Source organism: Mesorhizobium sp. WSM4840 (genome assembly GCF_055811755.1).
Genome location: NZ_JBVVQD010000002.1, coordinates 207,026 through 255,340, shown reverse-complemented (window position 1 = coordinate 255,340; position 48,315 = coordinate 207,026). Strand labels below are relative to the sequence as shown.

41 protein-coding genes, 1 tRNA gene and 1 pseudogene are annotated in these 48,315 nt (G+C 62.2%); 24 read left to right on the top strand and 19 right to left on the bottom strand.

What is annotated here, in order from left to right:
* Positions 1–191: 191 nt before the first annotated feature.
* Positions 192–641: an SRPBCC family protein gene (locus AC0L3I_RS04680; RefSeq protein WP_292647781.1), complete on the bottom strand. Its 450-nt coding sequence runs from the start codon at positions 639–641 to the stop codon at positions 192–194.
* Positions 642–799: 158 nt separating this feature from the next.
* Here AC0L3I_RS04680 and AC0L3I_RS04675 point away from each other — a divergent pair, with 158 nt between their 5' ends.
* Positions 800–2,605, top strand: a complete 1,806-nt coding sequence (locus tag AC0L3I_RS04675) for an IlvD/Edd family dehydratase (protein ID WP_473484525.1) — start codon at positions 800–802, stop codon at positions 2,603–2,605.
* 253 nt (positions 2,606–2,858) lie between these two features.
* On the opposite strand, the gene AC0L3I_RS04670 is transcribed toward AC0L3I_RS04675, so the two are convergent.
* Positions 2,859–3,278, bottom strand: a complete 420-nt coding sequence (locus tag AC0L3I_RS04670) for a GFA family protein (RefSeq protein ID WP_473484031.1) — start codon at positions 3,276–3,278, stop codon at positions 2,859–2,861.
* Between the two features lie 191 nt (positions 3,279–3,469).
* Between AC0L3I_RS04670 and AC0L3I_RS04665 the strand changes: the two genes are divergently transcribed.
* From AC0L3I_RS04665 to AC0L3I_RS04655, 3 genes are read left to right on the top strand one after another with little or no spacing between them, the layout of a single operon-like run.
* Entirely contained in the window at positions 3,470–4,282 is an 813-nt protein-coding gene (locus tag AC0L3I_RS04665; protein WP_473484029.1) for a chromate resistance protein ChrB domain-containing protein, read from the top strand.
* A gap of 56 nt (positions 4,283–4,338) precedes the next feature.
* Positions 4,339–5,724: a chromate efflux transporter gene (chrA, locus tag AC0L3I_RS04660; RefSeq protein ID WP_473526122.1), complete on the top strand. Its 1,386-nt coding sequence runs from the start codon at positions 4,339–4,341 to the stop codon at positions 5,722–5,724.
* 55 nt (positions 5,725–5,779) lie between these two features.
* On the top strand, positions 5,780–6,178 hold the full coding sequence (locus AC0L3I_RS04655) for a hypothetical protein (protein WP_473484024.1): 399 nt from the start codon (positions 5,780–5,782) through the stop codon (positions 6,176–6,178).
* Positions 6,179–6,201: 23 nt separating this feature from the next.
* Here AC0L3I_RS04655 and AC0L3I_RS04650 read toward each other — a convergent pair whose 3' ends face one another.
* Positions 6,202–7,791: a trimethylamine methyltransferase family protein gene (locus tag AC0L3I_RS04650; protein WP_473526121.1), complete on the bottom strand. Its 1,590-nt coding sequence runs from the start codon at positions 7,789–7,791 to the stop codon at positions 6,202–6,204.
* A gap of 196 nt (positions 7,792–7,987) precedes the next feature.
* Entirely contained in the window at positions 7,988–9,481 is a 1,494-nt protein-coding gene (gene pdxR, locus AC0L3I_RS04645; RefSeq protein ID WP_473526120.1) for a MocR-like pyridoxine biosynthesis transcription factor PdxR, read from the bottom strand.
* A 344-nt stretch (positions 9,482–9,825) separates the two neighbouring features.
* Here pdxR and pgi point away from each other — a divergent pair, with 344 nt between their 5' ends.
* Both pgi and AC0L3I_RS04635 read left to right on the top strand, forming a co-directional pair.
* Positions 9,826–11,469, top strand: coding sequence for a glucose-6-phosphate isomerase (pgi, locus tag AC0L3I_RS04640; protein ID WP_473526119.1), 1,644 nt, complete (start codon positions 9,826–9,828; stop codon positions 11,467–11,469).
* 5 nt (positions 11,470–11,474) lie between these two features.
* A complete protein-coding gene (locus AC0L3I_RS04635; RefSeq protein WP_135933569.1) occupies positions 11,475–12,197 on the top strand; it encodes an HAD family hydrolase in 723 nt (240 codons plus the stop codon).
* Here AC0L3I_RS04635 and AC0L3I_RS04630 read toward each other — a convergent pair.
* From AC0L3I_RS04630 to AC0L3I_RS04620, 3 genes are all read right to left on the bottom strand, one after another.
* Positions 12,181–12,945, bottom strand: a complete 765-nt coding sequence (locus AC0L3I_RS04630) for a class I SAM-dependent methyltransferase (RefSeq protein WP_473484017.1) — start codon at positions 12,943–12,945, stop codon at positions 12,181–12,183. The two genes, AC0L3I_RS04635 and AC0L3I_RS04630, sit on opposite strands and share 17 nt — an antisense overlap.
* A gap of 7 nt (positions 12,946–12,952) precedes the next feature.
* The gene (locus tag AC0L3I_RS04625) at positions 12,953–14,815 is read right to left on the bottom strand and encodes a long-chain-fatty-acid--CoA ligase (protein ID WP_473526118.1); all 1,863 of its coding nucleotides are present in this window, start codon (positions 14,813–14,815) and stop codon (positions 12,953–12,955) included.
* A gap of 122 nt (positions 14,816–14,937) precedes the next feature.
* Positions 14,938–15,096 (bottom strand): hypothetical protein, encoded by a 159-nt coding sequence (locus AC0L3I_RS04620; RefSeq protein WP_473484011.1) that lies wholly within the window; start codon positions 15,094–15,096, stop codon positions 14,938–14,940.
* 149 nt (positions 15,097–15,245) lie between these two features.
* Between AC0L3I_RS04620 and AC0L3I_RS04615 the strand changes: the two genes are divergently transcribed.
* The 6 genes and pseudogenes from AC0L3I_RS04615 to AC0L3I_RS04590 form a co-directional block, all read left to right on the top strand.
* Positions 15,246–16,838: an ABC transporter substrate-binding protein gene (locus tag AC0L3I_RS04615; RefSeq protein WP_473484009.1), complete on the top strand. Its 1,593-nt coding sequence runs from the start codon at positions 15,246–15,248 to the stop codon at positions 16,836–16,838.
* A 58-nt stretch (positions 16,839–16,896) separates the two neighbouring features.
* Entirely contained in the window at positions 16,897–17,904 is a 1,008-nt protein-coding gene (locus tag AC0L3I_RS04610) for an ABC transporter permease subunit (RefSeq protein WP_192357740.1), read from the top strand.
* Between the two features lies 1 nt (position 17,905).
* A complete protein-coding gene (locus AC0L3I_RS04605) occupies positions 17,906–18,823 on the top strand; it encodes an ABC transporter permease subunit (RefSeq protein ID WP_473484007.1) in 918 nt (305 codons plus the stop codon).
* Positions 18,824–18,825: 2 nt separating this feature from the next.
* Positions 18,826–19,719: an ABC transporter ATP-binding protein gene (locus tag AC0L3I_RS04600; protein WP_473526117.1), complete on the top strand. Its 894-nt coding sequence runs from the start codon at positions 18,826–18,828 to the stop codon at positions 19,717–19,719.
* On the top strand, positions 19,716–20,546 hold the full coding sequence (locus tag AC0L3I_RS04595) for a dipeptide ABC transporter ATP-binding protein (RefSeq protein ID WP_473484003.1): 831 nt from the start codon (positions 19,716–19,718) through the stop codon (positions 20,544–20,546). The genes AC0L3I_RS04600 and AC0L3I_RS04595 overlap by 4 nt, the downstream gene beginning before the upstream one ends.
* Positions 20,547–20,585: 39 nt before the next feature.
* Positions 20,586–20,819 (top strand): annotated as a pseudogene (locus AC0L3I_RS04590) (hypothetical protein); the annotation flags it as partial.
* A gap of 67 nt (positions 20,820–20,886) precedes the next feature.
* Here AC0L3I_RS04590 and AC0L3I_RS04585 read toward each other — a convergent pair.
* From AC0L3I_RS04585 to AC0L3I_RS04575, 3 genes are all read right to left on the bottom strand, one after another.
* Positions 20,887–21,420 (bottom strand): DUF2380 domain-containing protein, encoded by a 534-nt coding sequence (locus AC0L3I_RS04585; protein ID WP_473484001.1) that lies wholly within the window; start codon positions 21,418–21,420, stop codon positions 20,887–20,889.
* Between the two features lie 127 nt (positions 21,421–21,547).
* Positions 21,548–21,874 carry a hypothetical protein gene (locus tag AC0L3I_RS04580; RefSeq protein ID WP_473483999.1) on the bottom strand — a complete coding sequence of 109 codons (327 nt, stop codon included), beginning with the start codon at positions 21,872–21,874 and terminating at the stop codon, positions 21,548–21,550.
* Positions 21,875–21,939: 65 nt separating this feature from the next.
* Positions 21,940–22,365, bottom strand: a complete 426-nt coding sequence (locus tag AC0L3I_RS04575; protein WP_473483997.1) for a globin family protein — start codon at positions 22,363–22,365, stop codon at positions 21,940–21,942.
* A 306-nt stretch (positions 22,366–22,671) separates the two neighbouring features.
* Here AC0L3I_RS04575 and AC0L3I_RS04570 point away from each other — a divergent pair, with 306 nt between their 5' ends.
* The 10 genes from AC0L3I_RS04570 (at position 22,672) to AC0L3I_RS04525 (ending at position 34,230) form a co-directional block, all read left to right on the top strand.
* On the top strand, positions 22,672–23,793 hold the full coding sequence (locus tag AC0L3I_RS04570; protein ID WP_473483995.1) for a PQQ-dependent sugar dehydrogenase: 1,122 nt from the start codon (positions 22,672–22,674) through the stop codon (positions 23,791–23,793).
* Between the two features lie 899 nt (positions 23,794–24,692).
* Entirely contained in the window at positions 24,693–25,619 is a 927-nt protein-coding gene (gene cpaB / locus AC0L3I_RS04565) for a Flp pilus assembly protein CpaB (protein WP_473526116.1), read from the top strand.
* Between the two features lie 40 nt (positions 25,620–25,659).
* Positions 25,660–27,096 (top strand): type II and III secretion system protein family protein, encoded by a 1,437-nt coding sequence (locus AC0L3I_RS04560; RefSeq protein ID WP_473526115.1) that lies wholly within the window; start codon positions 25,660–25,662, stop codon positions 27,094–27,096.
* Between the two features lie 17 nt (positions 27,097–27,113).
* Positions 27,114–27,362 carry a hypothetical protein gene (locus AC0L3I_RS04555; RefSeq protein WP_473526114.1) on the top strand — a complete coding sequence of 83 codons (249 nt, stop codon included), beginning with the start codon at positions 27,114–27,116 and terminating at the stop codon, positions 27,360–27,362.
* Between the two features lie 29 nt (positions 27,363–27,391).
* Positions 27,392–28,603, top strand: a complete 1,212-nt coding sequence (locus AC0L3I_RS04550; RefSeq protein WP_473526113.1) for a CpaE/TadZ family protein — start codon at positions 27,392–27,394, stop codon at positions 28,601–28,603.
* The gene (locus AC0L3I_RS04545; protein WP_473526112.1) at positions 28,600–30,018 is read left to right on the top strand and encodes a CpaF family protein; all 1,419 of its coding nucleotides are present in this window, start codon (positions 28,600–28,602) and stop codon (positions 30,016–30,018) included. The genes AC0L3I_RS04550 and AC0L3I_RS04545 overlap by 4 nt, the downstream gene beginning before the upstream one ends.
* Before the next feature lie 3 nt (positions 30,019–30,021).
* Entirely contained in the window at positions 30,022–30,987 is a 966-nt protein-coding gene (locus AC0L3I_RS04540) for a type II secretion system F family protein (protein WP_473526111.1), read from the top strand.
* A gap of 1 nt (position 30,988) precedes the next feature.
* On the top strand, positions 30,989–31,948 hold the full coding sequence (locus AC0L3I_RS04535) for a type II secretion system F family protein (RefSeq protein WP_473483980.1): 960 nt from the start codon (positions 30,989–30,991) through the stop codon (positions 31,946–31,948).
* Positions 31,949–32,082: 134 nt separating this feature from the next.
* Positions 32,083–32,553 (top strand): tetratricopeptide repeat protein, encoded by a 471-nt coding sequence (locus AC0L3I_RS04530; protein WP_473483977.1) that lies wholly within the window; start codon positions 32,083–32,085, stop codon positions 32,551–32,553.
* A gap of 447 nt (positions 32,554–33,000) precedes the next feature.
* Complete coding sequence (locus AC0L3I_RS04525; RefSeq protein ID WP_473483974.1) at positions 33,001–34,230, top strand: TadE/TadG family type IV pilus assembly protein; 1,230 nt, start codon at positions 33,001–33,003, stop codon at positions 34,228–34,230.
* A gap of 134 nt (positions 34,231–34,364) precedes the next feature.
* Here AC0L3I_RS04525 and AC0L3I_RS04520 read toward each other — a convergent pair.
* Positions 34,365–34,440, bottom strand: a tRNA-Thr gene (locus AC0L3I_RS04520).
* 340 nt (positions 34,441–34,780) lie between these two features.
* Between AC0L3I_RS04520 and AC0L3I_RS04515 the strand changes: the two genes are divergently transcribed.
* Positions 34,781–35,953: a hypothetical protein gene (locus AC0L3I_RS04515; RefSeq protein WP_473526110.1), complete on the top strand. Its 1,173-nt coding sequence runs from the start codon at positions 34,781–34,783 to the stop codon at positions 35,951–35,953.
* A 144-nt stretch (positions 35,954–36,097) separates the two neighbouring features.
* On the opposite strand, the gene AC0L3I_RS04510 is transcribed toward AC0L3I_RS04515, so the two are convergent.
* Positions 36,098–37,696, bottom strand: a complete 1,599-nt coding sequence (locus AC0L3I_RS04510) for a cisplatin damage response ATP-dependent DNA ligase (protein WP_473526243.1) — start codon at positions 37,694–37,696, stop codon at positions 36,098–36,100.
* 223 nt (positions 37,697–37,919) lie between these two features.
* On the bottom strand, positions 37,920–38,930 hold the full coding sequence (locus AC0L3I_RS04505) for a ligase-associated DNA damage response exonuclease (protein WP_473526109.1): 1,011 nt from the start codon (positions 38,928–38,930) through the stop codon (positions 37,920–37,922).
* 217 nt (positions 38,931–39,147) lie between these two features.
* On the opposite strand from AC0L3I_RS04505, the gene AC0L3I_RS04500 reads away from it, so the two are divergent.
* Positions 39,148–39,480 carry a hypothetical protein gene (locus tag AC0L3I_RS04500; protein ID WP_473483966.1) on the top strand — a complete coding sequence of 111 codons (333 nt, stop codon included), beginning with the start codon at positions 39,148–39,150 and terminating at the stop codon, positions 39,478–39,480.
* Here the strand turns inward: AC0L3I_RS04500 and AC0L3I_RS04495 are convergent.
* Genes AC0L3I_RS04495 through AC0L3I_RS04470 form a run of 6 tightly spaced genes read right to left on the bottom strand, consistent with a single transcriptional unit; the run spans position 39,477 to position 48,107 of the window.
* Positions 39,477–40,418, bottom strand: coding sequence for a 2-hydroxyacid dehydrogenase (locus AC0L3I_RS04495; RefSeq protein ID WP_473483963.1), 942 nt, complete (start codon positions 40,416–40,418; stop codon positions 39,477–39,479). The two genes, AC0L3I_RS04500 and AC0L3I_RS04495, sit on opposite strands and share 4 nt — an antisense overlap.
* Positions 40,419–40,451: 33 nt before the next feature.
* Entirely contained in the window at positions 40,452–42,083 is a 1,632-nt protein-coding gene (locus AC0L3I_RS04490) for an ABC transporter ATP-binding protein (protein WP_473483960.1), read from the bottom strand.
* On the bottom strand, positions 42,080–43,219 hold the full coding sequence (locus tag AC0L3I_RS04485) for an ABC transporter permease (RefSeq protein WP_473483957.1): 1,140 nt from the start codon (positions 43,217–43,219) through the stop codon (positions 42,080–42,082). The genes AC0L3I_RS04490 and AC0L3I_RS04485 overlap by 4 nt, the downstream gene beginning before the upstream one ends.
* On the bottom strand, positions 43,219–44,313 hold the full coding sequence (locus tag AC0L3I_RS04480; RefSeq protein ID WP_473526108.1) for a microcin C ABC transporter permease YejB: 1,095 nt from the start codon (positions 44,311–44,313) through the stop codon (positions 43,219–43,221). Before AC0L3I_RS04480 ends, AC0L3I_RS04485 begins: the two co-directional genes overlap by 1 nt.
* 30 nt (positions 44,314–44,343) lie before the next feature.
* The gene (locus AC0L3I_RS04475) at positions 44,344–46,230 is read right to left on the bottom strand and encodes an extracellular solute-binding protein (RefSeq protein ID WP_473526107.1); all 1,887 of its coding nucleotides are present in this window, start codon (positions 46,228–46,230) and stop codon (positions 44,344–44,346) included.
* Positions 46,230–48,107 (bottom strand): extracellular solute-binding protein, encoded by a 1,878-nt coding sequence (locus AC0L3I_RS04470; RefSeq protein ID WP_473483948.1) that lies wholly within the window; start codon positions 48,105–48,107, stop codon positions 46,230–46,232. Before AC0L3I_RS04470 ends, AC0L3I_RS04475 begins: the two co-directional genes overlap by 1 nt.
* Positions 48,108–48,315: the final 208 nt, after the last annotated feature.

The window sequence follows — 48,315 nt, the reverse complement described above, 5'->3', positions numbered from 1 at the left end:
GCGCGGGCGCTGCTCTCTGGGTGGTTCCCGCGCCGGCCCGGGGGGGGGGGGGGGCGGGCGCCGCCGGCGGCGCCGGGGGGGGGGGGGCGCCTCAGCTGCCTCGACCTCTTACGAAAGAAATGTCGGAGCGCGTCGCCACCGACCCCACCCGGCCCTTCGGGCCACCCTCCCCTCAAGGGGGAGGGGAATGCTCAGCCGCCCACCTTCTCGCCAAAACTCGAAAAAAACTGCCCGGCAAGTTTCTTCGACGTCGATTCGATCAGTCGGCTGCCGAGCTGGGCGATCTTTCCGCCGACATCGGCCTTGGCCGCATATCTGAGGATCGTCGCCTCCGGCCCGTCGGCGGTCAGCGTCACATCGGCGCCGCCTTTGGCAAAGCCGGCGATGCCGCCCTTGCCCTCGCCCTGGATGGTGTAGGAATGCGGCGGGTTGAGATTCCTGAGCGTCACCTCGCCGTTGAACGTCGCCTTGATCGGGCCGATCTTGAGCACCACGGTCGCCCCCATCTCGGTGTCTGACTTCTTTTCGAGGCTTTGGCAGCCTGGAATGGTCTGCCTCAGAACGTCCGGGTCGTTCAGCGCTTCCCACACTTTTTGCAGGGGTGCGGCGATGCGTTCCTCGCCTTCGATCACCAAAGCCATCAAAATCTCCCGGATACAAAATTGACAAACCCCGATCCCGTCTAGCGTGGGGCCCGATGTATGTCTATCGCACCAAAGTCCGGATTCGGATGGCGCGTGCCTCTTGCCTGCTCTCGCGCGTTGTCATATCGATTTGTCATACAAATACGGAGACCATGATGGCCGGCGCCCCCACAACGAAGAAGAAATTTCGCTCGCAGGAGTGGTTCGACAATCCCGACAATCCGGGGATGACGGCGCTTTATCTCGAGCGCTACCTGAATTACGGACTGACGCGTGCCGAACTGATGTCGGGCAAGCCGCTGATCGGCATCGCCCAGACCGGTTCGGATCTGTCGCCCTGCAACCGCCATCATCTCGAACTGGCCAAGCGCGTGCGCGAGGGCATCGTGTCGATGGGCGGCATCCCTTTCGAATTCCCGTGCCACCCGATCCAGGAGACGGGCAAGCGCCCGACCGCCGCACTCGACCGCAATCTTGCCTATCTCGGCCTGGTCGAGGTGCTCTACGGCTACCCGCTCGACGGCGTCGTGCTCACCATCGGCTGCGACAAGACGACGCCGGCCCTGCTGATGGCCGCCGCCACCGTCAACATTCCGGCCATCGCGCTGTCGGTCGGCCCGATGCTCAACGGCTGGCACAAGGGCAAGCGCACCGGCTCCGGCACCATCGTCTGGGAATCGCGTCAGCGCCTATCGGCCGGCGAGATCGGCTATGACGAGTTCATGGACATCGTCGCTTCCTCGGCGCCGTCCACCGGCTATTGCAACACAATGGGCACCGCCACCACCATGAACTCGCTGGCCGAGGCGCTCGGCATGCAACTGCCGGGCTCGGCCGCGATCCCCGCGCCCTATCGCGAGCGCGGCCAGATCGCCTATGAGACAGGAAAACGCATCGTCGACATGGTGCATGAGGATCTGAAGCCCTCCGACATCATGACGCGGCAGGCCTTCGAGAATGCGATCGTCGTCAATTCGGCCATCGGCGGCTCGACCAACGCGCCGATCCATCTCAATGCCATCGCCCGCCATCTCGGCGTGCCGCTCGACAATGACGACTGGCAGAAGGTCGGCCTCAAGATACCGCTTATCGTCAACCTGCAGCCGTCGGGCGAATATCTCGGCGAGGATTATCACCATGCCGGTGGCGTGCCGGCGGTGGTGGCCGAACTGATGAAGGCCGGGCTGTTGCCCCATCCCGACGCCATGACCGTCAACGGCAAGACGATGGGCGACAATTGCAGTGGGGCCGTCAACGAGAATCTCGACGTCATCCGCACCGTCGCCGAGCCGCTGAAAGCCAATGCCGGCTTCATCAATCTTAGGGGTAATCTGTTCGATTCGGCGATCATGAAGACCAGCGGCATCTCGCCCGAATTCCGCGAACGCTATCTGTCGAACCCGAAGGACCCCGAGGCCTTCGAAGGCAACGCCATGGTCTTCGATGGGCCCGAAGACTACCACGCCCGCATCGACGATCCGGCGCAAGGCATCGACGAGCACACGATCCTGTTCATGCGCGGCGCCGGTCCGATCGGTTATCCCGGCGGCGCCGAAGTCGTCAACATGCAGCCGCCGGCCCATCTCATCAAGAAGGGCATTCATGCGCTGGCCTGTATCGGCGACGGCCGCCAGTCGGGCACGTCGGGCTCGCCGTCGATCCTCAACGCCTCGCCCGAAGCCGCCATAGGCGGCGGGCTGGCGCTGTTGAAGACCGGTGACCGCGTCCGCATCGACCTGCGCAAGGGCACCGCCGACATTCTCGTCACCGACGACGAGATCACGCGCCGGCGCGCCGAGCTGCAGAACAGCGGCGGCTATCACTATCCCAAGCACCAGACGCCATGGCAGGAGATCCAGCGCGGCATGGTCGACCAGTTTTCCGAAGGAATGGTGCTGAAACCGGCGGTGAAATACCAGGATGTGGCGCACACCAGGGGCGTGCCGCGGGACAATCACTGAACGCCTCTTCTTTCCTTCTCCCCTTGTGGGGCCCGAAGGGCGGGCGAGGCGCGTGACTCGCCCCGGGCGGTGGATTGGCGCGCAGCGCCGAGACGGAAGAGGGGTGTTGGACGGAGTGCGGTCGGTGCCAAGCTGGAGCACCCCTTATCCGACCGAGCGGAGCCGGTCCTTGGGCCTGCCGGAGGCAAGACCCGTGGGCTCGGCCACCTTCTCCCACGAAGGGGAGAAGGAAAGAGCCGCGTCCAAGCAGCGCCTATAGATATCCGGTGATATCAGGCGCCTGATCCTGCCTGTCGCGCTTGCCGTCCTCGTAGACGATCGGTGCCGCGCCGAGTTCCACTTCGGTGACGTCGTCGAGGCAGGCGACGTTCACCGCCCAGAAATTCCCGCCCATGAAGTCGAGATAGCCGCGCGAGAGAAAATTCGCGCCGCAGTTCGGGCACATATAGTGGTTGATGTCGCCTTCCGGCCAGTTCGACGGCGTCGCCTGGTATTCCCGCATCCGGTCGCGGCCGTCCGTTACCCGCACGGCTTCATAGGCTGCGAAGGACTTCCGGTAGCCGAGTTTCCAGCAGAAGCTGCAATTGCATTTGCGGATGCCTTCGGCGAGGTCGATTTCGGCTTCGAAACGCACCGCACCGCAATGGCAGCTGCCGTGATAGGTCTTTTTCATGGTTTCCTCCCAGACGTGTTCTGGCTCCGCCAAGCCGGCCGCCGGAGCCAGAGCATCCTTTGCTCCAGGCATGACGCTTGACAAGCGAGCGCGACAAATCCACGATCATGGCAAGGGGTGCATCGCGACGACCCCGTGAGGCGTCAGCCCAACGTTCGCGTCCAAGCTTCTCTCTCAAGGAGGTGGACGCCATGCCGTCGACAACCGCTATCACCGTATCGCAACTTTCCCGTCTGATTGGTCTGCCGGGTGCGCCCGCGATCATCGATGTTCGCATCGAAGAGGACTACAACGCCGATCCGCGCCTGCTGCCGGCCTCAAGCCGGCGTGATTTCAAAACCGTCTCGACCTGGGCATCCGAATTCGCCGGCAGCCGAGTGGCGGTCGTTTGCCAAAGAGGACAAAAGCTCTCGCAAGGTGTGGCCGCATGGCTGCGGCACGAGCGCATCAGTGCCGAATCCCTCGAAGGCGGGTTCGAAGCCTGGCGCGATGCCAAGGGACCTTTGATCCATGCCGGCAAGATACCGCCCCGCGATGAAAAAGGCCGCACCGTGTGGGTGACGCGGACCCGCCCGAAGGTCGATCGCATCGCCTGCCCCTGGCTGCTCCGGCGTTTCATCGATCCGAGCGCGGTCTTCCTCTTTGTCGAGGCGGCTGAAGTGTCGGCCACTGCCGACCGCTTTCAGGCCGTGCCTTTCGACATCGACAATGTGTTCTGGACTCACCGGGGCGAACGCTGCACCTTCGACACGATGATCGAAGAGTTCGGGCTCGAATCCGAGGCGCTCGACCGCCTGGCCATGATCGTGCGCGCAGCCGATACCGCAAGCCTCGATCTGGCTCCCCAGGCGGCCGGATTCCTGGCCGCCTCGCTTGGCCTGTCGCGGATGTTTCGCGACGATCTGGAACAGCTGGAGGCAGGCATGCTGCTCTACGATGCGTTTTTCCGATGGTGCCGCGACGCCACCGAGGAGACGCACAACTGGCCAGGCAAGCCATCATGAGCGCCCAAGCTTCGGAAGAAAAGGGGCCTTCTGACAAAACGGGGGCTTCTGACAAAATGGCGACTTCGGGAAAAACGGGCGAGACCGTCGAAGCGCCGGCTGCGCCATCCTTCCGTGAAGGCGTAAAACTCTGGGCGAAAATCGGCCTGCTCAGCTTCGGCGGGCCGGCCGGCCAGATCGCGCTCATGCACAGGGAATTGGTCGAGGAACGGCGTTGGATCGGCGAGCAACGTTTCCTGCATGCGTTGAACTACTGCATGCTGCTGCCCGGCCCTGAAGCCCAGCAACTCGCCGTCTATATCGGCTGGTTGCTGCACCGGACGATCGGCGGCCTGGTCGCCGGTGTCCTGTTCGTCGCGCCGGGCGCGCTTGTGATGCTCGCCTTGAGCATCCTCTATGCGCTGTATGGCGACGCTCCCCTCGTCGAGGCGCTGTTTTTCGGGGTGAAAGCGGCCGTGCTCGCCATCGTGGTCGAGGCGATGATCCGGATCGGACGTCGGGCCCTGAAGAACCGGGTCATGGTTTCGATCGCGCTCGCCGCCTTCATCGCCATCTATGCTTTGAACGTGCCGTTTCCGCTCATCATCCTGCTTGCCGGCCTGGCAGGTTGGATTGGAAACCGTATTGCGCCGGCGCTTTTTTCCGGCGCGGCGCACGGCAAAGACGCGGTTCCCGACATCAAGGGCGCGGTCGACCTGATGTTCGAGCGCGGCGAGCTGGCCCACACCAAGCCGACGCCGTGGCATGCGCCGCGCACCATCGCGATCTGGCTGCCGATCTGGCTCGGGCCTGTGCTTCTGATCTGGGCGTTCACCGGATCCGCCAGCGTGTGGACTGAGATTGGTGGTTTCTTCAGCGTCATGGCGGTCGTCACCTTCGGCGGCGCTTATGCGGTCCTTGCCTATGTCGCGCAGGCAGCGGTCGAGTCCTTCGGCTGGCTCGCGCCCGGTGAGATGGTCGATGGTCTTGGACTCGCCGAAACGACGCCGGGTCCACTCATTCTGGTTTTGCAGTTTGTCGGCTTTCTGGCCGCATTCCGCCAATCCGGATCGTTGAGCCCGCTGCTTGCCGGATCGCTTGGGGCGATGCTCACGCTGTGGGCCACGTTCACCCCTTGCTTCTTCTGGATATTCCTCGGCGCGCCCTATATCGAATCCCTGCGCGGCAACAAGGCGCTGTCGGCGGCGCTGACCGCGATCACTGCCGCCGTCGTCGGCGTCATCATGAATCTCGCTCTGTGGTTCGGCTTGCACGTCATCTTCGGCGAAGTGCGCAACATCGGTCTTGGCATGGACGTGCCGGTGTTTTCATCGATCGACTGGGGTGCGGCGCTGCTGTCCTGTGCTGCCATGATCGCCATTCTGAAGCTGAAGATCGGCATGCTGCCGACGCTTGCGGGATCGGCCCTGGCTGGCGTTTTGTTGCTGGCAGCGAGCGGTTAGCGGCTGCGTGCGGCCGGCGCTTCGCTGCGGTTTCGGGCGTTCGGATAGGAACATCATGGCGAAACGGCGCTCCTCCCTAGGCTTCCTCGGAATGTTCGGCCGTTCAGGCGACCTCAGGCAACTCGACGCCGCGTTACGTGGCGTCGACCTTCATCCCGCCCTTGTGCCGGAGGGAGCAAAGCTCACCATCGTCAATCTGATGAAGGATCACTGGCCTGACGAGCCGCCACCACAAGCCTATCCACCGGTGGCACAGCTGCTTGGCTATTGTATTGCCGGACCGGAAGCATTCGAGCAATCCAACGGCCTTCAACGTAGGCTGGATGCGGAGCGCCGGATTGAAGCAGCACTTGAGGCCGGCGACAGCTTCGATGCGCAAATCATACTGATGACACTGCATGCCAAGCTGATCAGTGGCGAGGTCGCCGAGCGCTATGGTTTGAGCGCCGACTGACAGTTTTTTGACGAGAAGCGTCCTCAGCCGCCCATGCCGCTGCGCGGCAGGTGGATCAGATTGCCGAAGCGGGCGCGCAACTTGTCGTCGACCGGCTTCGGCACATGGCGCGGGAAGCGCTCGGCGAGGATGCGTTTCTTCTCGATGATCGCCCGCTGCAAGATGTCGGGCCTGCCCTTCTCGTTCCACTCCTTCGGCGAAAAGCGGTCGCCGACCGCCGGATAGAAATATTCCGTCTGCATCAGCCGCAGCGTCTGCTCGTTGCCCAGATAGTGACCCGGGCCCTTCAGGCAAACGTCGGCGATGGTGTCTATCGACAGCGACTCATCGGTCACCTCGATGCCGCGCACGCAGCGCAGGCAATGGCCGAGCATGTCGTTGTCGATGATCAGGCTCTCCAGGCAGAAGCCGAGCAGCGAGGCGTGCATGCCGGCCGATTCGTAGACAAGGTTGAGGCCGGCAAGGCCGGCCATCACATCGGTGATGCCTTTTTCGTAACCGGACTGAATGTCGGGCAGTTTCGAATCCGTCATGCCGGCGGCCGAACCGCCCGGCAGGTCGTAGAATTGCGCCATCTGGGCGCAGGCAGCGGTCAGCACCGCTTGCTCGGCCGAGCCGCCGGACATGGCGCCGGTCCTGAGGTCCGAGACGAACGGCCAGGTGCCGAAGATCGCCGGATGCCCGGGTTTGATGGCGTTGACGTAGACGAGGCCGGCGAGCACCTCGGCCACCGCTTGCACCACCGCACCGGCGATCGCCGCCGGCGCCGTCGCACCCGCCTGGCCGGCCGACAGCAATAGGATTGGAATGCCGCCTTCGACGCAGGCCTCGAGTACGCCGCAGGCGTCCTCGGCGAATTTCATCGGTGGCACGACAAAACAGTTCGAATTGGAGACGAAAGGCCGCGCGCGAAAATTCTCTTCGCCGCCGGCAATCGCATAGAGCATGTCGAGCGCCGGCTTGACGTTCTCGCGTACCGTGAAGGACGTGCCGACATGCTTCGACGTGCCCATCACGCAGGCGTAGAGCGTGTTGAAATCCATGTCGAGCGGATCGGGAATGTCGCGCGGCACCATCGGCCGCTGGAAGAAATGGATGTTGTCGAGCCCTTCGACGATGCGGGCGGCGTCGTAGATGTCCTGCAGCAGCGACTCGCGATAACAGCGCCTCTCGACGTCGACCAGATGCACCGCGGCGCCCGCCGTGCCGTAATGCACGCGCTTGCCCTGGATCAGCATGTCGTGCTTGGGATCCTGGCCATGCAGCGTGAAATGGCGTGCGGCCTTCTTGATGGTATCGAGGACGAGCGCGCGCGGAAAACGGATGCGGCCGTCCTCGCCGAGCGTGGCGCCGGCCTTGGTCAGCGCCTCGATGCAGGATGGGATGGCATTGGCGAAGCCGACCGTTTCAAGCAGCGTCAGCACCGCTTCGTGAATGCGCTCGCGGTCGTTTCCGTTGAGCGGCCCGTAGCTCCCGCCTTCGAGGCCGGCGCGCACCGGCTTGATGTCGTCGGCAAGTGGTGCCGCCCGCATGGCGCGGCGCGCTTCGCGCCCGCCGGAACGCCGCGAACGTTGGTCCGAGGGCGTATCCGGCTTCTCAACAGCCACTGACATGGGAGGCACTCCACCTTTAGCTGCGAAGCGGGCGGCGGTGGTTGGTCCACCAGGTGGTTGGTCCACCATCGGCCCGCTTCGTCCCCTTATGCTTCGAACTATGCCGTCGGCATTGGCACAGCCTATGAGCCAGACGGTCCCGTCGCATATGCCAGAGCGCTAAAGAACGGTGGCCGGTCCCGGCCCGGACGAGGCATCAAGCCGCCGCCGGTCTGCGCCCGGCCGCCGTCGCCAGTTCTCGGATGCCGGGCTCGATGTGCTGCAGCGCGATCGAGGAGATGCCCAGCCGCATGAAGCGTGACGGCTTTTCGGTGCGGTCGAAGAAGCGGTCGCCGGGCTCGATGATGACACTGCGCGAGGCGGCGGCCTCGGCTAGCCCGCGCGAATCGGTGCCGCGCGGCCCTTCGAGCCAGAGCGACGCGCCACCGGCGGAATCGGTCGAGCGCCACTCAGGCAGGAAGGCGGAAATCGCATGGATCAGACGCTTGCGCCGTTCGTCGAAGGCGCTCGACAGTCGCCGCACCAGCGCCTCGTGATGACCAAGCGACAGGAACAGCGCGACCGCGCGCTGGTTGTTGGCCGGCGGATGACGCAGCATGAAGCGGCGCAGCGCGCGAAGCTCGGAGATCAGCCCGGCCGAGGCGACGATGTAGCCGAGCCGCAGACCCGGAGCCAGCGTCTTCGACATCGAGCCGACATAGACGACGCGGCCGGAACGGTCGACGCTCTTCAGCGCCTGCTGCGGCGCCTCGTCCAGAAGCTGGCTGTCATAGCCGTCCTCGATGATGATTTGGTTGTGGCGATTGGCGCGCGCCAGCAAATCCTGCCGGCGCTCCGCCGACAGCGGCACCATGGTCGGGCAATGGTGGCTGGGCGTCACGAAGACGAAGCCGGAATCGTTGGGAATAGAAGCGGTTACAATGCCGGAATGGTCGACCGGAACCGGTGCGACGTCGGCACCCGCCAGCCGGAAGATCGAGCGTGCGTCGGGATAGCCGGGGTCTTCCATGGCCACCTTGGAGCCCTTGGTCATCAGCAGCGTCGCCAGCATGTAGAGCGCGTTCTGCGCGCCGAGCGTGACGATGATCTCATCGGGATTGGCGAAGATGCCGCGCCGCGGCAACAGCCGCGCCTGGATCTGCTCGATCAGCAGCGGATCGTCGCGGTCGACCATGTCGGACGCCCAGTTGCGGATCTCGAGCACGGCGAGCGCCATGCGGTTGCACTCGCGCCACTCGGCGGTCGGGAACAGCGCCGGATCGAACTGGCCATAGACGAAGGGGTAGGACGACTTGATCCAGTTGTCGTGCTTGGCCGGCGGCGGCATGTCACTGGCCGCGATCTGCCGACGCGCCTTCCAGTCGATCTCGTTGGCCTGGTCGGGCGCCTTCTGATGCGGTTTGGCCGGCGTCGCCAGCACGTCGGGATTGACGAAATGGCCGCGCCGTTCGCGCGCCACCAGGAAACCCTGGTCGACGAGCTGCTGGAAGGCCAGTACCACGGTGCCGCGCGCCACGCCGAGTTTCTCGGCCAGGATCCGGCAGGACGGAAGCGGCATCGAGGCGGCGATCTGCCGGTCGAGGATGGCGGCGACGATCGCTTGACGGATCTGCGCCTGCAGGGTCTGGCCGGATTCCGCCGAAATCCGGAACAGGCCGGACCATATGGCCGTGTCGTTTCGCTGTGGCATGGAAGGTGTTCCTCGATGGCCAGCTTTTTTCACTTGGCTGGACCAGTCGAATGTACCGGTGGCACAAGCTGTTGCGCCAATCAATTTTTCTGATCGCTGGGATTTACGCCAGTGATCCTTCCCCCGCGTGACGCAACGCGTCATCGCGGCGTGAGGCCAGTGCGTCATCCCGGCGTGACGCCGTGCATCATCCTAGCGTGACGCAACGCGTCATCGCTGCCTGACGCAGTGCGTCATCGCTGCGCATTGAAACCAGTGGATTTCGGCTAGATAGTTTGGACGCGACGACACGCGCCGGAAACATCCGGTCTGTTATGTTGGCATCTCAAGCTCGGAGTGAGGCAGTGGATCAATCGTCCTTTCAGAAACAGCTCGACGCCCTGCGCGATCACCGCGCGGCCAAATCGGGCAGCATGCGCGAGGCTTTCGCTGCCGATCCGCAGCGCTTCGAAAAATTCTCCGCCACCGACGGCGACCTGCTGCTCGACTGGTCGAAATGCGCGGTCGATGCGCAGACGATGGATCTGCTGGAGAAGCTGGCGGGAGCCGCCGATCTCGAAGGCCGGCGCGCCGCGATGTTCTCGGGCAAGAGGATCAACGTCACCGAAGGCCGCGCCGTGCTGCACACCGCGCTGCGCAACCTGAACGGCAAGGGCATCGTGCTCGACGGCCAGGACGTGAAGGCGGAGGTTGTTGCCGTGCTCGATGCGATGGGCGCCTTCGCCGATGCCGTGCGCTCTGGCAAGGCCGCCGGCGCCACCGGCAAGAGGATCACCGACATCGTCAACATCGGCATCGGCGGGTCCGACCTTGGCCCGGCCATGGCGACGCTGGCGCTGGCGCCCTATCACGACGGGCCGCGCACGCATTACGTGTCCAACATCGACGGCGCCCATATCCACGACACGCTGAAGGGCATTTCCGCCGAAACCACACTGTTCATCGTCGCCTCGAAGACCTTCACCACCATCGAGACGATGACCAATGCCGAGACGGCGCGCGAATGGGTGCGGAAGGCGCTGGGCAAGGAAGCGGTGGGTAAGCATTTCGCCGCCGTCTCGACGGCGCTGGACCTGGTGGCCAAATTCGGCATCGCGTCCGACCGCGTCTTCGGCTTCTGGGACTGGGTCGGTGGACGCTACTCAGTCTGGGGCGCGATCGGCCTGCCGGTGATGATCGCCGTCGGCCCGAAGAATTTTCGCGCCTTTCTCGATGGCGCGCACGCGATGGACGAACATTTCCAGACGGCGCCGCTGGCCAGGAACCTGCCGGCGCTGATGGGATTGATCGGCTGGTGGCATCGGGTGATCTGCCAATACCCCGCCCGCGCCGTCATTCCCTATGATCAGCGCCTGTCCAGGCTGCCGGCCTATCTGCAGCAGCTCGACATGGAATCGAACGGCAAGAGCGTAACCCTCGACGGCGGCACTGTGACCACGCCGACCGGCCCACTGGTCTGGGGCGAGCCCGGCACCAATGGCCAGCACGCCTTCTTCCAGCTGCTCCACCAGGGCACCGATTTCATTCCAGTCGAATTCCTCGCCGCGGCCATCGGCCATGAGCCGGATCTCAAGCATCACCACAATCTGCTGCTCGCCAACTGCCTGGCGCAGTCGGAGGCCTTCATGAAGGGCCGCACGCTGGAGGAAGCGCGCGCGCAGATGCTGGCAAAGGGCATGGCGCCCGCCGAAGTCGACAGGATCGCCCCGCACCGCGTCTTCTCCGGCAACCGGCCCTCAGTGACGATCCTCTACAGACAACTCGATCCGCATACGTTCGGACGGCTGATCGCGCTTTATGAGCACCGCGTCTTCGTCGAAGGCACGCTCTTCAACATCAATTCCTTCGACCAGTGGGGCGTCGAGCTCGGCAAGGAACTGGCGACCGGCCTGCTGCCTGTCGTGGAGGGCAAGGAGAATGCCGCAAAGCGGGACGCTTCGACCGCCGGACTGGTGGGACACATCCACCGATTGCGCGGATCGGAGTAAGCGGCTTGGCCGAGATCAAGGGAATATTGTTCGACAAGGACGGCACGCTTGTCGACTTCAATGCGACATGGCTCGGCGTTGCCGATTTCATGGCGATGGATGCGTCGGAGGGCGACCGCTGGAAGGCCGACAGGCTGCTAGCGGCGGCGGGCTACGATTTCGCCACCAAACGCTTCAAGCCCGATTCCATCTTTGCCTCCGGCACCAACATGGATGTCGTCGAGCTTTGGTTTCCGCGACTGTCCGACGAAGACCAGATGCTTGCCGTCGCTCGCTTCAACGAGATCACGTCGGTGCAGGGCTCGGCGATGGCGGTGGCGCTGCCGGGCATCGTCGAGACGCTTGGCGTTCTTCACAGGAAATCCTACCGGCTCGGCGTCGCCACCAACGATTCGACCACCGGCGCTGAAAAGACGTTGCTGACGCTGGGCGTCGCGCAGCTGTTCGACGCCGCCTATGGTTATGACGCGGTGGCCAATCCGAAACCGGCGCCCGATACGATCCTCGCCTTCTCGGACCTGACCGGCCTGAGGCCGGCCGCGATCGCCATGGTCGGCGACAATCGCCACGATCTGGAGATGGCGCGGGCCGGCGGCTGCGGTCTGGCGATCGGCGTGCTCTCCGGCACCGGCACGCGGGAATCGCTGTCGCAGATCGCCGACGTCATTCTGGATTCGGTTGCCGACCTGCCCGACTTTCTTTCGGCAAGAGTCAAGGAGACGACCTGAACTCGCAGGGCTGCTCCGGCTCGAACGAGAAGACGCCGCTCAGCTTCGTTGCCGCATCTTTTGCCTCGCCGACATCCGGCACCTGGTATTCGGCCAGCAGGCGAAGCCGCGAGCGGGGCAGGTAGGCCCGGCCCGGGTCGCCGATCAGCACATTGATGCCGGCGGCCAGGCAGCGATCGAGGAAGGAGATGACCCGGTCGGCGAGATCTTGCCCGTAAAACAAGTCGCCGGCCGCCACGACATCCACCGGCGGCGGCGGACCAGCGGTGATATCCTCGCCGACCACCGTGATCGCAACACCGTTCGCCACCGCATTGAGACCGAGCGCGGCGACCCCGTTGCGGTCGATCTCGGACGCGATCACTTGTCTGGCGCCGGCCTTTGCCGCGGCGATGCCGACGAGGCCCGAGCCGGCGCCGAGGTCGAGCACGCGAAGCCCGGCCACGGACTCCGGCCGATCGAGGATGTAGCGGGCAAGCACCGCGCCGCCCGCCCAGGCATAGGCCCAGTAAGGTGGCTGCGGCTCGGGCCCGTACTCGTCGGCTTCGGTTTCTTCTCCTTCCGGCTCGGCTGCTTGTCCTTCTTGATGCGTGAGCCGCCACAAACCGCTCGCTGGATGGGCTGCATAAAGCCGGATTTCGGGAAGCTCGGGAACAGGGGCGATACGCATGTTCGCCTTGATGAATGCCAGCGGATCGGGACGGGAAAGCGCGTCCGCCGCGTCGTCGGCAGTAAGGCAATCGCGCAAAATATCCCTATCCCCGTAGCGCCCGCCGCAGGATCTTGCCCACCGGCGTCTTCGGCAGTTCGGTCCGAAACTCGATGTATTTTGGCCGCTTGTAGCCGGTCAGGTTATCCCGGCAATAGACGGTCAGCACCTCAGCGGTCAGCAATGGGTCCTTCTTGACGACGAACAGCTTTGGCACTTCGCCTGAATGCTCGTCCGGCACGCCGATCGCCGCCACTTCGAGCACGCCCGGATGCAGGGCCACCACTTCCTCGAGTTCGTTCGGATAGACGTTGAAGCCGGACACAAGGATCATGTCTTTCTTGCGGTCCACGATCTTGGTGTAGCCGCGCTCGTCCATAAAGCCCATGTCGCCGGATTTGAAGAAACCATCCTTGGTCATCACCTTGGCGGTCTCATCCGGCCGGTTCCAGTAGCCGGCCATCACCTGCGGTCCGCGGATGCAGATCTCGCCGACTTCGCCGGGCGGCAAATCGTTGCCGTCGTCGTCGCGGATGGCGATCTCGGTCGAGGGCAGCGGCAGGCCGATCGTGCCGGTGAAGTTGCCATTGCTGAATGTGTTGGCGGTGGCCACCGGCGAAGTTTCCGAAAGCCCGTAACCCTCGGTGACCGGGCAGCCGGTCAACGCCTTCCAGCGTTCGGCGACACCCTTCTGCACCGCCATGCCGCCACCAAGCGTCAGGATCAGCGGCTTGAAGTCGAGCTTGCGGAAATCCTCATTGTTGAGCAGCGCGTTGAACAGCGTGTTGAGGCCCGGAAAGATGTGGATCGGGTATTTGCCGAGTTGCTTGACGAACCCGGGAATGTCGCGCGGATTGGGAATGAGTATGTTCTGGCCACCCAGTTGCATGCCCATCAGTGCGTTCACCGTCAGCGCGAAGATATGATAGAGCGGCAGCGCGCAGATGAAGTTGAGATGCGCCGGCTTCGGCTTGACCGTGAAGGCGTCCTCGATCCAGAGCGCATTCTGTGCGACGTTGGCCAGCACATTTCTGTGCAGCAGTACCGCACCCTTCGAGATGCCGGTGGTGCCGCCGGTATATTGAAGGAAGGCGACGTCGTCGGCAGCGACATGCACCGGCTTGAAATTCATGCCGGCGCCTGCCGTCAACGCGGCGTTGAACTTGACATGGCCCGGCAGCGACCAGGCCGGCACCATCTTCTTCACGCGGCGCACGACGAGATTGACGATCGTCCCTTTCAGGCCGCCAAGCATGTCGCCCATCGCCGCGACCACGACATGCTTGATCGCCGTCTTGGCGATCACCGCCTGCAAGGTGTTGGCGAAATTCTCGAGAATGACGATGGCTTGCGCACCTGAATCCTTGAGCTGATGTTCCAACTCGCGCGGCGTGTAGAGCGGGTTGATATTGACCACGATATAGCCGGCGCGCAGCACTGCCATCATCGCCACCGGATATTGCAGCACGTTCGGCATCATCAGCGCCACGCGTGCGCCTTTCTGCAGTCCCGTCGACTGCAGATAGGCGCCGAAGGCGGCCGATTGCCGCTCGACTTCCGCATAGGTGATGGTCTTGCCCATGCAGGTGAAGGCCGGCCGGCTGGCATACTGCTTGCAGGCGTCGGCGAGCAGATCGCCGATGGAGCCGAAGGGCAGGGCGCCGATCTCGGCCGGAACGACCTTCGGATAGCTCTTGAGCCAAGGCTTTTCCGGCGGTCCGGCTTCAACCGCTTTCGGCAATCTCGTGGCCGGACCCGGCTTCGGCGCCGATGAAACCGTTGTCGGGGCCGCTTTCGGCTTGGCAGCGGCGTCGGCCGTCGGCGCCTTTGGCTTGTCGGAGCTGGCCGGTTTTGCGGCAGTTTGGGCCTTCGCTTTCGCTGGGGCCGTTGTCCTTGGTGCTTTTGCCACCTGTCCCTCCGTCGGTTGTTCTTATTGTCTCTGCTTGCCCGCCGCGTTGCCTCCGAATGCCAGAGACGTCCTCCGCTGCTGCCGGCATCCAGGAAATCCAGCCTGCCATCTATGTATTGCGACTATCGGCAGCCGTGCAAGTCTGCCCCCGCGGCAAGACGGGAAAGAAAATCTTCCGCGCCGACGACAAGCGGAAGGTCGCAGTTGCTCACCAACGCCGGGTTGAAGATCAATAAAAAAATGCAGTCGTTAACAATCCCGTGATAGGCAGTAATTGACATTTCCTTCTCCTTTTTGGCGAGTGCGCAGAAATAAATTCTGCTTCCCATGGGGTAGGCAAACGGGGTGTTCCAAAGCCGGAAAAACGGTGCTTATATGCGCGCTTCGCGAGCCTGATAGAGGGGCTTGGAAGAACATCAGGGAGTCCTCCATGAAAAAGAAACTGACTTTTGCGGCCGCGTTGCTGGCCGCAAGCGTCCTCGGCGGCATGGCCAATGCGAAACAGCTGGTCTACTGCTCGGAGGCGTCGCCGGCCGGCTTCGACCCATCGCCGTGGAGCGGTGGCAACGACTTCGACGCGTCGTCGCGCACCATCTATTCGCGCCTGGTCGAGTTCGAACACGGCAAGACCACCATCACGCCTGGCCTCGCCGAGAGCTGGACGGTTTCCGACGACGGTCTCGAATACACGTTCAAGCTTCGGCCGGGTGTGAAGTTCCAGACCACGGACTACTTCACGCCGACGCGCGATCTCAACGCCGACGACGTGATCTTCTCCTTCGAACGCCAGTGGAAGAAGGAAAACCCGTGGTTCGATTATCTGGCAGGCACCGGCTGGGAATATTTTGCCGGCATGGGCTTCCCGGATCTTCTCAAGGAAATCGTCAAGGTCGACGACCTGACGGTGAAATTCGTGCTGAACAAGCCTGAAGTCGCTTTCCTGCCGGACCTCGGCATGGATTTCGCTTCGATCGTCTCCAAGGAATATGCCGATCAGCTCGACAAGGCCGGCACCAGGCAGCAATTCACCCAGAAGCCGATCGGCACCGGTCCGTTCCAGTTCGTCGACTACCAGGTCGATGCGGTCATCCGCTATGCGGCATGGGACGGCTACTATGGCGGCCGCCAGAAGATCGACGATCTGATCTTTGCCATCACGACCGATCCGGCCGTGCGCGCGCAGAAGCTGAAGGCAGGCGAGTGCGATATCATGTCGTACCCGGCGCCGGCCGACATCGCCGGCCTGCAGGCTGACCCAAACCTCAAGGTCGACGAGCAGGAAGGCCTGAACATCGGCTACATGGCCTACAACACGACGCAGGCGCCTTTCGACAAGGTCGAGGTCCGCAAAGCGCTCAACATGGCCGTCAACAAGCAGGCCATTCTCGATGCGGTCTATCAGGGCGCTGGCCAGGCGGCCATAAACCCGATCCCGCCGACGATGTGGTCCTACAACAAGGATATCAAGGACGATCCATACGATCCGGACGCGGCCAAAAAGATGCTGGCCGACGCCGGCGTCAAGGACCTGTCGATGAAGATCTGGGCAATGCCGGTCAGCCGCCCGTACAATCCGAACGCCAAAAGGGTCGCGGAACTGATCCAGGCCGACTATGCCAAGATCGGCGTGAAGGCCGAGATCGTCAGCTACGAGTGGACCGAGTATCGCGAACGCGGCAAGCAGAAGGATCGTGACGGTGCCTTCCAATTGGGCTGGACCGGCGACAATGGCGATCCGGACAACTTCCTGTTCCTGCTCGGCTGCGATGCCATCGGCCAGTCCAACTATGCGATCTGGTGCAACCAGGAGTTCGAAGCCCTGCTGCAGAAGGGCAAGGCGACCACTGATGTCGCCGAGCGCACCAAGATCTACGAAGAAGCTCAGGTCGTGTTCAAGCGTGAGGCCCCGTGGCTGACCATCGCCCATTCCAAGGTCTTCATGCCGATGAACAAGAAGGTTTCTGGCTTCGTCATGGACCCGCTCGGCATTCATCGGTTTGACGGCGTCGACGTCACCGAATAACCCCTGAGAGATTGGACGGCGGCGCTGGACTTCCGGCGCCGCCGTTCTATGAAGTAAGATGCTCCGTTATCTCCTCCACAAGCTCGCCTTGATCATCCCGACCGTGTTCGGCATATCGCTGGCGGCGTTCGCTTTCGTCCGGCTTCTGCCGGGCGACCCGATCCTGGCCCTGGCCGGCGAGCGCGGCGTCAGCCCCGAACGCTACGCCGAGCTTATCGAGCGGTTTGGCTACAACCGGCCTTATGTCGTCCAGTATCTCGAGTATATCGGCAGGGTCCTGACCGGCGACTTCGGCATATCGATCGCCACCAAGCGGCCTGTGCTCGGTGAATTCCAGGCGCTGTTTCCGGCCACGCTGGAACTGGCGACGATCGCGCTGATCATCGCCGTACTCATCGGCATTCCCGCCGGCATCTTCGCCGCGGTCAAGCGCGGATCATGGTTTGACCAGGCGACGATGGGTGTGGCGCTGACCGGCTATTCGATGCCGATCTTCTGGTGGGGGCTGCTGCTCATCATCTTCTTCTCCGGCTATCTCGGCTGGACGCCGGTTTCCGGCCGCATCGGCCTTCAGTATTTCTTCAAGCCGACGACGGGGTTCATGCTGATCGACAGCCTGATCTCCGGCAAGAGCGGCGCTTTCAGGTCCGCCGCCAGTCACCTGGTCCTGCCGGCGATCGTGCTGGCGACGATTCCGCTTGCCGTCATAGCGCGCCAGACGCGGTCGGCGATGTTGGAGGTGCTGGGCGAGGACTACGTCCGCACCGCCCGCGCCAAGGGCCTGGCGCCGCGCCGTGTCATCGGGCTTCACGCTTTTCGCAATGCGTTGATCCCCGTCGTTACCACCATCGGCCTCCAGGTCGGCACGCTGATGGCGGGCGCCATCCTGACCGAAACGATCTTTTCCTGGCCCGGTATCGGCAAGTGGATGATCGACGCGATCGCCAAGCGCGACTATGTCGTCGTCCAGAGCGGCTTGCTGATCATCGCCCTGATCGTCATGGCGGTGAACCTGATCGTCGACGTGCTCTACGCCGTCATCAACCCACGTATCCGGGTGCAGTGAGATGACCGACCAAACCACGGCAGAAGCCACCGCCGCCGCCATCCCAGCCGGCGGCCGGCAACGCGCCTTCACCGAGTTCTGGCATTACTACTCGATGAACACCGGCGCCGTCATCGGCCTGGTTGTGTTCACTGCCCTGGTGCTGGTGGCGATTTTCGCGCCGCTGGTCGCGCCGCATTCGCCTGACGAACAGTTTCGCGATGCGCTGCTGACGCCCCCGGCCTGGCAGGAGGGCGGCAGGTCGATGTTCCTGCTCGGCACCGACGCAGTCGGCCGCGACATGCTTTCGCGGCTGATTTTCGGGGCGCGGTTCTCGCTGTTCATCGGTCTGGTCGTCGTTGTTTTCTCGCTGACCAGCGGCATCATCCTCGGCGTGCTCGCCGGCTATTTCCGCGGCTGGGTCGATACGCTGATCATGCGCATCATGGACGTCATCCTCGCCTTCCCGTCGCTGCTCCTTGCCCTGGTTCTTGTGGCGATCCTCGGACCCGGCCTGTTCAACGCCATGCTGGCGATTGCACTGGTGCTGCAGCCGCATTTCGCGCGGCTCACACGCGCGGCAGTGATGGCCGAAAAGAACCGCGAATATGTGATCTCCGCCAAGGTGGCCGGTGCCAGTCATCTCAGGCTGATGGTGAAGACGATCTTGCCGAACTGCATGGCGCCGCTGATCGTGCAGGCGACGCTGTCCTTCTCCAACGCCATTCTCGAGGCCGCGGCTCTCGGCTTCCTCGGCGTCGGCGCGCAGCCGCCAACGCCGGAATGGGGCACGATGCTGGCCACGGCACGCGAGTTCATCCTGCGCGCGCCATGGGTGGTGACCTTCCCCGGCCTTGCCATCCTGATCACTGTGCTTGCGATCAACCTGATCGGCGATGGGCTGCGCGATGCCTTCGATCCCAAGCTGAAGAGGTCGTGACCATGCCTCTTCTCGAAATCAAGAACCTTACCGTGTCCTTCGATACCGCCGCCGGACCGTTCATGGCGGTGCAAGGCATCGACCTGTCGATCGAGCCGCGCGAGGTGCTGGCGATCGTCGGCGAATCCGGCTCCGGCAAATCGGTGGCGATGCTGGCGGTGATGGGGCTGTTGCCGAACACGGCGACGGTGAAGGCCGACCGCATGGCCTTCGACGGCGTCGATCTGCTCGAGCTCAGTCCGTCCGAGCGCCGCAAGATCGTCGGCAAGGACATCTCAATGATCTTCCAGGAACCGATCGCCAGCCTCAATCCGTGCTTCACCGCCGGCTTCCAGATCGAGGAGGTGCTGCGCTTCCATATGGGCATGGACCGCGCCCAGCGTCGGGCCCGTGCCATCGAGCTGATGAAGCTGGTCGGCATTGCCGATCCGGAAGAGCGGCTGAACTCGTTCCCGCACCAGATGTCGGGCGGCCAGTGCCAGCGCGTCATGATCGCCATCGCCATCGCCTGCAATCCGAAGCTGCTGATCGCCGACGAGCCGACCACCGCGCTCGACGTCACCATCCAGAAGCAGATCCTCGATCTTTTGGTCGGCCTGCAGGCCAAATACGGCATGGGCCTGATCATGATCACCCACAATATGGGCGTCGTGGCCGAGACCGCCGACCGCGTCATCGTCCAGTACAAGGGCCGCAAGATGGAGGAGGCCGACGTTCTGTCGCTGTTCGAGCAGCCGAAGAGCAACTACACGCGCGCGCTTCTGTCGGCGCTGCCGGAAAACGCCGTCGGCGATCGGCTGCCGACCATTTCCGACATGCTGTTCGAACCGGCCCCCTCTGCTGCGGGAAACGGGCCTGCCGCGGCAACCCAGCCGGCAACGGGAGCCGCGCCATGAGTGCGACGGTTCTCGAAGGCAAGAACATCGTGCGCGACTACCATGTCGGCGGCGGCCTTTTTCGCCCCTCGCGTACGGTGCATGCGGTCAAGGGCGTCTCGTTCAGTGTCGACAAGGGCAAGACGCTGGCCATCGTCGGCGAAAGCGGCTGCGGCAAGTCAACGCTCGCCCGCATAATCACCCTGATCGATCCCGCGACGGCAGGCGAGCTCTTCATCGACGGCAACAAGGTCGACATCGCCAGGGATGGGCTGACGAAGGAGATGCGCCGCAAGGTGCAGATCGTGTTCCAGAACCCCTATGGTTCGCTCAATCCGCGCCAGAAGATCGGCGATGTGCTGGGCGAGCCGCTGCTCATCAACACCGACACGCCGGCCGACGAACGGCGCGATCTCGCCATGAAGATGCTGAAGAAGGTCGGCCTTGGACCGGAGCATTACAACCGTTACCCGCACATGTTCTCGGGCGGCCAGCGCCAGCGCATCGCCATTGCCAGGGCTCTGATGCTCAATCCGAGCCTTTTGGTGCTCGACGAGCCGGTCTCTGCGCTCGATCTGTCGGTGCAGGCGCAGGTGCTCAATCTGCTTGCCGACCTGCAGGACGAGTTCAAGCTGACCTATGTCTTCATCAGCCACGACCTGTCGGTGGTGCGCTACATCGCCGACGACGTGATGGTCATGTATTACGGCGAGGCCGTCGAATATGGTTCGCGCGACGAGGTATTTGCCGACCCCAAGCACAGCTACACCAAGACGCTGTTTGCGGCGACGCCGCGCGCCGACGTCGCCAGCATCAAGGCGAGGCTGGCGAAGAAGAAGGCCGCCTGACGCCGCAATTGCGGTACCCACTCCATGCTGGGTTCAGGGCGCCGGCTGATCAAAGGCTACAGCGACACCCCTGCCCGCGCCCAATCCAAGTTCCTTCGCGTGCTGTCGGCGCTCGATCTGCTCAAGGGCCGCAAGGGCCGGGAGGATGCCGCCGACTGGATCAGGCGCGTGCGCGTAGCGGCGTTGAACACGAGAGGGGGCGACATGCTCGACGGCACGGGTGCCGCTTGCGTGACTCGAACACGCGACGGCGTCGCATTCCTGCCGGTCTGATCACCGAAGCCATTTGCATTGCGTTGCTGTCGGCTATCGGTTTCGGTCGCCGGGCTTTTCGCGATACCTACGGAATGCAGTGCTTCTCGACGTCACGTGCCGTGAACTCTGCTGCTCGTCGCCACGCTTCGTCGGTATCTCCCCGGTAAGTCAGGTATCGATCGCAGACAGGTTTGTTGTTGCTCAAATCCAGCACTGCAAACTTCACCCAGCCGACCAGCGTGCTCATCTTGTGCATCTGACCGATCAGGAGATATTTCGCGCTGGCTGTTCTTGCCTGTTTCGAAAGATCGACAAGGCCGGGGTCCTTGATGGTGCACTGTTCTGCCTGACAGGGTAACGCGACGAGCTTGATCTTCTCCGAAAGGCCATCCTGCAACGCTACCCCAAATGCCTTCAGTCGCGCTTCGTGTTCGGCGGTCTGGTCCCTTACTTCGCCTGACGTATCCCTGAACTCGAAATCCGCGACGGCGAGGGTCGCTGGCTCGACGACATCGGCAAAAGCGGCCGACGCAAGTAGACCAGCGCCCATCAGGATCAGGAAAAATTGTCCACACTCAAAAAGTCGAAATCGAACTTCCGCACTTTGCACCTTGAGCATCTCGTTTCTCCGAGGTTAGGACGATAACCATCCCAAAGACGGTGCCGATTTGTCTCTTCGCGCTGTTGGAAAACGCGGAAGCAGGCGCAGACTACCCGGTTGCGTCGCAACGTCAATTTTCCGCCCGCTACTGGGTGGACTCCACCTTCGCGACGACGAGCTTGCCCTGGGTGCGCGAGATTTCGAGTGCCTGGCCGGCCCCTGTCAACGCGCCCGGGACCGAGATTACCATCGCCTGGCCCTCGGTGAGCGTCGCGACGAAGCGTACGGGCAAACTTTCTTCGCCCGCCGCCATCGTGGTGACCACCCGGTAGCCGTCATCCGCCTCCGTGTAGTAGACGACCCCGTGAAAGTTGCCGAGATCGACGGTCCCACCCTGACGGGCGGTGAGTTCGCCGGCGGAAGCGGAACTTGCCACGACGCAAAGCGCTGCAAGAGCTGTGTATCTGAACATGGTGTTTCTCTCCATTTGGCATTGTCGTTCGGGTGGATGGTCGCCTGCGGCTGCATCCCAAAAAATCACGCGGCAAGCTGATCCTCACGGGCAGCCGCGATCATCACACTTGCGAGCAACCCGTAGGCTGCCTCCCAAGCCTCGCGGACAGCCGGCGTAAATGCCGTGCCGAGGCCGGCCGCCAGCGTCTCGATGAGCGCTTGCCCGACGATCGGGTAATGACGCTCCTCGACGCCGTAGGTCACGTGACGCTTGGCGAGCACGCGCACCGTCGGGAGGATGGTGTCGGCACGGTCCAGCCCGTGCACGACGAAGCCCAGGCTCGCCATCAGCTTGGCGCCTTGCTTGGTCATGTCTCTCACCGGAAACAGCGCGCGAAGATCCGCGTCGATGGCGAACAGGCGTTCATAGAACAACGCCGCGGCGGCCACGCGGATCGGGACGACTTCGCGAAAACTGTCCTGGACAAGTCTGATTTGGTCGGGTGTCATCGGCGACGCTCCTGCGTTCCTGGCTTGGGGGGTGACCATCGCCCCAAAGCGTTTCGCGTGCATGTCGCCTGCGCGTAGATGTGTTTCAGTTGTGTCTCAATTAGTTTCAGTTCGCGCTCATTTGGCTTCTTTTTCTGTAGATGCGTGCTGAAGGTGTCACATGCGCCGGACTCATCTCGTCGGCAAGGACATGGTCATAGCTGAAAACATGGGCGCGCCTCGCCAGCTTGGAACCGCATCGGCAGTTGGTCATTATATCGGGGAGCCGGCGGCTCCTCCCTATACCTCCCTTCGGATGGAGAAATCATGCTGCGGATACTCATTGCTTCGTCTGTTCTTCTTGCCTTCGGTGCGCCCTCGCTCGCGCAGGACAGCAGCGTCGAGAGCGAAACAGGCCGCATTGCGGTCGAGACCTTTGCCGAAGGGCTCGAACATCCCTGGGGCGCGACCTACCTGCCCGACGGCGCGTTGCTGGTCACCGAGCGTCCGGGGCGCCTGCGGCTCGTCTCGACCGACGGTGCCGTTTCCGATCCGATCGACGGTGTGCCGGACGTCCTCGCCGGCGGACAAGGCGGCCTGCTGGATGTGGCGCTCGATCCGGACTTTGCCAACAACCGGACGGTTTATCTCTCCTACTCGGAGGAACGGGGCGGCGGGGCGGCCACGTCCGTCGGCCGTGGACGTCTGGACGAGAACGGCAGCGCGCTCTCGAACTTCGATGTGATCTTCCGGCAGGAACCGGCCGTCTCCGGCCGGAACCACTACGGCTCCCGCCTGGTATTCGCGCCGGACGGCAAGCTCTTCGTCACGCTCGGCGAGCGCTTCAAGATGCGGCAGGCGCAGGACCCGAACAATCATCTCGGGACGATCGTCCGCATCAATCCCGATGGTTCTGTGCCTGACGACAATCCTTTCGTCGGCAAGGACGGCGCCGACGAGATCTGGTCCTACGGCCATCGCAATGTGCAAAGTGCTGCGCTCCATCCCGAAACCGGCGTGCTCTGGACGGCGGAAATGGGACCGCTCGGCGGCGACGAGCTGAACATTCCGGAAGCAGGCAGGAATTACGGCTGGCCCGTGGTCAGCTGGGGCCGCCACTATTCGGGCGAACGCATCCCCGATCCGTCGACGAGGCCGGAGTTTGCCGGCTCCATCCATAGCTGGACGCCCGTCATCTCGCCTTCCGGCATGACCTTCTACACCGGCGACATGTTTGCCGATTGGCGAGGCGACCTCCTGATTGGCGGACTGTCGGCGGAGGGCATCGTTCGCGTCAGGATCGACGGAAAGCAGGTCGCCGGCGAGGAAGTCCTTGCTCTCGGCAGGCGTATCCGAGACGTGGTGCAGGCTCCCGACGGCGCGGTGATGGCGTTGACCGACGAGCCAGCCGGAAGGATATTGCGACTGTCACCGGCAGCGTCGCAGTGACCCCATGCCGCGCGACAGACGTGATTTTCTGAAACGTTGGGGCTGATCGCGCTGTGACATCCAAAGTCTTGGAGGCCGGCTCTATCTAAGTGATCGAGTTAAGGACGGTCGTCACGGAATACTTCAGACACGACGTGGGCAACTTTCGTAGAGCAGCGCCAAATTAAAAGCAAAATCATTACCATCGAGAGCACGGAAACAGAGAATAGCGAAAAGAATCCTAGTACAGCTAGAAAAGGATCCGATGCTATCGTCAGTCTTGTCTCGTCCGAAAACAATTTTGAATACGATATTTTCGTTCTAATAGAGTCCATGTTGAAAAATAAGATGACGATCGCGCACGTAAATACAATTAAGAAGATGGCGACGGAAAGCGTGCGCTCTAATTTATTACCGTCACTGTACAAGATCGGTTTCGCCATGGGTCAGCCCGGATATCCAACTGCATGTTCCGTGTAGTCGAAACAGCCTGCACGCCGAGATAAAACGCCAGAAAGTCCTGCCACCGGCCGTGATGTAGACACCGGTTCCGGCGCGCTGGGTCTTGACGAGGCCGATCACCGAACGGGGACCCGGGCGCTCACGGTAGCGACGCCATCGGAGATTAGATGGCGAACCATTTCACAGAGGCCTGATGAAACTGTCGATTGCTTCTGGCCGCATTGACCGTGTGGGATAACCAACAACGTGACGGCGTGCCGGAAACGTCGAAGCCAAGTGAAGTTCGACCCAAAAGCAAATGGCGCTCACTCAAATTGCGGAAAAAGGTCCAAGGGTTCGGTAACCAGACGCAACGATAGCACAAATTCGAATAAGCGAAGTTTCTAATTGTTCAGAATCGCCCGGTAGCGTCCGGCCAAAGACAAAAGACAAGAAGGGTGCATTTTGGGGTATCGGGCGTGAAGGGCAAAGCCATTACAATGATCGGCATCGCCGCGGTGTTCGGCGCGGCCTCGATCTTTGCCGCCGACCTCTGGATTAAGAGCGAAGCAAAGGCTCGTGCCGGAGAGATTTCGCTCGCAGTTCCGACGCCCGCGCCGCCGGCGATGCAGTTTCAGACGATCGTCGTCGCCAGGGCGCCGCTGCGCTTCGGCATGGCGCTAGAGCGGACGCAACTGGCGGAAATTCCGTGGCCGCAGGATTCGCTTCCGCAGGGCGCCTTCACGACGATCAATGAAGCTTTGGCCGAGGGAAGTCGTGTCGTGCTTTCACCCCTAGAGATCAACGAGCCGCTTTTGCTTGCAAAACTGTCGGGTCCCAATGGGCGCGCGACGCTGTCGAACCTGCTTTCGCCCGGCATGCGGGCGGTGACAATCCGCACCGACGAAATAGCCGGCGTCGGCGGCTTCGTTATGCCCGGCGACCATGTCGACGTGGTGCTGACGCGCGACGCCGGCGCCATCACCGAAGTCGCGAAAAATGCCGAAGGCGCGGCCGGTTCGACGCTGACCAGCGAGATCGTGGTCGAGAGCGCCAAGGTGCTGACCGTCGGCCAGGGCGCCGACGAGCGGCAGATCAGTCCGCAGATCGCTAATTCTGTGACCATCGAGGTCAATGCCGAGGGCGCGCAGAAGGTGGCGCTGGCCCGCACGGTGGGCACGCTGTCGCTGTCGCTGCGCGCCTCAAGCGAAGGCGGTGGTTCGACAGACGGTTTGACGACCATCTCTTCATTCGGCGGCTCGGTGGCGGCCGGCGCGTCGGATGCTGCGGGCGCAGTCATCGAGGCGATCGCCGCAGAGGGGCCGGAAGCGCAAAAATTCAAGACCGTGATCGTGACGCGCGGCACCAACCCGCAATCCTATCAGGTTGTTGCGCCGGACAAGTGACACGACACCGGCAGGGGTGCCGGATTTTTGGGGACAGGCAATGTTTGGGTGGGTGGGCAATTTGTGTCGGAGCGGCGCGCATGCTGCCGGAATAGCCTTGCTGGCGATCTCGTTTGCGGCGGGACACTTTCTGGTTGGCGTTGGAAACGCTGAGGCCGGCAACGGCGTGGTTTACATTACCTCGACCAAAAACATGTCGATCAAGCTCGCCAGGGGAAAGCCCAGAACGATCAAGACCGATGTGCCGTTCTACGAGATCGTCATCGGCGATCCAGAGATCGCCAACGTCAAGCCGCTGACGGACCGCTCCTTCTACCTGCTCGGCAGTAATCTCGGCACCACGGGCATCGCTCTCTTCGACGAAAACAAGAAACTGGTCGGTACGATGGACATCGAGGTGACGCTCGACACCGACCGCTTGGCCAGCACCATCCGCGACAGCGTGCCGGGGGCCAACATAAAGGTTAGCTCGGCGAATGGCCGGCTTGTTCTGTCTGGCTCAGCCGAAGATGCGTTGGCGGTTGATAAGGCGACTCGGATCGCCACCAATTTTTCGGGCGAAGAAACGGTCATCAACTCGGTCAATATTTCCTCGTCGCAGCAGGTTCAGCTGAATGTACGCTTCGTCGAAATCAATCGGCAGGTGGGACAGGAACTCGGCACCAAAATCGGCGTGACATACATCGGCAGCAATGGCCGCGTCTCATTCAACTCCACTCCTTCGGTTTCTAAGGCGGCTCCCGCGGCACAGCTCATCGGCGGCCTTCTCTCCAACGGCGTGTCAATCGATGTCGCCATCAAGGCTCTGGAAGACCGCGGTGTCGCGCGACGTCTTGCCGAACCGAACCTGATTGCGCGCTCGGGTGAAAAAGCGAGCTTCCTGGCGGGCGGCGAGTTTCCGATCCCAGTCTCGGAAGAGGACGGCAATATCTCAGTCGAATACAAAAAGTTCGGCGTCAGTCTGGACTTCACACCGACCGTGCTCAGCGACGGCCTGATCGCTCTCGACATCGAGCCGGAGGTCTCCTCGATCGATAGATCGGCTTCCTACAATATCGGCAACATCTCCATCCCGGGTTTCGTGGTGCGGCGCGCGCACACGTCGATCGATCTGAAAAGCGGTCAGAGTTTCATGATGGCGGGCTTGCTGCAAAGCGAGAACGACATGGTTCAGCAGCGCGTTCCAGGTCTGGGCAAGTTGCCGGTGCTCGGCCCGCTGTTCAGTTCCAGAGCGTATCAGCGGCGCGAAACGGACCTGGTCATCATCGTCACGCCGTACCTCGTTAAGCCGATGGACCCATCGAAGAAGCCGCTGACGCCGGCTGACGGCACCTTGCCGGCAAGCAATGTCGATTATTTTCTGGGCAATGTGGAGGAGGTGAAAACCGCCGACGCCGCCCACAATGGCGGGACCGCAACCGACGCTGCCGCTCCAGCCACAAAAGTCGGCCACTTCCTCGATCTCCCAAGGGAATGAGCATGCGAACGCTTTCAATGATCGGCGCCGTCGCAATGCTTGCCTCTGCCAGCGGTTGTGCCACCGAGGAGACGATGCGTCTCGACGGGCTGACCCAAGGCGCGGGCAATGCGATGGCGGCCGACACCGTGATGCAGATGGTCGATCCGTGGCCTGAGGGCGTCGAACGCACCCGGCTTCGGGTGCCAGCAAACCGCGGCGCCCAGCCAAGCGCGGCCCCGAAAGCGGTCGAGGAAAAAGCATCGCAACCCACGGCCGGTTACTGATCAGGCCACCAAACGCGCGGGCGAGAAGAATGGCAAATCCCGGAAAAACCAAACGGATCGTGCTTGTTTCCACCGACAAGAGCTTTGTGCAGAAAACGAGGACGGCGTTCGCCTCGTCGGAGGCGGTTGCGCTTGTTACGGTCGAGAAGAACGTCACCGAGTTACGCGGCGAAATCCAGGAGGCTGATTGCAGCGCGGTGATCGTCGACATGGATGCGGCCAAGCTCAACGAGATCGAGGCGCTGCAGCGCATTACGCGGCGGCTCGAGAGGCGCGCTGCAATCATCGTTGTGACTCAGGAATTCAATGCGTCCGCCGCGCGCATCCTGGTTCAGCTTCAGGTCGCCGATTTTCTGGTCAAGCCGCTGACCACCGCCGATCTTGTTCGCTCCTGCGTTCGCGCGCTTGAGGGACCGGGGCGCGAAGAGAACACCGAGTCGCAAATCTACACGTTCATGCCCGCCGCCGGGGGGGTAGGCACCACCACGCTGACGCTGCAAACCGCGTTCCAGCTCCACCATTCGGTAACGCGCGGATCGTCGACCTGCGTAGTCGATCTCAATTTCCAGCAAGGCTCATGCGCCGAATATCTCGACCTCGAGCCACGCTTCGACATCAACGAAATCGATAATCAGCCGGAACGCCTTGACCGCCAGCTTCTTGACGTGATGCTCTCGAAACATGCGAGCGGTCTCTGCGTGCTGGCTGCGCCTGCGCGGCCAGCGGAGATGCGCACGTTCAACGCCGACGTGGTTGTCCGCATGCTGGACCTCGTCTCCGCCTATTTCGACAATGTCGTCATCGACATGCCGCGCACGTGGTTTCCCTGGACGGAAACCGTGCTGCTGGGCTCAAACAAGCTCTACATCGTCGCCGAAATGACCGTGCCGTGCCTGCGCCATACGCAGCGGCTGATCCAGGCCGTTTATGAGACGGTGGGCAAGGAGGTGAAGCCAAACGTCATCGTCAACCGCTTCGAACAACGCCTGTTCGAAAGCGGCATCAAGCGGGCCGACGTCCAGGCATTCCTCGGCGAGCATTTCGTCGGCGGCATCTCGAACAATTACAAGCTGGTGCGCGAGGCCGTCGATCGCGGCGTTCCGCTGCACGAGATCGACCCCAACGCGAATGTCGTCAACGATCTCAGGCGAATAGTCCTGCCTGATGAGGTCGTGGCGGAAACGCGGAAAAAGCGTTCACTGTTCGGGCTCGGTAAAAGTCTTTTGAGGAGAGCCGGGTGATCAGCCGATTTTCGACGCTCCAGAAGCGCGATGCCACGCCGGAAATCCGGCAGGAGCAGGCGCCAATCCAGCATCGGCCGGTCGTCATCCCGACGACACGCAAGCCGGCCCCGCCGAAACCCGAGGTGGGACCGGCAAAGCCCACGAAGGTCCTCGACGCCAGAATGCGCATTCACCGCATGCTGATCGAAGAGATCAACCTCGTAGCGCTCGAGCGCCTGCCGCGCGACGAGATGCGGCGGCAGGTGCATGATTTCGTCTCCGAGAAGGCGCGCGGCGAACGGCTTGCGGTCAATGTCGCCGAACTCGACGCGCTGGTGGATGACATTGTCGACGAAATGGTCGGCCTCGGCCCGCTCGAGCCGTTGCTGAAAGACCCAGCCATCAACGACATCCTGATCAACGGCCATCGCAGCTGCTTCGTCGAGCGGCATGGCAAGCTCGAGCAGGTGCATATTCCGTTCAAGGACGAAGCTCACCTCATACGAATCATCAACAAGATCGTTGCGGCCGTCGGCCGCCGCGTCGATGAATCCCAGCCGATGGTCGACGCGCGCATGCTCGACGGCTCACGCTTCAATGCCGCCATCCGACCGGTCGGTGTCGACGGGCCGCTGGTATCCATCCGCAAATTCTCCAAGAATAAGCTCGGTCTGCATAAGCTCGTTGAATTTGGTGCGGTCACGCAGAACATGGCCGAGGTCCTTGCCGCCGCAGTCCATGCCCGCAAGACGACGATTATTTCCGGCGGCACCGGCACCGGCAAGACGACGATGCTGAACGCGCTGTCGGCCTTCATCCCCGAAGACGAGCGCCTGATCACCATCGAAGACGCGGCCGAACTGCAATTGCAGCAGCCGCATGTGGCGCGCATGGAGACGAGGCCGGCCAATATCGAAGGTCACGGCGAACTCAAGCAGCGCGATCTGGTCAAAAACGCGCTGCGTATGCGGCCGGACCGCGTCATCCTCGGCGAGTGCCGCGGCGAGGAAGCCTTCGACATGCTTCAGGCGATGAACACCGGCCACGAAGGCTCGATGGCGACCATTCATGCCAACACGCCGCGCGACGCGATTTCCCGTCTCGAACAGATGCTCGGCATGACCGGAATGCCGATGACCGTGCAGTCGATCCGCAGCCAGATCGCAAGCGCGCTCGACATCATCGTGCAGCTTACCCGGCTTTCCGACGGCAAGCGCAAGGTCACGAGCGTCGCCGAAGTGACCGGGATGGAAGGCGACGTGATCCAGATGCAGGAGATATTTCGCTTCGTGCGCACCGGCATGGAAGCGGACGGGACGATCCTTGGCCACTTCGAGGCGACGGGCCTGCGCCCGCGCTTCCTCGAAGACCTGAAGGCGATGGGCATCGAATTTCCTGGGCGATATTTCGAGCCTGGCAGACAGCAGGAATAATCAATGCTCGAGGGATTCAGCGCCATCTATGTGATTTATGCCGGCGCCGGTCTGACCGGCATCATGATCGCCGAAGCGTTTTACCTGCTTTACGCCGGGCACCGGGATCGCCGCATGGCGATCAATCGGCGAATGAAGCTGCAGGAGAAAAAGCTCAGCCAAGAGCAGGTGCTGATCCAACTGCGCAAAGAGCGTGGGATGGAAGGCGGTGCTTCGATGCTTTCGCTCGACCGGATTCGGGAGCTGCGGATCCAGTCCGGCATGGTCCTACCACTGCCGAAATTTCTGCTGATCACGTCGGGTCTGGCGCTTGGCCTCTGCCTGTTTGCCGTTTCCTACGGCCTGCCGCTGATCATTGCACTGCCAGTGCTTCCGGTCATGTGTTTGGTCTTTCCGATCATGACCCTGCGGTTCCTGCGCAAGCGGCGGCACAAGATGTTCGGAATGCAGCTTCCAGAAGCTCTGGAACTCATCACGCGAAGCCTCAAGGCAGGGCATCCGGTTCCGGTGGCGATCTCGATGGTGGCGCGTGAAATGGCCGATCCGATCGGCACCGAATTCGGCGTGATCGCCGACGAAGTGACCTATGGCTCCGACCTGGTTTCCGCGCTGCATTCGCTGTTCGAGCGCGTCGGACACGAGGACCTGCCGCTGTTCGTCACCGCTGTGTCGATCCAGAGCAGCTCAGGCGGCAATCTGCGCGAAATCCTGGATGGTCTGTCGTCGATCATCCGCGAGCGCGGAAAGCTGCGGCGCAAAGTGCGAGCAATCTCGACCGAGGGCCGCATGTCGGCCTACATCCTGACCGCCGTACCGGCGCTGCTGATGGTCGGCATCATGGTCATGATGCCGCAATTCTACGAGAGCGTCTGGGGCGAGCCGATGACTTGGTATCTGTTGGGCGGCTCGATCTCATGGCTAATGCTGGGCAACGCCATGATGTTCAAGATGTCGAACTTCAAATTCTGACATGGAAACCCTGATCGGTCTCCTTGCCTCCCTTCGCCCGACGTCGCTGGCGCTTTTGCTGCTCGCCGTGGGAGGAGGAGCGATCCTCTGGCAATGGAGTACCGCGCGTGGAGGACGCGGCGACTTGAAGCGCCGGCTCAAGGTCGAAGTCTCAGAGGTTGCGGAGGCACCCAAGCCGACCGCCGCGCCGAAACGGAACGCCAGCGCCGTCCGCGACAAGGCGATGAAAACCGCCCATGAATTCTACGCCAAAAGCGATCCGGAAAACGTTGCGCGGCTGCGGATGAAACTCATTCAGGCTGGTCACATGGATCCAGGCGCGGTCGGCAGTTTTTTTGTCATCCGCTTTGTCGGCTTCCTGGCTGGAGCCGTTGTTGCGTTTCTGGTCGTCCGCTGGTTTGGCGGTGAATCGGCAGTTCCGAGCCGCTGGACTTTTATCATCATGTCCGGTGGCGCCGGTTATTTTCTGCCGGGTCTTGTATTGACCTCGCAGGTCCGTACGAAAATGCGGGAATACCGCAATGGCTTTCCCGATTTCATGGACCTGATGATCGTCTGCGCGGACGCCGGCATGAGCATGGAGGCCGGGATCGAGCGGGTGTCGAAAGAGCTCTTTATCACTTATCCCTCGCTCAGCCAGAACCTTCAGCTTGTCTCGCTCGAACTCAGGGCGGGGCGCAGCCTTGACGATGCGCTGAAATCGTTGGCTGATCGCCTGAGCCTCGACGAGGTACGCTCCTTCGCCACGCTGCTTCAGCAATCGAAGGAGCTTGGCACCAGCCTTTCGGGCGCGCTTCGGGTTTATTCGGACGAAATGCGTCACAAGCGCATGTCGATAGCTGAGGAAAAGGCGCACGCGCTGCCGGCAAAGATGTCGGTGCCGGTTACGGTCTGCATCCTGCCAGTCGTGCTGATGATCGCCATCATCCCGATCATCGTGAAAATGACGGCAGGCGACTGATCCGCTCCAGTCGATAGTTAATCCAATATGTTCGGCTTTCCTAATATTTGCTCGAAACCCGCCACCGAAGCTTAAGCCGAGCCCGCTATTATGCTTGATGAGACGGCCCGCCAAGCGGCCGGATGGGGCAGATTATGGGGCAATCGAAATTCGCCGCGTTGGCTGCGGTCGCAGTCGTGACGATTGTGACGGGATGCACGACGAGCAGCGTCGACGTCACCGAGACCACGTCGATCGCTCCGGCGACGACCGACATCAGCAGGGCTGATCTCGTATCTGGCAAGACGCAGTTCCGCGAAGCCAATTATGGGTTGGCGGAAAAGCACTTCCGCAAGGCGGTGGAACTTCGGTCCGACAATGCCGAGGCATGGCTGGGACTTGCCGCCTCCTACGACCAGCTCGGCCGCTTCGATTTTGCCGACCGCGCTTACGATCAGCTTGTTGTGGTTGCCGGCCGCCGGGCCCACATCGTCAACAATATGGGGTATTCGCAATTGTTGCGCGGCAACAAGAAAAAAGCCCGCGAATTGCTTCTGGAGGCCAAGGCAGGAATGACCGATACCTCGTTGGTCGATGCCAACCTCGCACTGATGAACAAGCCGTAGCAGCGTTCGAACCGTCGCCGGATCCAACGAATTGCAGTTGGCTTACAGACCGCCGCGGGGTCCACCGTGAATAATTGTAGAAGCCTGGCTAGATCGGTTCTGGAGCGAAATGGTGGCGTAGAACGGATCTGGCATGTTGTTCAGCGCCAGAACTTACCCTTCTAAACTGGAATTGGTCACGAGTGGTGCTGGCGATCACCCATTTCGAATGTTTATTTTTCAATAGAATTAGCGACGGGTAACCGTTCCGCGCTGTGCACAGTCGAGCGATACCTGCATCCGCTCGCTGAGAGCGCTCTGCATTCGCGGCCACGGAACGGCGGCATCCTCCATCCGGACAGCGGTTTGACCGTCCGGCAGCTTTTCTGTGAGGACGAATTCCGTCCTACTTAAGAGTTTAGTGATCAATGAAACAACTTCTTTGCCGCAGGGATGCATTTTGCCGGCATGATGCACCAAATTCTGCTTTTGAAACGGTTCTGTCGAGACAGCCGCGGTAACTTTGCGACCGGTCTCGTTGTCATGCTGCTTCCTATGATTGCAGCAGTCGGCGCCGCGGTGGATCTCGCGAACATGAACCGCGAGAGGAGCAGGCTTCAATCGGCTCTGGATGCAGCAAGCATGGAGATCGCCGTTAAGGTCAACTCGGGCCTGAGCGACGGTGAGCTACAGGCGCTTGGCGACAAGCTACTCAAAGCCAACTTGGCATCGGTCGATGCAAGCGCGGATAACATACCCTCGCTCGTCTATCACGGTCTGGCGACGGAAAACGACGGAAGCCAGAGCCTCAGGACTGAATCCAGCCTCAACTACACCTATCTCATTCCGCGCTCAATCGGCGGCGATGGACCGTCATCGACCAACATTCTCGTCCGGTCCCGCATTACGTCCAGCAATGGTGATACCGCGTGCGTCTATGCCCTCAACCGGGCCGCGCCGCGCGCCTTCGAAGCGGCCGGAAGCACCACAGTCATCATGGATGGCTGCGTTATCGCTTCCAATTCGTCGGCTCCGGATTCCATCTATGTTGGCGGCGACGCGTCCCTTGAGGCGGACTGCATTCAATCATCTGGCGGAATAGTGGCGACCAGCGGACTGATCACCGATTGTGAGCAAAATCGCGTCAATGCGTGGCGACTGCCTGACCCATGGGGTAACCTGGTGGAACCGGTACCACCAATCTTGTATCCTAATCCGAACGCTGGCGACTTGACAGTCAGTCCAGGGCGGTATCGAAATCTCGATCTGAGCGGCGACAAAACCCTGGAGCCGGGCCTCTATTATGTCGAAGGTTCTCTTTCCGTCAAAGGCACAGTGACCGGCGCCGGTGTGACCATCTTCATGGCTGATGGCGGTATAACAGTGAACGGCAACGGCTCGCTGTCATTGAGCGCGCCGCAGACAGGCGACTATGCCGGCATGCTGATGATGTCGGCACGAGCGAACACATCGTCCCACCTGTTCAATGGGAATGGCGCCACTGATCTGAACGGCGTCCTGTACTTCCCCTATGGCGACCTGACCTACAATGGTAACAACGGAACTAGCAGCACCTGCCTGCGAATCGTTGCCGACACGATCAAGATGAGCGGCAATTCGAACATCAAGTCCGACTGCAGTGCGGAACTGGGGGGGCGCGAAGCTAGAGTGGCAGGCCCGTTCTACTTTTCGATGTAAGGCAGTTGCGAACGTTCGAGACCTCCCATTGGCCCACGCACCACCGACGCTCGGTTTTGTGTCCCGAAATGTGTCCTGATCTCGAATTTGCGGTGTGGTGAGGAGCGCTTTGGGCCCGCAACCCTTGGAAAGATTGGTGCCGCTTAGGTGACTCGAACACCTGACCCCATCATTACGAATGATGTGCTCTACCAACTGAGCTAAAGCGGCCCGGGAAGCCGGGGCCTCCAAGATGCGCTGGGTGATAGACGCAACCCGCCACAAATTCAAGATGGGACTTGGCATTTCGTGTCGGCTCATTCCGGGCCTATAAGCGACCGCCGCACCGATCGGCCATGCGGCTGTGCGAAAACCACTCCGGCAGGTTGCGCGACGTCGCGTTGGCGCTGCATCGGGAAATCGGCGAAAAATGTTGATTCCTTTACCGAAAACCGCCGAAATGAGCTTTGGATGCGTCACGAAGACAGAATGCGGCCGCTGGCCCGTTGATTGATTGATCGCCTGCGGCTAACGATCATGACATGTGACCGTAGGTGCAGAGGGATCCAGCTTGGACGCGATCGAAAAAGCGATCCGGAATGCCTTCGAGAAAGGCAATGCCGAAGACCGCGCGTTTCGCGAGCGGGTCTATCGATCGGCCTTCGCCGCACTTGACCGTGCCCTGCAGGCCAACCCGGGCGTGACGGTGGAACTCGCCATCAAGCGCCGCAAGGCGGTGCAGGCCAAGATCACCGAAATCGAATCCGAATTCCTGCCGGCGGTTCCCGGCGTCGGCCCACAGACCGATGATGACGCTGCAGCACCGGCGGTGGAGCAGCCGGCTGACAGCGCCGCCGAAGCCGAAGCCGATGCCGAACCCGCCGCCGAACCCGCGCCGCCGCCTGACGTCGTTGTCGACGGTCCGGTGAAGCCTCCTGCATCCGACGCGCCGCGCTCGCGCGTCTTGCCCGTCGTTCCCGATATCATGCCGGAAGCGGGTTTTCCCGGTGCGCCGGAGATCGAATTGTCGTCCCGCCCATCGACCGGAGACGACGACGCAGAGGTGATGCCCGACCGCGACGACAAGCGGGTGAGAGGCCCCCGCCTGCCTCTCACCGCGATCTTCCTCGGCGTGACGCTGCTCGCAGCTGTCGGTATCGGCCTCTATTTCGCTGCGCAGACCGGCGTCTTCAAGTCGGCGGCCGAACTCGACACGGCCCCGCCGCAAACCGTACCGACGGTGGAAGACGATGATTTCACACCGCCAAGCGACACCGCCTCGCCGCTGGACCCCGGCGATGCGGAGCGCGACTGGATCAATGTGTTTTCGCCGAGCGACCCGGCGCTTGTCAGTGCGCCTTCGGATGCCAAGGCCGAAGTCATGCAGGACGACAGCGGTTCCTTCCTGCGCATCCGGTCGGGCGCCTCCGGTTCGGCGATCAGCTTCGACGTCGGGCAAGGCGTGCTGGAAAAACTCGCCGGCAAGCACGCCACGTTCGACATCATCGCCCGCTCCGAGGAGGGCCAGGAGACGCAGATCTCCGTCGACTGCAACTTCGGCGAACTCGGCGACTGCGGCCGCAAGCGCTACGCGGTCGGCCACGAGCGCAACGAATATCTGTTCGACGTGCCGTTTCCCGACAAGCGTCCGGGTGCTGCCGGCACCATCGCCATCAATTCCGACTTTGACAAACAGGGCAAGTCGGTCGACATCTACGAGATCCGCGTCTCGATTGTTCCGTGATTTCTGGAGCGAGACCGCTGAACCGCTGCACTCCGTAACCACTGTTACGGCATGGATCATCCATGCCGTGATCTTCGAGTCTCGCAGCGATGAATGGCAGAGCAGCACGTTGACCCGGCACCCTTTTGCCTTCCCTCATCCGTCCTAATCGAGCAGCGCCTGCAGCGTCTCGATGCGGTCGGCTTCGGCCGCCGGCTTGTCCCAGCGCAGCCGTGAAATGCGCGGAAAGCGCATGGCGACGCCGGATTTGTGCCGTGTCGAGCGGTTGAGCCCTTCGAACGCCACCTCCAGCACGAGACCGTTCTTGCGGTCGGCTCGTACCGAGCGGACCGGGCCAAAGCGCTCGATCGTATTGTCGCGGACATATTTGTCGATCTGCCTCAGTTCCTCGTCGGTGAAGCCGAAATAGGCTTTCCCCACCGGCACCAGTTCCTCCGATCCTTCGCGGCCGGACCACACGCCAAACGTGTAGTCGGAATAAAAACTCGAACGCTTGCCGTGGCCGCGCTGGGCATACATCAGCACGGCGTCGACCGTGTGCGGATCGCGCTTCCATTTGAACCATGGGCCTCTCGGCCGGCCGGTGAGATAGGGCGAATCCCAGCGCTTCAGCATTACGCCTTCAATGACCGGATGCAGCGGCTTGCGGCGCAATTCCTCCAGCGCCTGCCAGTCGGTGAATTCGACCAGGGGCGACAGATCGAAGCGGCTCGGATCGAGCGTCTGCACGAAGGCTTCGAGGCGGCCGCGCCGCTCGCGGAAAGAGCGCGCGCGCAAGTCCTCGTCGCCGATCTGAAGCACGTCGTAGCAGCGCATGAAGGCCGGGTATTGCTGCTGGATCTTCGGTGTCACGCTCTTGCGATTCAGCCGCTGCTGCAGGTCCGAGAACGTGCCGGTCGCCTGCAAGGGATCGCCGACCAGAAGCTCGCCGTCGAGGGTGGCAGAAAAATCCATCGCCTCTGCGAGGTCCGGAAAAGCGCCGGAGACGTCGTCGCCCGTGCGCGAATAGAGCCGGCGAATGCCGCCTTCCGATACGGCCTGGACGCGGATGCCGTCCCATTTCCACTCGGCGGCATAGTCGGCCGGGTCGAGCTTTTCGAGGTCGCCGTCACCGATCGGGTTCGATAGCATCACCGGCCGGAACAGCGCCAGCGCTGTCTTTTTGGGTTTTTCTGCCTTGCCTTCCAGCCAGGCGAAGAGCTCGGCATAGGGCGGCGTCAGCCCATGCCAGAGCTCTTCGATCTCGGCGACGTCGACCTTGCCGAGATCGGCCAGCGCCTGCTTGGCCAGCCGCGCCGAGACGCCGATCCGCAGGCCGCCGGTGACCAACTTTATGATGGCGAAGCGCGCCGAGATGCTGGCGCTGTCGAGCAGCCGGGCCAGCACCTTCGGCCCGTCGGAACGGCTCGCCGCCTGCAGCTTCGCGACGACCTCGGCGAGCGTCGGCTCGTGGTTGGCGGCATCCGTCGGCGATTGCGGCCAGACCAGCGACACCGTCTCCGCCAGGTCGCCGACATAGTCGTAGGAATAGCCGAACAGCACCGGGTCCATGCGTTCCATGACCAGCATGCGCAGCATCGCCGGCTTGACCGCCGCGATGGTCAGGTCGCCGGTAATAGCGGCCAGCGCCAGGCCGCGATCCGGATCCTCGACGCTGCGGAAATAATCGCTCAGCAGCGTCAGCTTGCCGTTGCGCGACGGCGTCAGCACGAGGCGATCGAGGAGTTCGGCGAAGCGGTTCATGAGGAGAACCATGGCCGAGCGTCGCGTTCTGTCGCGCCCCCCTCTGTCCTGCCGGACATCTCCCCCACGAGGGGGGAGATTGGCAGTTTCGTTCTTGCCGCCCGTCTTACAACGTCAGCGATTGGCGAAAGCCGGCGCAACATCCGATCTCCCCCCAAGTGGGGGAGATGGCCGGCAGGCCAGAGGGGGGTGCCAAAGAGCGCTACGTCGGCCGTGAGCACCATCAATCGCCCTCATCCTCGTAGCCGACGAGATGCAGCGGCCTGGCGGCGATGCCTTCGAGTTCGCACCAGCGCACCAGCGCTTCCTCGCGACCATGCGTCACCCAGATTTCCCCGGCGCCAGTTTCCCTGATCGTGGCGGTCAGCTCGTCCCAGTCGGCATGGTCGGAAATGATCAGTGGCAGCTCGACGCCGCCCTGCTTGGCGCGCTGGCGGATGCGCATCCAGCCGGACGCAAAACACGAGATCGGATCGGGAAAGCGTCGTGCCCAGCGGTCGGCGAAGGCCTGTGGCGGGCCGACGACGATGGCGCCGGAGAAATCGTCCTTGCCACCGCTTTCGACGGTCGCCGGCTCCAACGTCCCGAGGTCGATGCCCTGGCTCTGGTAATAGTCGCTGAGCCTGGCCAGCGCGCCATGGATGTAGATCGGCCTGTCGTAGCCGGCATCGCGCAGCAACCGCATGACGCGCTGCGCCTTGCCGAGCGCATAGGCGCCGACCAGATGCGCGCGTTCGGGAAACTGCGCCGTCGATTTCAGCAGGCGGGCAATCTCTTCGGTATCGGGCGGATGGCGGAACACCGGCAGGCCGAAGGTCGCCTCGGTGATGAACACGTCGCACTTGACCGGTTCGAACGGCTCGCAAGTCGCGTCCCTCTGGCGCTTGTAGTCGCCCGAAGCGACGATGCATGAGCCCTGATGCACAACCTCGATCTGTGCCGAGCCGAGCACATGGCTGGCCGGATGGAAGGTTACGGCGACGCCGTTCAGCGCAATCGTCTCGCCAAGTGCTGCCGCTTGCGTGGTCCCGGCAAAGCCCTCGCCGTAGCGCAGCCCCATAATGTCAAGCGTCTGTTGTGTGGCCAATACCGAACGGTGGCCGGAACGGGCATGGTCGGAATGGCCGTGCGTGATCAGTGCCCGGTTGACCGGCCGCACCGGATCGATGAAGAAATCGCCGGGTGGGCAATAGAGGCCCTCGGGCCGGGGGTGAAGCAGGTCGCTGGCGCGCATGGCTCCAAGATAGTTGCTAATTCCGGCGCGGGAAGCCTGTTGCAAGTGACTGCTGACTCGGCATACAGGCAACTGCCGGCGGGATCTCCATCACGAAACCGCATCAGGCCTCGTCCGGCGACGCTTTTCGTTCATCTGCGCCACACCTGGCGGCGGCTGCGAAAAAGCCTGGATTCACATGCCCGAAAGGGCAGGACACCAACACGGAGGACCTTGCATGCGCTGGAACTTGGTGGTCTTGGCACCTTGCCTGGCACTGGCCGGCTGCGTTGGCACCTCGATTGCCGAGCGGCAGGACGCGAATGTCCAGTCCTCGCTGCAATATGATAGCGTGCCTTGCAATCAATTGCTGGCGCAACGCAACCGGCTGGCGCAGCAATACCGCCTTCCGCAGGATGCCAAGCCGTCTTTCTCCGATCCCGGGGTGGGCCTCGGCCCGTTCACGCCGGACGCCCGTTCCAAGGCCCAGCGCGATCTCGAACAGGCCAGCGGCCGGATCGACGCCATGAACCGGTCGATCGCCCGCCGCGAATGTGGCAAGCCGGGTTAATATCCCGCGTTGCGATCCACGACATTCTCAAGCTTCTCGCCGCGCTCGAAGGCGGCCATCTGGCGCAGCATGATCGGCACCAGATGCACGGGATCGGAGGTCGCCGCCGCATGCGGCGTCACGAACACTTTCGGGTGGCTCCACAGCCGGCTGGTCTTCGGCAGCGGCTCGACCTCGAACACGTCGAGGCTCGCTTCCTTGAGCGTGCCGCCCTCCAGCGCACGCAGAATGTCGGCGTCTTTCTGCAACTTGCCGCGTCCGGCATTGATCAGCACCGAGCCGCCGAGGCCGTTGCGTTTCCTCAACTCCTTCAGCACGCCGTAATTGATGATGCCTTGCGTCTGCGGCGTGAGCGGCAAAAGCACCACCAGAATGTCGGTGGCGTTGAGGAAGGGGATCAATCCTGCCTCGCCGGCATAGGTCGAAACGCCTTCCATCGGCCGCTCGCTGCGCGACCAGCCATTGACCGCAAAGCCGAGCGACAAAAGCACCGACGCCGCTGCGCGGCCAAGCGTGCCGAGCCCCATGATGCCGACGGAGATGTCGCCGGCCGGCCGCTGCGGCGGCTCGTGCCAGATCTTCTTTTGCTGCTGCGACCGGTAGAGCATGCCTTGGCGATGGTGATCGAGCACCCGCCAGACGACATATTCGGTCATGTATTGGGTCAGGTTGTCGGCCACGACCTTGACGATCGGAACGTCGGGCAAAGTGGGATCGGCGAAGATGTGGTCGACGCCGGCGCCGATCGAAAAGACAGCGCGCAGATTGGGCAGCGACGACAGAAGGTTCGGCCGCTGCTTCCAAACCACCGCATAGGTGATCGAAGGATCGCTGGCGCCGTCCGGCTCGAGCACCACCTCGCGTTCGGCCGACAAGAGTTCGCGCCAACGGCGTGGATGGATACCGGTGAGGGCAAGCAGGACACGGCCTTTTTCCATTGCGGATTCTTTTTTCCTCTATGCGGTACGGCCTTACTCGCTGACGATGCCGACCGGCGCCGTCTCGATCCTGAACGCGGCCGAGATCAGTGCCTTGGTATAGTCGGTCTGCGGCCGTTCGAAAATCTGTTCGGACGGGCCGGCTTCGACGATCCTGCCATTGCGCATGACGATGACGTCGTTGGCAAGCGCACGGATGACCTTCAGATCGTGGCTGATGAACAGATAGGCGAGGTCGTGCTTCGCCTGCAGGCTGCGCAGAAGGTCGACCACCTGCGCCTGCACGCTCATGTCGAGCGCCGAGGTCGGCTCGTCCAGCATGACGAAGCGCGGGTTGAGCACCATGGCGCGGGCGATGGCGATGCGCTGGCGCTGGCCACCGGAAAACTCGTGCGGATAGCGATTGCGCGTGGCGGGTTCGAGCCCGACTTCCCCGAGCACCTCGACGATGCGCTTGTCGCGTTCATCGGGCGACAGTTTCGGCTCGTGGATCTTCAATCCTTCCTCGATGATCTCGGAGACCGACATGCGCGGGCTCAAGGATCCGAACGGATCCTGGAAGACGATCTGCAGCTCGCGCCGCAGCGGCCGCATGGCATTGAAACTCAGCTCGTTGATATCACGCCCGTTGAACTGAATGGTCCCGGTCGACGAGATCATCCTGGCCAGCGCCAGGCCGAGCGTCGTCTTGCCAGAGCCGGATTCGCCGACGACGCCGAGCGTCTGGCCGGCGCGCACGGTGACGTCGATGCCGTCGACCGCCTTTACATTGTCGACGGTGCGCCGGAAAAAGCCTTTCTTGATCGGAAACCAGACTTTGACGTCCTGGCCGGTCATGACCGGCTTGGCGGCAGCGTTGGCGGCGGGCGGCTTGCCCTTCGGTTCGGCAGCAAGCAGATGCCGCGTATAGCTGTGCTGCGGCTTGGCGAAGATTTCTTTCGTCGGCCCGGTCTCGACGATCTTGCCCTTGGTCATCACGCAGACCCGGTCGGCGATCTTTCTGACGATGCCGAGATCATGGGTGATGAACAGCATCGACATGCCCTTGCGGCTCTTCAGCTCCGCAAGCAGTTCGAGGATCTGCGCCTGCACGGTGACATCGAGTGCCGTCGTCGGCTCGTCGGCGATCAGCAGTTCCGGCTCGTTGGCCAGCGCCATGGCGATCATGACGCGCTGGCGCTGGCCGCCGGAAAGCTGGTGCGGGTAGGCGTCGAGCCGCTTCTCCGGCTCGCGGATGCCGACCTCGTTGAGCAGCTCCAGGGTGCGCGCCTTGGCTTGGCGGTCCCCCAGCCCCTGGTGCAATGTCAGCACCTCGACGATCTGCTGCTCGATCGTGTGCAGCGGGTTGAGCGAGGTCATCGGCTCCTGGAAGATCATGGTGATCTTGTTGCCGCGCACGCGGCGCAATGCCTTCTCGTCGGTGGCGAGCAGGTCGGCGCCCTGGAACAGGATCTTTCCCGACGGATGGCTGGCGGCCGGATAGGGCAGCAGCTTCAGCACCGACAGCGCCGTGACCGACTTGCCGGAGCCGGATTCGCCGACCAGCGCCACCGTCTCGCCCTTGGCGATGTCGAAGGAGATGTGGTCGACGGCCATCGACTGGCGGCCTTCCTGCGCGAAGGCGACGCTGAGGTTGCGCACGGAGAGGAGAGGGGCTTCGCTCATCTGAACGTCTTGCGCGGATCGAAGGCGTCGCGGGTCGCCTCGCCGACGAAGACCAGCAGCGACAGCATCAGCGAGATGACGACGAAGCCGGAAATACCCAGCCATGGCGCGTTGAGGTTGCGCTGCGCCTGCTTGAGGAGCTCGCCCAGCGAGGCCGAGCCGGGCGGCAGGCCGAAGCCAAGGTAGTCGAGCGAGGTCAGCGTCGAGATCGAGCCGCTGAGCAGAAACGGCAGGAAGGTCAGCGTCGCCACCATGGCGTTTGGCAACAGATGCCGGAACATGATGGTGCCGTTGGGCACGCCGAGCGCGCGCGCGGCGTTGACATATTCGAAGTTGCGGGCGCGCAGGAACTCGGCTCGCACCACGCCGACCAGCGCCACCCAGGAGAACAGCAGCATCAGCCCGAGCAGGATGAAGAAGCCGGGCGGCAGGATGGCGGCGACGATCAGCAAGAGATAAAGCACCGGGATCGCCGACCAGATTTCTATGAAGCGCTGGAACAGAAGGTCGGTCCAGCCGCCGAAATAGCCCTGCAATGCACCGGCCGTCACGCCGATCACCGCCGAGCCGGCGGTGAGGATCAGGCCGAACAGCACCGAGACTCTGAAACCGTAGATGACGCGCGCCAGCACGTCGCGCGCCTGGTCGTCGGTGCCCAGCCAGTTCCAGTTGCCGACGACGCAATTGGGGTCGGCCGCACCTTGCGGATACTGGTTGCAGCGTGTCTTGACGTCATAGAGCCAGGACGGCTTGGTCGGTGCGGCCTCGGGAATGGCGTTGTTGACGGTCCGGTAGGAGTAGCGGACCGGCGGCCAGATCATCCAGCCATGGGCATTGATCTCGTCCTGGATGACCGGGTCGCGATAGTCGGTGACCGCATAAAAGCCGCCGAACTTCTCCTCGGGATAAGCGACCAGGACCGGAAACAGGATCTCGCCCTTGTAGGAAACGAGGACCGGCTTGTCGTTGGCGATCCATTCGGAAAACAGCGACAGCACGAAAAGCACGAGGAAGATCCACAACGACCAATAGCCGCGCCGGTTGGCCCTGAAATTCTGCAGGCGCCGCTGGTTGAGCGGCGACAGCCAGGGTCGGGCGATCCGGCCCGGCGCCGTTTCGGCTGCGGCCCCGGCCATCAGACGTCTCTCCGCTCGAAGTCGATGCGCGGATCGACCCAGGTATAAATCAGGTCGGACAGGAGCCCGACAATCAGGCCAAGCAGCGAGAAGATATAGAGGTTGGCGAACACCACCGGGTAGTCGCGCTCGACCACCGACCTGAAACCGAGCAGGCCGAGGCCGTCGAGCGAAAAGATGTTCTCGATCAGCAGCGACCCGGTGAAGAAGGCCGAGATGAAGGCGCCCGGAAAGCCGGCAACGACGATCAGCATGGCGTTGCGGAAGACGTGCCCGTAGAGAACCTGCCGTTCCGACAGACCCTTGGCGCGCGCGGTCACCACATACTGTTTGCGGATTTCCTCGAGGAACGAATTCTTGGTCAGCAGCGTCGTGGTGGCGAAGGCTGACAGCACAAGCGCCGTCAGCGGCAAGGTCATGTGCCAGAGATAGTCGACGATCCGCGCCGGCCAGGACAGCTGGTCCCAATTGTCGGAGGTGATGCCGCGCAGCGGGAACCAGTCGTAGAACGATCCGCCGGCAAACAGCACCATCAGCAGTATGCCGAACAGGAAGCCCGGAATGGCGTAGCCGACGATGACGACGCCGCTGGTCCATACGTCGAATGCCGAGCCGTCCTTGACTGCCTTGCGGATGCCGAGCGGGATCGAGATCAGGTAGGACAGCAGCGTGATCCACAGCCCGATCGAGATCGACACCGGCATCTTCTCGAGGATCAGATCGATCACCGAGATGTCACGGAAATAGCTGTCGCCGAAATCGAACCGGATGTAGTTCCACAACATCATGCCGAAGCGCTCGAGCGGCGGCTTGTCGAAGCCGAACTGCTTTTCCAGCTTGGCGATGAATTCGGGGTCGAGCCCCTGCGCGCCGCGATATTTCGAACCGACGTCGCCGGCCACGTCGACATTGCTGGCGTCGGCGTCGCCACCGCCGCCGCCAAGGCGATCGCTGCCGCCCTGGTTGGTCAGCCGGGCGATCACCTGCTCGACCGGCCCGCCCGGCGCGAACTGGATGACGGCGAAGGACACCGCCATGATGCCGAACAAGGTCGGGATCATCAGCAGGATGCGACGCAGGATATAGGCGCCCATCAGGCTCTCTGCCTTGCTTGAGCGAAAATTTCAGACTTTGCCAACCTTTGCCGCCTTGTTCTTGTCGAACCACCACAGCGCTTCGACCGGAAAGCCGAAATCGGGCTTCTGCTCGGGAAAGCCGAACATGTCCCAATAGGCCACTCGGTGATTCGCGAGATAATATGTTGGAATCCAGTCTAGCCGCGCGCGCAAGACCCGATCGAGCGCTTTGAGCGCCGTGACCAGTTCTATCCGGCTCTGCGCCCTGCCGGCTGCCTCGATCAGCGCGTCGACGGCTTTGCTTTCCGTACCGGGATAATTGCGCATTCCCGGCGTTTTCGCCATCCGCGAATCATAGAGGATTTCCAGGCCGTCGGCAGTCGGCGTCGCCCCGATCGACCATGCGAGCAGGTTGAAATCGAAGTCGAAATTGCTCTGCCGCTGTTCATATTGCGTCGAATCGACCTGCCGGATCGAAGCGTCGATTCCGATCGTTTTCATGTTCTCGGACCACGGGGTGAAAAGCCGAACGATGCCATCGTCCTCAGCCAGCATTTCCACCCGCAGCCGCTCACCCTTTTCATTGACGACGAAATTGCCGGCTCGCTTCCAGCCGGCTTCGGCAAGCAGTCTCGAAGCCGCGCGCAGCAGCTTGCGGTCGTGGCCCGAACCGTCGGAGACAGGCTGCATCACCGCTTCGCCGAAGGTTTCCGGCGGCAACTCGGCTCGGAACGGCTCCAGCAGGGCCAATTCCTCGGGCGAGGGCAGGCCCTCGGCCCTGTAATCCGACCGTTCGAAGTTCGATTGCGAGCGCTCGTAGGCGCCGTAAAACAGAACCCGCCTGGTCCATTCGAAATCGAAGCAATTGGCGATCGCCCGTCTGACGCGCACATCGCGGAATTGCGGACGACGCTGGTTCAGCGCGACAGACTGCATGGATGGCGTTTTCTCTCCGGGAAATTCGCGTTTGACGACCCTGCCGTCCTTCAGCGCCGGAAAATCGTAACCGGTCGCCCATACCCGCGAGGTAAATTCCTCGCGAAAATGCGTGTCCCCCTTTTTCAGGGCTTCAAACGCAGCCTGGCGATTGATGTAAAAATCGATGCGGATGCGGTCGAAATTGTAGAGGCCGCGGTTCACGGCCAAATCCCTGCCCCAATAGTCGGCGACACGCTCATATTCGACGGTCTGTCCCGCGGCCACGCGCCCTATTTTGTAAGGTCCGGAGCCGAGCGGCGGTTTCATCGTCGAGGCATCGAAATCATTGACCGTATAAAAGGCTTTGGACACGATCGGCATGGCGACGACCGCAAGGATATTCTGCGCCGACTGTTTGCCGTTGAAGGTGAGGTCGACGGTTGCCGGATCGACTGCGACCGCCTCCGTCATATGACGCAACGCCTGGGAGAGGTTCGGATGGCCCTTGTCCTTGTAAAGCTTCAATGCGAAGGCGACGTCCTCCGCTGTCAGTGGCGAGCCGTCGTGGAAGCGCGCCTGCGGTCGCAGGCTGAAGCGGAAGCCATTGCGGTCCGGCGACAAGGTAACGGACTCGGCAAGCCGGCCATAGACCGCATCCGGCTCATCGAGAGCGCTTGCCATCAGCGAATCGAAGCAGAGTTCGGTGCGCGGCGGCGATTCCCCCCTCAACACAAGCGAATTCAACGTGTTGAACGTCAGGAAGCTCTGATTGAAGGTGGAGTTCGGCGGTGCGAAATTCATCTGGCCGCCCTTGGCCGCGTCCGGATTGACATAGGCGAAATGCCTGAAACCTGGGGAATATTTGAGGTCGCCGAAGGCCGACAGGCCGTGCAGCTTTACGCCGGTCGCGACGGCGGCGAAGGCCCGGCCGGGCAGCAAAGCTGCCGCCGTGGCAGCGGCGCCCAGGGCCAGAAAGTCGCGGCGGGCCAGAGCGGCGCGGCGGGGGAGCGCCGCCATCAATTGCCGCTCTTGTATTTTGCCGCCAGCGCCTTTTCCTTATCCGGATCGATCCACCAGGAATTCTGGTCGACGCCGCTATAGGCCGGTTGCTTCTCGGGGATGCCGAACTTGTTCCAGTAGGCTATCCAGACCGCCGACCGATGGTGTTGCGGCACTACATAGTAATTCCACAGCAGCACCCGGTCGAGCGCATGGGTGGCAGCAACCAGATCGTCGCGGTCGGTGGCAAAGATGACGCGGTCGACCAGCGCATCGACGACCGGATTCTTGATGCCGGCGTAGTTGCGCGATCCAGGCGTGTCAGCGGCCTTGGAGCTCCAGAAATCACGCTGCTCGTTGCCCGGCGAATCCGACTGTCCCAACTGCGATATGGTGACGTCGAAGTCGAAATTGTTGATGCGGTTGATGTATTGGGTCTGGTCGATCAGCCGCAGCGTGGCGTCGACGCCGATCTTGCGCAGATTGGCGATGTAGGGACTGGAAAGGACCTGGTCGGTGTCGTTCCAGCCGAGGATTTCGAACTTGAAGGGCTCGCCCGTCTTGGCATTGACCATCTTGCCGCCCTTGATCACCCAGCCCGCCTTGGCGAAGAGATCGACCGCAGTCTTGAGATACTTGCGCTCCGCCTGTGGCGAATCGTAGACCGGCAGCTTGAATTCCTGGGTGAAGACTTCGGGCGGCAGCTTGTCGCGATATTGCTCGAGGATTTCCAGCTCCTTGCCTTGCGGCAGGCCGCTCGATGCCAGTTCGGTGCCTTGGAAGTAACTGCTGGTACGGGTGTTGGAACCGAAGAACAAGGTACGATTCATGGTCTCGAAATCGAGTGGGTAAGTCAGCGCGGCGCGCACCAGACGATCCCCAAACAGCGGACGCCTCGTGTTGAGCATGAAGGCCTGCATCGGCTCGGGTGAGGCGGTCTTGAATTCCTGCTTGATGACGTCGCCGGCCTGGACTGCCGGGAAATTATAGGCCGTGTTCCAGCGCCTCGAACTGTTTTCCGGCCTGATGTCATGCAGTCCGCCCTTGGTGAAGGCTTGCCAGGCCGCATTGTCGTCGAGAAAATAGCTGAAACGCTGCCTGTCGAAATTCTCGCGGCCGATCTTCACCGGCAGTTTGGCAGCCCAGTAGTCCGGAACCCTCTGCCAGATGATTTCAGAGCCAGGCTTGAAGCTGGCGATCTTGTGGGCGGCCGAGCCGAGCGGCGGCTCCAAGGTCGGTCTGGTGATGTCGCGCTTCTTGCCGGTGGCGTCGGTGCCTTCCCACCAGTGCTTCGGCAGCACGACGAGATCGCCGAGAATTTTCGGCAACTCCCGGTTGCCCTTCTGGTCGAAATGGAATTCCACCTCGCGGTCGGAAACCGCAATCGCCTCGGTGACATTCTCGAAATAGCGGCTGTACATCGGGCTGTTGGCCTTCAGCACCTGAAACGACCAGATCACGTCGTCGGTGGTGATCGGCTTGCCGTCATGCCATTTGGCCCGCGGATCAAGACGGTAGGTCGCAGAGGAATAGTCGTCCGGATGTTTGTAGGCGTCGGCGATCAGCGGATGGCTGACGCTGCCTTCGTCGGTCGCCTGCTCCATCAGCGTGTCGTAGAGCAAGCCGCCGCCGAATTGGGCAAAACCGGCTGCCGGCGAACCCTGGACGATATAGGGATTGAAGCTGTCGAACGTGCCGAGCACCACCGAATTCAGCGTGCCGCCCTTCGGCGCGTTCGGATTGACGTAGTCGTAGTGCTGGAAGTTATTGCCATATTTGGATTCGCCGATCAGCGACGAGGTGGTGCGCCATTCGTCCGCGAAGGCTGCTTGCAGGCCGCCGGCAAAAGCCGCCACAACCAGCATCGATCTGAGAAACGTTCGGCCAACCGTCATGCCTTCTCCTCTGCGCGATAGCTGTTAGCGGACAATCTAGTTCATTTGACGCTCATGAAAACCGCGACAGCCCGGCTTTGTCGCCGCACATGCGATTTTCCCATTGAAAAAGCCGGGCTGAACCCGACCAAAGTATGTCCGGCGGTATCCGTTGCTATCCAGCGTTTAGAGCCGCTATCGAACGTTAAGTGCTTCAATTAATTAAGCA

What these genes read in the sequence shown, in the direction of transcription:
- AC0L3I_RS04680 (WP_292647781.1), bottom strand. Translation starts at nt 641, where the DNA reads ATGGCTTTGGTGATCGAAGGCGAGGAACGCATCGCCGCACCCCTGCAA.
- AC0L3I_RS04675 (WP_473484525.1), top strand. Translation starts at nt 800, where the DNA reads ATGGCCGGCGCCCCCACAACGAAGAAGAAATTTCGCTCGCAGGAGTGG.
- AC0L3I_RS04670 (WP_473484031.1), bottom strand. Translation starts at nt 3,278, where the DNA reads ATGAAAAAGACCTATCACGGCAGCTGCCATTGCGGTGCGGTGCGTTTC.
- AC0L3I_RS04665 (WP_473484029.1), top strand. Translation starts at nt 3,470, where the DNA reads ATGCCGTCGACAACCGCTATCACCGTATCGCAACTTTCCCGTCTGATT.
- chrA (WP_473526122.1), top strand. Translation starts at nt 4,339, where the DNA reads ATGGCGACTTCGGGAAAAACGGGCGAGACCGTCGAAGCGCCGGCTGCG.
- AC0L3I_RS04655 (WP_473484024.1), top strand. Translation starts at nt 5,780, where the DNA reads ATGGCGAAACGGCGCTCCTCCCTAGGCTTCCTCGGAATGTTCGGCCGT.
- AC0L3I_RS04650 (WP_473526121.1), bottom strand. Translation starts at nt 7,791, where the DNA reads ATGTCAGTGGCTGTTGAGAAGCCGGATACGCCCTCGGACCAACGTTCG.
- pdxR (WP_473526120.1), bottom strand. Translation starts at nt 9,481, where the DNA reads ATGCCACAGCGAAACGACACGGCCATATGGTCCGGCCTGTTCCGGATT.
- AC0L3I_RS04620 (WP_473484011.1), bottom strand. Translation starts at nt 15,096, where the DNA reads ATGTCAATTACTGCCTATCACGGGATTGTTAACGACTGCATTTTTTTA.
- AC0L3I_RS04615 (WP_473484009.1), top strand. Translation starts at nt 15,246, where the DNA reads ATGAAAAAGAAACTGACTTTTGCGGCCGCGTTGCTGGCCGCAAGCGTC.
- AC0L3I_RS04610 (WP_192357740.1), top strand. Translation starts at nt 16,897, where the DNA reads ATGCTCCGTTATCTCCTCCACAAGCTCGCCTTGATCATCCCGACCGTG.
- AC0L3I_RS04605 (WP_473484007.1), top strand. Translation starts at nt 17,906, where the DNA reads ATGACCGACCAAACCACGGCAGAAGCCACCGCCGCCGCCATCCCAGCC.
- AC0L3I_RS04600 (WP_473526117.1), top strand. Translation starts at nt 18,826, where the DNA reads ATGCCTCTTCTCGAAATCAAGAACCTTACCGTGTCCTTCGATACCGCC.
- AC0L3I_RS04595 (WP_473484003.1), top strand. Translation starts at nt 19,716, where the DNA reads ATGAGTGCGACGGTTCTCGAAGGCAAGAACATCGTGCGCGACTACCAT.
- AC0L3I_RS04585 (WP_473484001.1), bottom strand. Translation starts at nt 21,420, where the DNA reads ATGCTCAAGGTGCAAAGTGCGGAAGTTCGATTTCGACTTTTTGAGTGT.
- AC0L3I_RS04580 (WP_473483999.1), bottom strand. Translation starts at nt 21,874, where the DNA reads ATGTTCAGATACACAGCTCTTGCAGCGCTTTGCGTCGTGGCAAGTTCC.
- AC0L3I_RS04575 (WP_473483997.1), bottom strand. Translation starts at nt 22,365, where the DNA reads ATGACACCCGACCAAATCAGACTTGTCCAGGACAGTTTTCGCGAAGTC.
- AC0L3I_RS04570 (WP_473483995.1), top strand. Translation starts at nt 22,672, where the DNA reads ATGCTGCGGATACTCATTGCTTCGTCTGTTCTTCTTGCCTTCGGTGCG.
- AC0L3I_RS04560 (WP_473526115.1), top strand. Translation starts at nt 25,660, where the DNA reads ATGTTTGGGTGGGTGGGCAATTTGTGTCGGAGCGGCGCGCATGCTGCC.
- AC0L3I_RS04555 (WP_473526114.1), top strand. Translation starts at nt 27,114, where the DNA reads ATGATCGGCGCCGTCGCAATGCTTGCCTCTGCCAGCGGTTGTGCCACC.
- AC0L3I_RS04550 (WP_473526113.1), top strand. Translation starts at nt 27,392, where the DNA reads ATGGCAAATCCCGGAAAAACCAAACGGATCGTGCTTGTTTCCACCGAC.
- AC0L3I_RS04540 (WP_473526111.1), top strand. Translation starts at nt 30,022, where the DNA reads ATGCTCGAGGGATTCAGCGCCATCTATGTGATTTATGCCGGCGCCGGT.
- AC0L3I_RS04535 (WP_473483980.1), top strand. Translation starts at nt 30,989, where the DNA reads ATGGAAACCCTGATCGGTCTCCTTGCCTCCCTTCGCCCGACGTCGCTG.
- AC0L3I_RS04530 (WP_473483977.1), top strand. Translation starts at nt 32,083, where the DNA reads ATGGGGCAATCGAAATTCGCCGCGTTGGCTGCGGTCGCAGTCGTGACG.
- AC0L3I_RS04525 (WP_473483974.1), top strand. Translation starts at nt 33,001, where the DNA reads ATGATGCACCAAATTCTGCTTTTGAAACGGTTCTGTCGAGACAGCCGC.
- AC0L3I_RS04510 (WP_473526243.1), bottom strand. Translation starts at nt 37,696, where the DNA reads ATGAACCGCTTCGCCGAACTCCTCGATCGCCTCGTGCTGACGCCGTCG.
- AC0L3I_RS04505 (WP_473526109.1), bottom strand. Translation starts at nt 38,930, where the DNA reads ATGCGCGCCAGCGACCTGCTTCACCCCCGGCCCGAGGGCCTCTATTGC.
- AC0L3I_RS04500 (WP_473483966.1), top strand. Translation starts at nt 39,148, where the DNA reads ATGCGCTGGAACTTGGTGGTCTTGGCACCTTGCCTGGCACTGGCCGGC.
- AC0L3I_RS04495 (WP_473483963.1), bottom strand. Translation starts at nt 40,418, where the DNA reads ATGGAAAAAGGCCGTGTCCTGCTTGCCCTCACCGGTATCCATCCACGC.
- AC0L3I_RS04490 (WP_473483960.1), bottom strand. Translation starts at nt 42,083, where the DNA reads ATGAGCGAAGCCCCTCTCCTCTCCGTGCGCAACCTCAGCGTCGCCTTC.
- AC0L3I_RS04485 (WP_473483957.1), bottom strand. Translation starts at nt 43,219, where the DNA reads ATGGCCGGGGCCGCAGCCGAAACGGCGCCGGGCCGGATCGCCCGACCC.
- AC0L3I_RS04480 (WP_473526108.1), bottom strand. Translation starts at nt 44,313, where the DNA reads ATGGGCGCCTATATCCTGCGTCGCATCCTGCTGATGATCCCGACCTTG.
- AC0L3I_RS04475 (WP_473526107.1), bottom strand. Translation starts at nt 46,230, where the DNA reads ATGGCGGCGCTCCCCCGCCGCGCCGCTCTGGCCCGCCGCGACTTTCTG.
- AC0L3I_RS04470 (WP_473483948.1), bottom strand. Translation starts at nt 48,107, where the DNA reads ATGACGGTTGGCCGAACGTTTCTCAGATCGATGCTGGTTGTGGCGGCT.